General features: G+C 51.2%; 53 protein-coding genes (2 of these 53 cut by a window edge). 43 read left to right on the top strand and 10 right to left on the bottom strand.

Annotation, left to right across the window (positions count from 1 at the left end; genetic code table 11):
- Positions 1 to 23 carry the end of a cation diffusion facilitator family transporter gene (locus PAECUDRAFT_RS07770; protein WP_006037567.1) on the top strand. It extends 886 nt beyond the left edge of the window, so the window shows 23 of its 909 coding nt (coding positions 887–909); its start codon lies beyond the left edge, outside the window; the stop codon is at positions 21 to 23.
- Positions 24 to 411: 388 nt separating this feature from the next.
- Positions 412 to 1458 (top strand): C40 family peptidase, encoded by a 1047-nt coding sequence (locus tag PAECUDRAFT_RS07765; protein ID WP_006037566.1) that lies wholly within the window; start codon positions 412 to 414, stop codon positions 1456 to 1458.
- A 20-nt stretch (positions 1459 to 1478) separates the two neighbouring features.
- Here PAECUDRAFT_RS07765 and PAECUDRAFT_RS07760 read toward each other — a convergent pair whose 3' ends face one another.
- Complete coding sequence (locus PAECUDRAFT_RS07760; protein WP_006037565.1) at positions 1479 to 2396, bottom strand: AraC family transcriptional regulator; 918 nt, start codon at positions 2394 to 2396, stop codon at positions 1479 to 1481.
- A 145-nt stretch (positions 2397 to 2541) separates the two neighbouring features.
- On the opposite strand from PAECUDRAFT_RS07760, the gene yicI reads away from it, so the two are divergent.
- Positions 2542 to 4866 (top strand): alpha-xylosidase, encoded by a 2325-nt coding sequence (gene yicI, locus PAECUDRAFT_RS07755; protein WP_006037564.1) that lies wholly within the window; start codon positions 2542 to 2544, stop codon positions 4864 to 4866.
- Positions 4867 to 5138: 272 nt separating this feature from the next.
- Here the strand turns inward: yicI and PAECUDRAFT_RS07750 are convergent, their stop codons facing one another.
- The gene (locus PAECUDRAFT_RS07750) at positions 5139 to 6554 is read right to left on the bottom strand and encodes an NAD-dependent malic enzyme (protein ID WP_006037563.1); all 1416 of its coding nucleotides are present in this window, start codon (positions 6552 to 6554) and stop codon (positions 5139 to 5141) included.
- 78 nt (positions 6555 to 6632) lie between these two features.
- Positions 6633 to 7754, bottom strand: a complete 1122-nt coding sequence (locus PAECUDRAFT_RS07745) for a UDP-N-acetylglucosamine--LPS N-acetylglucosamine transferase (RefSeq protein ID WP_006037562.1) — start codon at positions 7752 to 7754, stop codon at positions 6633 to 6635.
- Between the two features lie 208 nt (positions 7755 to 7962).
- Between PAECUDRAFT_RS07745 and kapB the strand changes: the two genes are divergently transcribed.
- From kapB to PAECUDRAFT_RS07720, 5 genes are all read left to right on the top strand, one after another.
- Complete coding sequence (gene kapB, locus PAECUDRAFT_RS07740) at positions 7963 to 8355, top strand: sporulation phosphorelay system protein KapB (RefSeq protein ID WP_006037561.1); 393 nt, start codon at positions 7963 to 7965, stop codon at positions 8353 to 8355.
- 133 nt (positions 8356 to 8488) lie between these two features.
- Positions 8489 to 9097 (top strand): TetR/AcrR family transcriptional regulator, encoded by a 609-nt coding sequence (locus tag PAECUDRAFT_RS07735; RefSeq protein ID WP_006037560.1) that lies wholly within the window; start codon positions 8489 to 8491, stop codon positions 9095 to 9097.
- An 89-nt stretch (positions 9098 to 9186) separates the two neighbouring features.
- Positions 9187 to 11220 carry a YhgE/Pip domain-containing protein gene (locus PAECUDRAFT_RS07730; protein ID WP_006037559.1) on the top strand — a complete coding sequence of 678 codons (2034 nt, stop codon included), beginning with the start codon at positions 9187 to 9189 and terminating at the stop codon, positions 11218 to 11220.
- A gap of 104 nt (positions 11221 to 11324) precedes the next feature.
- Entirely contained in the window at positions 11325 to 13220 is a 1896-nt protein-coding gene (locus tag PAECUDRAFT_RS07725; RefSeq protein ID WP_006037558.1) for a NosD domain-containing protein, read from the top strand.
- 66 nt (positions 13221 to 13286) lie between these two features.
- Complete coding sequence (locus PAECUDRAFT_RS07720; protein WP_006037557.1) at positions 13287 to 14321, top strand: acyltransferase family protein; 1035 nt, start codon at positions 13287 to 13289, stop codon at positions 14319 to 14321.
- Positions 14322 to 14385: 64 nt separating this feature from the next.
- Here the strand turns inward: PAECUDRAFT_RS07720 and PAECUDRAFT_RS07715 are convergent, their stop codons facing one another.
- A complete protein-coding gene (locus PAECUDRAFT_RS07715) occupies positions 14386 to 15696 on the bottom strand; it encodes a stalk domain-containing protein (protein WP_158306238.1) in 1311 nt (436 codons plus the stop codon).
- 345 nt (positions 15697 to 16041) lie between these two features.
- Between PAECUDRAFT_RS07715 and gltB the strand changes: the two genes are divergently transcribed.
- Complete coding sequence (gene gltB, locus PAECUDRAFT_RS07710; protein ID WP_006037555.1) at positions 16042 to 20637, top strand: glutamate synthase large subunit; 4596 nt, start codon at positions 16042 to 16044, stop codon at positions 20635 to 20637.
- Between the two features lie 147 nt (positions 20638 to 20784).
- Here gltB and PAECUDRAFT_RS07705 read toward each other — a convergent pair whose 3' ends face one another.
- Together PAECUDRAFT_RS07705 and PAECUDRAFT_RS07700 are read right to left on the bottom strand one after the other, a co-directional pair.
- The gene (locus PAECUDRAFT_RS07705) at positions 20785 to 20985 is read right to left on the bottom strand and encodes a hypothetical protein (protein ID WP_006037554.1); all 201 of its coding nucleotides are present in this window, start codon (positions 20983 to 20985) and stop codon (positions 20785 to 20787) included.
- A 213-nt stretch (positions 20986 to 21198) separates the two neighbouring features.
- Positions 21199 to 21582 carry a helix-turn-helix domain-containing protein gene (locus PAECUDRAFT_RS07700; protein ID WP_006037553.1) on the bottom strand — a complete coding sequence of 128 codons (384 nt, stop codon included), beginning with the start codon at positions 21580 to 21582 and terminating at the stop codon, positions 21199 to 21201.
- 242 nt (positions 21583 to 21824) lie between these two features.
- On the opposite strand from PAECUDRAFT_RS07700, the gene PAECUDRAFT_RS07695 reads away from it, so the two are divergent.
- From PAECUDRAFT_RS07695 to PAECUDRAFT_RS07550, 30 genes are all read left to right on the top strand, one after another.
- Positions 21825 to 22283 (top strand): hypothetical protein, encoded by a 459-nt coding sequence (locus PAECUDRAFT_RS07695; protein WP_199558735.1) that lies wholly within the window; start codon positions 21825 to 21827, stop codon positions 22281 to 22283.
- A 15-nt stretch (positions 22284 to 22298) separates the two neighbouring features.
- Positions 22299 to 23060 (top strand): YveK family protein, encoded by a 762-nt coding sequence (locus tag PAECUDRAFT_RS07690; protein WP_006037551.1) that lies wholly within the window; start codon positions 22299 to 22301, stop codon positions 23058 to 23060.
- Positions 23044 to 23733: a CpsD/CapB family tyrosine-protein kinase gene (locus tag PAECUDRAFT_RS07685; RefSeq protein ID WP_006037550.1), complete on the top strand. Its 690-nt coding sequence runs from the start codon at positions 23044 to 23046 to the stop codon at positions 23731 to 23733. Before PAECUDRAFT_RS07690 ends, PAECUDRAFT_RS07685 begins: the two co-directional genes overlap by 17 nt.
- A gap of 233 nt (positions 23734 to 23966) precedes the next feature.
- On the top strand, positions 23967 to 24869 hold the full coding sequence (galU, locus tag PAECUDRAFT_RS07680; RefSeq protein ID WP_006037549.1) for a UTP--glucose-1-phosphate uridylyltransferase GalU: 903 nt from the start codon (positions 23967 to 23969) through the stop codon (positions 24867 to 24869).
- A 17-nt stretch (positions 24870 to 24886) separates the two neighbouring features.
- Positions 24887 to 25579, top strand: coding sequence for a sugar transferase (locus PAECUDRAFT_RS07675; RefSeq protein ID WP_006037548.1), 693 nt, complete (start codon positions 24887 to 24889; stop codon positions 25577 to 25579).
- Positions 25580 to 25595: 16 nt separating this feature from the next.
- A complete protein-coding gene (locus tag PAECUDRAFT_RS07670; RefSeq protein ID WP_006037547.1) occupies positions 25596 to 26798 on the top strand; it encodes a glycosyltransferase family 4 protein in 1203 nt (400 codons plus the stop codon).
- A gap of 11 nt (positions 26799 to 26809) precedes the next feature.
- The gene (locus tag PAECUDRAFT_RS07665; RefSeq protein WP_006037546.1) at positions 26810 to 27916 is read left to right on the top strand and encodes a glycosyltransferase family 4 protein; all 1107 of its coding nucleotides are present in this window, start codon (positions 26810 to 26812) and stop codon (positions 27914 to 27916) included.
- 20 nt (positions 27917 to 27936) lie between these two features.
- Positions 27937 to 29103 (top strand): glycosyltransferase family 4 protein, encoded by a 1167-nt coding sequence (locus tag PAECUDRAFT_RS07660; RefSeq protein ID WP_006037545.1) that lies wholly within the window; start codon positions 27937 to 27939, stop codon positions 29101 to 29103.
- Positions 29104 to 29120: 17 nt separating this feature from the next.
- The gene (locus tag PAECUDRAFT_RS07655) at positions 29121 to 30482 is read left to right on the top strand and encodes an O-antigen polysaccharide polymerase Wzy (protein ID WP_144266472.1); all 1362 of its coding nucleotides are present in this window, start codon (positions 29121 to 29123) and stop codon (positions 30480 to 30482) included.
- On the top strand, positions 30479 to 31555 hold the full coding sequence (locus tag PAECUDRAFT_RS24490; RefSeq protein ID WP_006037543.1) for a glycosyltransferase: 1077 nt from the start codon (positions 30479 to 30481) through the stop codon (positions 31553 to 31555). Before PAECUDRAFT_RS07655 ends, PAECUDRAFT_RS24490 begins: the two co-directional genes overlap by 4 nt.
- A gap of 18 nt (positions 31556 to 31573) precedes the next feature.
- Positions 31574 to 33109, top strand: coding sequence for a lipopolysaccharide biosynthesis protein (locus PAECUDRAFT_RS07645; RefSeq protein ID WP_006037542.1), 1536 nt, complete (start codon positions 31574 to 31576; stop codon positions 33107 to 33109).
- Positions 33106 to 33858, top strand: coding sequence for a sugar phosphate nucleotidyltransferase (locus tag PAECUDRAFT_RS07640; RefSeq protein ID WP_006037541.1), 753 nt, complete (start codon positions 33106 to 33108; stop codon positions 33856 to 33858). The genes PAECUDRAFT_RS07645 and PAECUDRAFT_RS07640 overlap by 4 nt, the downstream gene beginning before the upstream one ends.
- A gap of 18 nt (positions 33859 to 33876) precedes the next feature.
- Positions 33877 to 34422 (top strand): dTDP-4-dehydrorhamnose 3,5-epimerase, encoded by a 546-nt coding sequence (gene rfbC, locus PAECUDRAFT_RS07635; RefSeq protein WP_006037540.1) that lies wholly within the window; start codon positions 33877 to 33879, stop codon positions 34420 to 34422.
- 22 nt (positions 34423 to 34444) lie between these two features.
- Positions 34445 to 35464 carry a dTDP-glucose 4,6-dehydratase gene (rfbB, locus tag PAECUDRAFT_RS07630; RefSeq protein WP_006037539.1) on the top strand — a complete coding sequence of 340 codons (1020 nt, stop codon included), beginning with the start codon at positions 34445 to 34447 and terminating at the stop codon, positions 35462 to 35464.
- Positions 35457 to 36356 (top strand): dTDP-4-dehydrorhamnose reductase, encoded by a 900-nt coding sequence (rfbD, locus tag PAECUDRAFT_RS07625; RefSeq protein ID WP_006037538.1) that lies wholly within the window; start codon positions 35457 to 35459, stop codon positions 36354 to 36356. The genes rfbB and rfbD overlap by 8 nt, the downstream gene beginning before the upstream one ends.
- A complete protein-coding gene (locus PAECUDRAFT_RS07620; RefSeq protein ID WP_006037537.1) occupies positions 36322 to 37689 on the top strand; it encodes a sugar phosphate nucleotidyltransferase in 1368 nt (455 codons plus the stop codon). Before rfbD ends, PAECUDRAFT_RS07620 begins: the two co-directional genes overlap by 35 nt.
- A gap of 208 nt (positions 37690 to 37897) precedes the next feature.
- Positions 37898 to 39235 (top strand): UDP-glucose dehydrogenase family protein, encoded by a 1338-nt coding sequence (locus PAECUDRAFT_RS07615; protein WP_006037536.1) that lies wholly within the window; start codon positions 37898 to 37900, stop codon positions 39233 to 39235.
- Positions 39236 to 39260: 25 nt separating this feature from the next.
- Positions 39261 to 40253 carry a nucleotidyltransferase domain-containing protein gene (locus PAECUDRAFT_RS07610; protein ID WP_006037535.1) on the top strand — a complete coding sequence of 331 codons (993 nt, stop codon included), beginning with the start codon at positions 39261 to 39263 and terminating at the stop codon, positions 40251 to 40253.
- A 155-nt stretch (positions 40254 to 40408) separates the two neighbouring features.
- Positions 40409 to 41386, top strand: coding sequence for an LCP family glycopolymer transferase (locus PAECUDRAFT_RS07605; protein WP_006037534.1), 978 nt, complete (start codon positions 40409 to 40411; stop codon positions 41384 to 41386).
- Between the two features lie 119 nt (positions 41387 to 41505).
- Positions 41506 to 41745 (top strand): hypothetical protein, encoded by a 240-nt coding sequence (locus PAECUDRAFT_RS26100; RefSeq protein ID WP_006037533.1) that lies wholly within the window; start codon positions 41506 to 41508, stop codon positions 41743 to 41745.
- 123 nt (positions 41746 to 41868) lie between these two features.
- On the top strand, positions 41869 to 42657 hold the full coding sequence (locus PAECUDRAFT_RS07595; RefSeq protein ID WP_006037532.1) for a hypothetical protein: 789 nt from the start codon (positions 41869 to 41871) through the stop codon (positions 42655 to 42657).
- Complete coding sequence (locus tag PAECUDRAFT_RS07590) at positions 42654 to 42932, top strand: PqqD family protein (RefSeq protein WP_006037531.1); 279 nt, start codon at positions 42654 to 42656, stop codon at positions 42930 to 42932. Before PAECUDRAFT_RS07595 ends, PAECUDRAFT_RS07590 begins: the two co-directional genes overlap by 4 nt.
- The gene (locus tag PAECUDRAFT_RS07585) at positions 42925 to 43368 is read left to right on the top strand and encodes a signal peptidase I (protein WP_006037530.1); all 444 of its coding nucleotides are present in this window, start codon (positions 42925 to 42927) and stop codon (positions 43366 to 43368) included. The genes PAECUDRAFT_RS07590 and PAECUDRAFT_RS07585 overlap by 8 nt, the downstream gene beginning before the upstream one ends.
- On the top strand, positions 43361 to 45640 hold the full coding sequence (locus tag PAECUDRAFT_RS07580; RefSeq protein ID WP_006037529.1) for an ABC transporter ATP-binding protein: 2280 nt from the start codon (positions 43361 to 43363) through the stop codon (positions 45638 to 45640). The genes PAECUDRAFT_RS07585 and PAECUDRAFT_RS07580 overlap by 8 nt, the downstream gene beginning before the upstream one ends.
- A gap of 1 nt (position 45641) precedes the next feature.
- A complete protein-coding gene (locus tag PAECUDRAFT_RS07575) occupies positions 45642 to 46142 on the top strand; it encodes a DUF1854 domain-containing protein (protein ID WP_006037528.1) in 501 nt (166 codons plus the stop codon).
- Between the two features lie 72 nt (positions 46143 to 46214).
- Positions 46215 to 46628, top strand: a complete 414-nt coding sequence (locus PAECUDRAFT_RS07570; protein WP_006037527.1) for a hypothetical protein — start codon at positions 46215 to 46217, stop codon at positions 46626 to 46628.
- A 90-nt stretch (positions 46629 to 46718) separates the two neighbouring features.
- The gene (locus tag PAECUDRAFT_RS07565) at positions 46719 to 47204 is read left to right on the top strand and encodes a hypothetical protein (RefSeq protein WP_040711812.1); all 486 of its coding nucleotides are present in this window, start codon (positions 46719 to 46721) and stop codon (positions 47202 to 47204) included.
- A gap of 160 nt (positions 47205 to 47364) precedes the next feature.
- On the top strand, positions 47365 to 47703 hold the full coding sequence (locus PAECUDRAFT_RS07560) for a hypothetical protein (RefSeq protein WP_006037525.1): 339 nt from the start codon (positions 47365 to 47367) through the stop codon (positions 47701 to 47703).
- Positions 47704 to 47827: 124 nt separating this feature from the next.
- Positions 47828 to 48742 carry an ABC transporter ATP-binding protein gene (locus tag PAECUDRAFT_RS07555; protein WP_006037524.1) on the top strand — a complete coding sequence of 305 codons (915 nt, stop codon included), beginning with the start codon at positions 47828 to 47830 and terminating at the stop codon, positions 48740 to 48742.
- The gene (locus PAECUDRAFT_RS07550; RefSeq protein WP_006037523.1) at positions 48735 to 49520 is read left to right on the top strand and encodes an ABC transporter permease; all 786 of its coding nucleotides are present in this window, start codon (positions 48735 to 48737) and stop codon (positions 49518 to 49520) included. The genes PAECUDRAFT_RS07555 and PAECUDRAFT_RS07550 overlap by 8 nt, the downstream gene beginning before the upstream one ends.
- Positions 49521 to 49820: 300 nt before the next feature.
- On the opposite strand, the gene PAECUDRAFT_RS07545 is transcribed toward PAECUDRAFT_RS07550, so the two are convergent.
- Positions 49821 to 51026 carry an IS256 family transposase gene (locus tag PAECUDRAFT_RS07545; protein WP_006037522.1) on the bottom strand — a complete coding sequence of 402 codons (1206 nt, stop codon included), beginning with the start codon at positions 51024 to 51026 and terminating at the stop codon, positions 49821 to 49823.
- Between the two features lie 546 nt (positions 51027 to 51572).
- Between PAECUDRAFT_RS07545 and PAECUDRAFT_RS07535 the strand changes: the two genes are divergently transcribed.
- A complete protein-coding gene (locus PAECUDRAFT_RS07535) occupies positions 51573 to 52274 on the top strand; it encodes a helix-turn-helix domain-containing protein (protein WP_006037521.1) in 702 nt (233 codons plus the stop codon).
- A 379-nt stretch (positions 52275 to 52653) separates the two neighbouring features.
- On the opposite strand, the gene PAECUDRAFT_RS07525 is transcribed toward PAECUDRAFT_RS07535, so the two are convergent.
- The 3 genes from PAECUDRAFT_RS07525 to ligD form a co-directional block, all read right to left on the bottom strand.
- Positions 52654 to 53088, bottom strand: a complete 435-nt coding sequence (locus PAECUDRAFT_RS07525) for a bactofilin family protein (RefSeq protein ID WP_006037519.1) — start codon at positions 53086 to 53088, stop codon at positions 52654 to 52656.
- Positions 53089 to 53186: 98 nt separating this feature from the next.
- Positions 53187 to 54131, bottom strand: a complete 945-nt coding sequence (locus PAECUDRAFT_RS07520; protein ID WP_006037518.1) for a M23 family metallopeptidase — start codon at positions 54129 to 54131, stop codon at positions 53187 to 53189.
- A 134-nt stretch (positions 54132 to 54265) separates the two neighbouring features.
- On the bottom strand, positions 54266 to 55171 hold the full coding sequence (ligD, locus tag PAECUDRAFT_RS07515) for a non-homologous end-joining DNA ligase (protein ID WP_006037517.1): 906 nt from the start codon (positions 55169 to 55171) through the stop codon (positions 54266 to 54268).
- 176 nt (positions 55172 to 55347) lie between these two features.
- On the opposite strand from ligD, the gene PAECUDRAFT_RS07510 reads away from it, so the two are divergent.
- The 3 genes from PAECUDRAFT_RS07510 to PAECUDRAFT_RS07500 form a co-directional block, all read left to right on the top strand.
- Positions 55348 to 56331 carry an ATP-dependent DNA ligase gene (locus tag PAECUDRAFT_RS07510; RefSeq protein ID WP_006037516.1) on the top strand — a complete coding sequence of 328 codons (984 nt, stop codon included), beginning with the start codon at positions 55348 to 55350 and terminating at the stop codon, positions 56329 to 56331.
- A 111-nt stretch (positions 56332 to 56442) separates the two neighbouring features.
- On the top strand, positions 56443 to 57129 hold the full coding sequence (locus PAECUDRAFT_RS07505) for a response regulator transcription factor (protein WP_006037515.1): 687 nt from the start codon (positions 56443 to 56445) through the stop codon (positions 57127 to 57129).
- Positions 57126 to 57671 carry the start of a sensor histidine kinase gene (locus tag PAECUDRAFT_RS07500; RefSeq protein WP_006037514.1) on the top strand. The gene runs 858 nt beyond the window's last position, so the window shows 546 of its 1404 coding nt (coding positions 1–546); its start codon is at positions 57126 to 57128; the stop codon falls past the right edge of the window. Before PAECUDRAFT_RS07505 ends, PAECUDRAFT_RS07500 begins: the two co-directional genes overlap by 4 nt.

The raw sequence follows: 57671 nt of genomic DNA, 5'->3' as shown, positions 1-57671 counted from the left end.
CAACAGCCGCAGTGGACAATTAGCCTAGCTGCGGCGTTCAGAACAGTTAGTAAATGTTGGTTACGCTAGTTAAGTAGGTATATAGTGGTTCCAGCGACCTATCTTTCCCTGCAAGTCCAAAGTTATGGGACCGTGAGAATGTTTTAACAAAGGAAGATAGCAATCTCGCTGTGTTGCCAAGCATAATGAGAAACATGAGAGAGCGCCCATTGGGCGCTTTTTGTTTGTTTGCGTTTGCATTACCAATTGGCAAGGTTCGTTATGCCTACGGATGGCGCGAGACAAGTTAGGAGGTTCGGCGGATGCTCCATTGTTCAACAAAATCTACAATGAGGTCATATTCCGTGAGACAGAGGGATTACCGAAGGAGAAGCAGCGGTAGACATCACGAACAACGGAGGGTATGACAACATGGGAACATTTTCGTCGAAAATGAAAAAACCGCTCATTACAGCTTCAGTAACAGCTATGCTCGCGCTAGGCGCAGTAGCGGCGCCGGCTGCGGATGTATGGGCAGCGCAAGTCGGAACGGCAACGGTGCAGGCAGGCGTTAATATGCGTACGCAGCCGTCGACTGCGGGCAGCGTCATTCGTTTATTAAAGCAAGGCGAATCGATCGTTGTATTAGAGCAGACGAATGCTTATTGGTATAAAGTGCAGGATTCGCGCGGAGCGATCGGATACGTCTCGACTTCCAGCCAATATTTATCGGTTACCTCTTCAGGCGCGCCATCCCAAGGCAATACGAATGGCACGATCGTTGCGACAGTAACATTACGGACAAGCCCTTCCACAAGCGGATCGGCGATTGGCTATTTGCATAAAAACGATCAAGTTCAGGTGCTCAGCGCGCCGAATGCTTACTGGTATGAGGTTGCCGACCAGCAAGGGCGCAGAGGCTACATCAGCTCCCAATCGAAGTATGTTACCGTTAACGGCACGGTGCCAGGCGGCAGCGCAGGCAATGGCGGAGGCAACCCTAGCACGCCTGACAACGGAGCAGGCACAGGCGACAACGCAGCAAAAATTGAGCAGGTTATCGCAACAGGCATGAAATACTTAGGCACGCCGTACGAATTCGGATCTGATCGCAACACGACTACGACCTTCGATTGCTCGGATCTCGTGCGTACGATGTTCCTTGAAGGGATCGGGCTCAAGCTGCCGGCGGATTCTCGTCAGCAGGGAGAATATGTGCAAAACAAGGGCAATGCCGTAACCGACTGGCATCAGCTCAAGCGCGGCGATCTCATTTTCTTCATGTCCTATAAAGGCTCCAGCGCTTCCGCGTATGCTGGCATAGACAAGTCGAAGCAAAAGATTACGCATGACGGCATTTACTTGGGCAACGGGCAAGTGCTGCATACGTATTCCAAAGAATCAGGCGGCGTCAAAATCAGCAGCATCGCAGGCACGCACTGGGAATACCGCTTCGTATATGGCGGCAGCGCGCTGTAGGCATAAATATATATTCTACGTTACTCCAGCTCGCTTGGGGCAGCGAAATCGCGAGACGACTCTTTCCGGTATTCGGAAGGGGTCGTTTTTTGCTGTTTGCGAAACACTTTAATGAAATAGCTCATATGATCGAAGCCGACCTCTAGCGCAATATCCGATATTTTGCGGTCGGTATTCCGCAGCAGCTCTGCCGCTCTGCGAATGCGATACGTATTTACATATTCGATCGGCGTTTTGCGGGTCATCGATTTGAAAAATCGGATAAACTGCCCCTCGCTCATCGGCACGAGATCGGCCAGTTCCTGAATGCGCAGCGGGCGATCGAAGTTTCGCTGAATATGGACGATGATCGCTTTGAGCCGTTCGATTTTCGCTGATTCGGCTGCGCTCGTGACGGCTCGGCTGCGCCATTGTCCAGCAGCTGCGATAGCGTGAAAAATAAGCAGCATGCGGCCTTTCATCGCTGCTTCGTAGCCGGGGGATCGCCCTTCGTAATCAGCTCGGATTGCCGCCAAGTGGCCCAGCACGCTCCGGCCCCAGTCGGTATCGGAGCGAATATGGCGGGGAAACGTGCGGCGACGCTCCTGCAGCGGCGTGATGAAGCTCGCTTGAATGGCGTCATAGCTGGCGCTGGACAGCCAGCCGACATCAAAGACGATCGCGCAGAATCGGCAGATCGCGCCTTCCTGTGCATGCCCCGCATGGATATCTCCTCCATTAATGAAGACGGCTTCCCCTGCCCGAACGATCAGATATTCAGTGTCGACCTGGAACTGTACTTCTCCTTCCAGCACGCAGAAGAACTCAGCCTCCTGATGCCAGTGGGTATCCAGCACGGGTTCTCCCAAATCTCTGTCTATCCAATAGGCTGCCAACGGCAGCATGGCATCTCCATGGAGGCGATCCTCGCGGAGGGAGTGTTTAGCATAAATATCCATTGTCGTCTAGCCTCCATTATCGTCAGAATCGTGCTATGAATGAGCATTATTATGATAGTTCGAGACTATATCAATCAGTATAATACAACTAAGAACACTTTCAAATCGGAAGCTAAGTCGATAAGACGAGAGGATGGACTCGACAATGAAATTCCATGACGGAAACTGGCTTATTCGCGAAGGCTACACGGTCAAATCGGCGGTTCAAGCCCATGAAGTAGAGCAACGGGGAGAAGAGCTCACAGCATACGTATCACCGATTCCGATTATGAGCCGGGGAAATATGCTGGATACGCTTCAATTAACCGTGAAATTCCACTCCCCTGCGCCGGGCGTCATTGGCATTAAGCTGATCCACTACGCGGGCGTGCAGGAGCGGGGACCGCAATTCGAGCTGACGCCGCAATCGAGCGGACATGTTACGATTACCGAAACCGAGACGGAGACGATTATGACAAGCGGCACGTTAAGCGCGCATATTCGCAAAGGCGAGGAGTGGAGCGTTGCTTTCTATCGCGACGGCGAGCGACTGACGGGCAGCGGCCCTCGTTCGATGGCTTATATTACAGAAGGCAAACAGCGCGCTTGGCTTCGCGATGAACTGGATCTGGGCGTAGGCGAGTTCATCTATGGACTCGGCGAACGGTTTACCGCTTTCGTGAAAAACGGCCAAACGGTCGATATTTGGAACCAGGACGGCGGCACGAGCTCCGAGCAGACGTATAAGAATATCCCATTCTATGTGTCCAACAAAGGCTACGGCGTATTCGTCAATCAGCCGGAGCTCGTTTCCTTCGAGGTAGGCTCGGAGAAAGTGAAAAAAGTGCAGTTCAGCGTAGAAGGCGAATCGCTCGAGTACTTCGTCATCGACGGCCCTTCCATCAAAGACGTATTGGGCAAATATACGGATCTGACCGGCAAGCCGGCGCTGCCGCCGGCTTGGTCGTTCGGCCTCTGGCTGACGACGTCGTTCACGACAAATTATGATGAAACGACTGTAAATTCATTCGTAGACGGCATGGCCGAGCGCGATTTGCCGCTGCATGTGTTCCACTTTGACTGCTTCTGGATGAAGGAATACCATTGGACGGATTTCAAATGGGACGAGCGCACCTTCCCGGATCCAGTTGGCATGCTGAAGCGGCTGAAGGAGAAAGGGCTCAAAATCTGCGTTTGGATTAATCCGTATATCGCGCAGCGTTCGCGCCTCTTCGAAGAAGGCAAGCGGAACGGCTATCTGGTGAAAAAAGCGAACGGCGACGTTTGGCAATGGGATCTATGGCAGCCGGGCATGGCGCTCGTCGACTTTACGAATCCAGCCGCTTGCGAGTGGTTCGCAAGTTACCTGCGCGATCTCGTCGACATGGGCGTTGACAGCTTCAAAACCGACTTCGGCGAGCGAATTCCGACCGATGTCGTCTACCATGACGGCTCCGATCCGTTCAAAATGCACAACTTCTATACGCAGCTCTACAACGAGGTTGTGTTCAACGTGCTGGAGGAAAAGCTGGGCAAAGGCGAAGCCGCGCTGTTCGCGCGCTCGGCGACGGTCGGCGGACAGAAGTTCCCTGTCCACTGGGGCGGAGACTGCTACGCAGACTACGAGTCGATGGCCGAAAGCCTTCGCGGCGGCCTGTCGCTCGGCTTGTCCGGCTTCGGCTTCTGGAGTCACGATATCGGCGGCTTCGAGAACACGGCGCCGACGCATGTATTCAAGCGCTGGCTTGCCTTCGGCTTGCTCTCCAGCCATAGCCGCCTGCATGGCAGCAAATCGTACCGGGTGCCATGGGCGTACGATCAAGAGGCTGTCGATGTTACGCGTTACTTCACGAAGCTGAAGTCACGCCTTATGCCGTACCTGTTCGATACCGCAGCTCAGGCGCCTGAACGCGGCTTGCCATCGATGCGCGCGATGATTTTGGAATTCCAGGACGATCCGACATCCGAATTTCTCGATCGCCAATATATGCTCGGCGAGAACCTGCTCGTCGCGCCAGTCTTCACGGAGAACGGCGACGTCCAGTATTATTTGCCGCAAGGCGGAACGTGGACGCATGTCCTGACAGGCGAGACCAAGCAACCGGGTTGGCATAAAGAGAACTACAGCTTCGACAGCTTGCCGCTGTTCGCTCGCCCGAACGCCATCGTGGCGTTTGGCGCCAACGATCTGCGTCCCGACTATGACTATTCCAACGGCGTTGATTTCCACGTATACGCATTGGAAGATGGTCGCACTGCGTATTCAACCGTTCGCGATGTGAAAGGTGCCGTCGAAACGACGGTTGCGATTGCGCGGGAAGGCAAGTCCGTCGTCGTTTCCTTGCAGGGAAGCGGCAAAGCGTTCAGCGTGACGCTGAACAGCATTGGCGAGATTGCATCGGTAAGCGGCGCTTCGGCATCGTTTGAAGGCAGCACCGTTATTGTGCCGGCAGGAGAAAATAATGTGACCGTTACGATTACATTGAAATAACGCCAAAATAACCATTTCCATGCGGACCGCCTCGCGGCTCAACATTCATCTGAATGATTGACCGTCGAGGCGGATTTTTATTATGGCATAAACACAAATATGGGCATTTAACTCAGGGAAGAGGTGTGCGAGATATAGGTGTGCAAATGTGCAAAAATGCTAACATGCAAACTGCCCAACTCACAGTGCCAATAGGCAGTGAGTTGGGCAGTGTTTGTGCGCAGCTAATTGCTAATTATACAACACGCACTCTAGCGGTGCTGCACTAGCATTTACTCGCGCGGCTGGCGGCGTGCCACGCCGGAGCTCTGGGCGGCTTCAATGACGCGACGGCGCACTTCCTCTACGATGCGGCTGTTGAAGACGCTCGGAATGATGTACATGCGGCTCAGCTCGTCTTCGCCGATGACGGAGGCGATGGCTTCGGCCGCTGCCAGCTTCATCTGCTCATTAATGACCGTAGCGCGACAATCGAGCGCGCCGCGGAAAATGCCAGGGAAGCAAAGCACGTTGTTGATCTGATTCGGATAGTCTGAGCGGCCGGTAGCGAATACGCCGACGATATCCTCAATCAGCTCGGGACGGATCTCGGGCTCAGGGTTCGCCATAGCGAATACAATCGGGTCATTCGCCATTGAGGTGACATGGGCGCGCGTCAGGATGCCGCCGGCCGATACGCCGATAAAGACGTCGGCGCCCGCGATCGCCTCCGTCAGGCCGCCTGAAAGCCGCTGCGGGTTGGTATGTTCCGCATACCATTGCCACATCGGGTTAGCGTAGGATTTGTCCACGGTCAGAATGCCGACACGGTCAATGCCGACGATGTTGCGGGCGCCGCCCGCTAGCAGCATTTTGGTGCATGCGGTGCCTGCTGCGCCAATGCCGCATACGACGATTTTGGCAGTCGCAAGGGTACGCCCAGTCAGCTTGAGCGCATTGAGCAGTCCGGCATATAAGACGACCGCCGTGCCGTGCTGATCATCGTGGAAGACGGGGATATCCAGCTCATCCCGCAGCCGCTGTTCGATTTCGAAGCAGCGCGGGGCCGATATATCCTCTAGATTGATGCCGCCAAAGCCTGGGGCAATCCCTTTGACCGCGGCAATAATCGCCTCGGTGTCCTGCGTATCCAAGCATATCGGAAAGGCATCGACATCGGCGAATTGCTTGAACAGCATCGCCTTGCCTTCCATGACGGGCATTGCGGCGTAAGGGCCAATGTTGCCAAGCCCGAGCACAGCGCTGCCGTCTGATACAACCGCGACCGTATTGCGCTTGATCGTCAGCGTAAACGCTTTGGACGGATCCTCGTGAATCGCCGTGCATACGCGCGCCACTTCTGGCGTGTATACGCGCGACAGGTCGTCGCGGTTTTGAATCGGCGTCTTCGGCTGAATCGTAATTTTGCCGCCCAGATGCAGCAGGAATGTCCGGTCGGATACGTTGACCAGCTTCACGCCCGGTACGGCGGATAGCGATTGGGAAATGCGCTCTGTGCTCGCCGAATCGCCGATTTTGACCGTCAGATCTCGAACCGTACGGTCCCGCCCCGTCTGGATAACGTCGATAGCGATCATATCTCCGCCAGCCGCTTCGATTGCAGCTGCCGCAGCGCCAAAGCCGACGCTCCGAGCGTCCAGCTCAACACGCAGAATAATTGTTTTGCCGTCTAAACCTTTCCCTTGCATACACCGATCCCTCCTGCTCTATGGGCTAACTATACCCGGGTTGCCAACGGAATATTCATGGTGAGAAATGAAACGCCGTCACTGCATATAGCGCAGGACGGCGTCTGTACATTCTTTGGGGTCGTATTGTTCATTGCGCTTCTTCAAAAGCGCTTGTCGATATTCTAGGAAGGAAGGCTTATCCAGCAGCCGCTTGAACCATTTGGTGATGGTATCCTGCGTATGCAGCTTCTCGCCGAAGCCATTTTGGACAAAATATTCGCAGTTTTCTTCTTCTTGGCCGGGAATCGGCTTGTAGAACAGCATAGGCAAGCCTTTGCTAAGCCCTTCTGTACAGGTCATGCCTCCGGGCTTCGTAACGAGCAAATCGGAGATGTCCATCAGCTTGTTGACTTCGCGGGTAAAGCCAAGAATATGAATATTCGGATGGTTAAATTGCGGGTGCTGCATCATTTTCTCGCGCATCTTCTCATTGCTTCCTACACAAATAATGAGCTGAACCTTCTCGCGCCACTCGGTCATATACTCGAGGAGATCGTCATCGTCGTCCATCAGGCCCCAGCCGCCGCCCATGACGAGCACAGTAGGCATATCGCGTAGCCCAAAATGCTTAAGCACCTCGGCGCGCTCGCTCGTCTGCCAGAAGCTTGGGTGTACGGGAATGCCAGTAACCTCAATGCGGCTTTCTTCAACGCCTCGTTCCATCAGCTTGCGCTTAACGATAGGGGTGGATACCAGATAATGATTCACTTCCTGACTAATCCAAGTGCCGTGCGCGTCATAATCCGTAATAACCGTACATAATTGCACATCTTCTTGCCCAAGCCGCTTCAGTCTCGAAACGACTGCATTCGGAACGGGATGGGTGCATACGATCAAATCGGGCTTCAACTGATCAATCACTTGCGAGGTATGGGTATAAAACACGCGATGCAGCGCAAGCTGGGTGAAGCGGTTGAGCGATTTATTGTAATTGCTTCTATACATCAAGCCGACAAGCTTCGGTTGTTTGCTAACGGTCTTCCGGTAAGCGGACACGATTAAGGGACCTACGACAGGGTTAAGAAACTTCCCTAGCTCGATGACGCGGGTCTGAATGCCGGGTGACGAGAGCCGTAAGCCAACCGCGAGTGCGTAGGCGGCTTGTGTATGTCCGGAGCCGAATCCTTCGGAGAGCAGCAGTACTCTTTTCTTACGCATGGACTCACCTACTTTTCTAACCGCATCATTAATAAAACCGCATATTATGCGGCAATTATCTTATTACCATATTACGATGGTTCTACCTGTAAACACAAGAACACAATTGGCAGTTGCCAACGTATAGGAGAATAATTTAAGCTAAATTTTAGGTTATTCGCGGTGATTCTTCATAATCGCTATATAGACGAAGAGGAGTTGTAAAAAGATGCGGTATTCCATTGAGCAGCAGCCTGCGGTCGATAGCATCGTTCAAATGACGTATAAAACGGGCGTTTACGCCGGTAAAGTAGTAGAGAGCGGCGGACCAAGAGCTGTCGTGCAGGTACTGGCTGTGCTGAAGCATCCGCAGCAAGGCAATCTGCATTACCCGTACGATCCGGATGTTCCGATGTTCCACGAGCGGCGAGCGCTCAGCCATAACGAGAAAGCGTTGACGGCTTATCAAGACCTTGAATCCTATAGCGGCGAAATTCCTCCTTATAAGGAATCGCTTATCCGTACGCTGGAAGCGGAGGCGGCTGAGCTGGATCGCTTGAAGCGCTGGGCGGAGCGGGGATTGGAAACGCTGGAAATCGTGAAGAAGGACTATCGACTGTAAATGCAAAATTGCGAATCGCCACTTGAGGGAAGCGGCGATTCGTGGTATGCTACTTTTTGACTGAATGACCGATTGACCGGAATTGAATTATGGTCAGTTTCTCGATAAACGGATCAGAAGGAGTGATGCACGCATGCTGGAACGAAAAACGCTGGATCGGAAGCGTCTCATCGTAGAGGCAGCGGAAAAGTCGTTTACGATGTTCGGGTATAAAGCGACGACGATGGATCTCGTATCGAAGCTGGCCGGCGTAGGCAAAGGAACCATCTATACGTTTTTTGCCACGAAAGAGGAATTGTTCGGCGAGATCATTCGGCAGCTAACCGCGGAGATGAAGGCGGCTGTTGTGACCCGCATCGACAGCTCGCGATCCTTTTTCGAAAATCTGACGGACGCTTTGCATGGGGTGCTTCAATTCCGTGAAACGCATGAGCTGTTCATTAAGCTGGCTCAGGAGTTCCGGGAGCTCGGCACGCCAACCGTGCAGGAAGGGCTGTCGATGATGGAAGAGGCCGTTATTTTATTTATTGAACGGGAGATCGAGCAGGCGCAGCAGAAAGGCGAGCTGCGCGAGATGAACCCTTCGTTGACGGCTTTCTTAATGATTCGGATGTATCTGGCGTTGGCTGCGGAATGGAGCAAACGGCATGAACCGCTGACGAAGGAAGAAGTGGCGGAGCAATTCACCTCTTTGTTTCGGTACGGCATCTGTGCAAAGCAAGGAGAAGAGCGTGACGTGTAGAGCAGAGCGCTCTCTTTTTTTAAGAGAAATTGACCAATTGAACAATTTAGTCAGTCGTTGAACGTGAATGGTATGAGGAGGAGATTAGGATGCAGGGCGTTCGGTTGTTCGGGCAGGAGCTGCTCGATATTGTAAGAAACAAGAAGGTGCTCATTTCGGTCATCGGCATTTTGTTTATTCCCATCATGTATAGCGGCATGCTCGTAGGGGCGTTTTGGGACCCGTATGGCAAAACGAGCAGCCTGCCGATTGCAGTGGTCAATGAGGATCAGGGGGCAGTGCTGGACGGCAAGCAGCTGGCAATTGGCAATGATCTCGTAAAGAAGCTGAAGGAAAATGATAAGTTCAAGTGGGCTTATGTCAATAAGGAGCAGGCGGAGCAGGGGCTAGAGGATGGCGACTATTACATGGCGCTTGAGATTCCGTCGGATTTCTCGAAGCAAGCGACAACGCTGCTGGACGCGAATCCGAAGCCGTCTCAGCTCGTGTACGTCACGAATGAAAGCTTGAGCTTCGCAGCGGCGAAGATCGGCGTAACGGCCGTGCAGGAGCTGAAATCGACCGTATCCAAAGAAGTGACCAAATCGTATGCGGAAACGGTGTTCGAGCAGTTTGGCAAAGCGGCGGATGGCTTCGCCGATGCAAGCGAAGGCGCATCGAAGCTGCATGATGGCGCATCGAAAGCGAAGGATGGCGCGGCGACGCTGCAGCAAAATCTCGCGAAATTAGCTGACGGTACGCTCGGGCTGGAGAGCGGGGTCAGCAAGCTGAGCGAAGGCACGGCGAAGGTATCCGCCGGGGCGTCGACGTTATCGACGAGCGCGTCCGCGTTATCGGACGGCTTGTCGAAGCTGGAGGCGGCGTCCGGCCAATTGAAGGACGGCGCTACGAAGGTGAAGGAAGCCGGCGCTCAGCTGGCTGCCGGAACCGCATCGGCGAAGGCGGCGGAGGCGAAGCTCGCCGCCGGCGCCGCACAGCTTGCGGCGGGCCTCGACGGCTATGCCGCCGCCGCAAGCCCTGATGCAGCGCAGGACGAGGCGCTGCAGAAGCTGATCGCCGCGGCCAAGGCGCTTGCCGCGGGCGCGGATCAGCTCGCGACCGGCGGCGAGAAGCTGGCCGCGGGCGCGAGTGCCTTGCAGCAGGGGCAATCCGCCCTGCTGCAGGGGTTGACCGCCTTCGATGCGAAGCTCGAAGGCGCGGCGACCGGCGGCGCGAAGCTGGCCGCCGGAGCGAAGACGCTGGCGGCCGGCGCGCAGCAGGCCGCCCAGGGCGCGGCCGCGGCGAATGCCGGCGCCGCGAAGCTGGCGAGCGGCTCGGGCAAGCTCGCCGACGGCTCGGCGGCGCTCGCAAGCGGCGTCGGCCAGCTGGCCGACGGCTCCGCGGAGCTGGCCGGCAAGCTTGGCGAGGCCTCGCAGGACGTCAGCGTTGCCAAGGGCAACGAGCAGCAGGCGGATATGTTCGCCGGCCCGGTCGAGGTCAGCGAGAAGAAGCTGACCGAGGTTCCGAACTACGGCACAGGCTTTGCGCCGTACAGCTTGTCGCTTGGCCTGTTCGTCGGCGCGCTCTTGTCGACGATCGTCCTGCCGATGCGCGGCAGCGCAGGCAGACCGCGCTCCGGCGCAAGCTGGTTCGCGAGCAAGTCGCTGCTGTTCGTCTTCGTCGGCATCATTCAAGCTTTCATTGCTGACGCTATTTTGCTCTATGGCGTGGGGCTTGAGGTGCAGAGCATTGGCTGGTTCGTCGGGCTCTCCGTCGTTACGAGCTTAACGTTTATGATGATCGTACAGTTCATCGTCACGCTGCTGGATCAGCCAGGCCGATTCATTGCCGTCATTATTATGATTCTGCAGCTAACGAGCAGCTCCGGCACTTATCCGAAGGAGCTGGTACCGGTATGGCTGCAAAAGGTTGGCGAATTCATGCCGATGACCTACTCGGTATCGGGCTTTAAAGCAGCCGTGTCCAGCGGCGACTACGCGGTTGTCCGCCATGACATGGGCATTCTGGCGATCTATGCTGCTGCGTTTGCTGTGCTTTCGCTCGTGTACTTTACGCTGGCGCATAAGAAGGCTGGCAAAGGAGACAACGATACAGGCAGCGCTACGCAGATCGTGCATGCATAATTTCACCGCACATTTATAAATTTTACAGATATATCGTTCACTTATTAGGCATATAATGCGGCATCCGCGGTTTACCAATTAAAAATAAGGTGGTGGATGCTGCTATGTCTAGTAAGAAAACAGTCAATATGAATCTGCATGATTGGAATCCCAATGAAGCCTTTACGGTGGAGGAGCTTGCTTACAACTTTGAAGCTATAGATTCAGAATTCAGAGTGCGAGGAATCAATGCGAACTGGAAGGGGGCTAAAGGGGATGGAATCACAGACGATACGGTAGCCCTAACCAATGCTTTTAATACGCTTAAGTCTGGCGATTGCTTGGTTTTTCCGCCAGGGGCTTATTACAAAACAACGCGTGCGGGATTTCTGTATACGTTCAGCGGCAAAAAGGATTTACGAATTGAAGGAAACGGGGCGACTATTGAAGTTATTGAGCAGGGGCTAAGCTTTACTTATTGCGATGGCCTGACGGTGAGCGGCCTGAAAGTAGTCAGGTCTAGCCAAGCATTATGGGGCGCTGCCAAGACAGGGCTGTATTTCGGGTACTGCAGCAATACGGATGTGAGTCGGAACGAGGTTTCCAAGTTTACCGATGGCATCGGCATGAATGATTGCAGGATATTTAGAATTTACAAAAATACGCTTCATCATCTCGGCGAGGAACCCGTCGTTACGCGAACAAGCAAGCAAGTTGAGATCGAAGATAATGAGGTTTTTGCTTACTTGGGCGATGGCATACTGAATAAAGGGACTACAGATCTCATTATCGCTAGAAATTTTCTTCATGATCCCATTAACAAGGATTTGGATGCTGTGATGTGGGAGACGATGTCCGGAGGCAACGCTGCAGCACCGGCTCATGGCGGGGGCATAACGTGCAATGCGGAATCAGGAGCGCATTCTAACGATAATATGACGATTGAAGATAATCGGATTTTTGACACGGCATTCGGCATTATTCTTTCCGGTTTGACCGTTGCCAAAGTGATGAAAAACCGCTTGGTGAATGTAGTGACAACTGCGATTACCGTATCTGATAATCCGAATTTTAATCCGTACTTGGTTCCGGGCTGGGATATTGATATTTCTTACAATACGGTTCAAGGCCTTGCAAAGAAAAATCCGAGAGCCGTCATTCAGGTGAGAACAGGAGCCGTGACAGTCAATTACGCAACAATTGCCTTTAATCGCATTTATCCGGATGGTCCGCATAAAGCGATTTTTGTGAGTGGGGATGTATTAGTAACGGGCAATACAATAAAGGGTGCGGAAGTAGGAATCGAGCTGTTGAATGGCGCAAAAGCATCGAATAATTTTATATTGGATGCCTATCAGCCGGAAGTGGGACGATCACTCTCCCTGTATGATCATTCCTCTGCAGTTCAAAATACGATTAAAAGCAGTGTGCCCGTGATTGTATCGGGTAAGAATATCATTATGGCGCTCAATACGATATCGAATTCCTCCTTAACGCTGTACGCGGTATTTCTTCAAGCCGATGCTGAAGGCAACCAGATTATCAACAACTCAATTACCTCATCCGGGCTTAAAGAAATTAAAGGCGCGAGCTCAGATTGGCGGGATAAGAACACGTACTACGGTTGTATAAGCAGGGCAGGCGTCCAATATTGTTTTCCTCCAGCAGCTCCTCGTATTTCAGTCCGTCCTACAACGATTGATACAGGTTTGATTCCTGGCATTACCTATTTGGATAACGTGATTGGCAAGCCGATTGTTTGGTCAGGCTCAAAATGGATAGAGAGCAATTCCGGCAAGGCGCTCTTTAATGGAGATGGCCAAACCGTAACCGTAGTTATCCCGCATGGTTTATCCGTTCGTCCAACGTCTTACTTCGTGAATGCGGCATCGCAGGATTCAGGGATCGCAAGGGTTCGAGATATCGATGCCAATGCCCAATACATTGTTGTCCGATTCGAGACGGCTCCAATCGCTGGCGTAAACAATGTAGCCTTAACATGGTTTGCTGAATCCAAATAGAGACTAGATGACTTTCTTCAGCTCAAATGATACAATATGTATCAAAATGGGTTTGGAGGATTAGCTATGAACAAAAATCATTCCATTCACGGACTGCGAGGCATGTGCGCATTGATGGTTTTCGTCGGCCACGTCATCTCGATGTCTATAACGGGTGGATACCTTACGATTAACGAGTACCCTACACGGACGCTTGCTGAGATTGGCGTCGATATTTTTTTCATCATTAGCGGATACTTAATTGTGCAGAGCCTTGTGAAGCACGGGAATGTGAAGAAATTTGTGATTAACCGGTTTATACGCATCTATCCGGTTTTTATCCCTTTGCTGATGGTCATGTTTATCGCAGGTCCTCTAATCGGGTTTGAATGGCTAGGCGAATTAAATCCGACGCAGTATGTGTTTGCGTTTTTGGCGAGTCTGTTTATGCTGCCAGGTGTGTTCCCGTTGGAAGAAGTGGTCCGAAACTCCAGAACGTTGAGCTTCGAATTTGCTTTTTATCTCGTGAGTGCCATCTTCTTTGTTTCAAGAAAAAATGCGGGCAGGAAAGCAATGCACTATTTCTTATTGCTTCTGGGGCTCGCAATTTGCATCGCTGTGTGCTACAGATATCCGAGAGCGTTGTTTTTCTTAAGCGGAACGATCGTGTACTTTATTTCGGATAAATTAAAGAGCATGAATTTGGACATCAAGATAGCGAAATATTATTCGATCATTGCGCTTGTTGGCATTTACTTTTGCGCTTATTACCATCAGGTTTATCTAGGTGTCGTTCTGGGCGTTTGTTTCTTTGCAATGATGGCTAGAGAGTATGGCTTGTTAACGGATTTTTTGAATACGAGGGTCATGCAGTTTTATGGCACAATAAGCTATAGCTTTTATTTGCTCCATCCGTTCGGACTGTTTCCATTTCAAAAAGTAATGGGCAAGCTGCCGTTGCCTGACTATGCGAGTGTAGCTGTGACTTATGTTGGCGGGTTGTTATTAGCCACCATTCTAGGCTATTTCTCTTACACCATCATTGAAGTCAAGCTGACCAATCGATTATTTAAGAAAAAAAGGAAAGCGCCAGTGTTGGATCAAGCTTCGGCAGCCGTATAGAAAAGGCCGCCTGGCCGATAGGACGGTTTCAACCGTCATAATCGGGCCAGGTGGCCTTGTTTCGTTATTTATTAATAAATGCCGTCTTAATCGTGCCTCGATATACAACCTGGAAGCCAAGGCCGTCTGACAATGCGGCCAACGGCAAATACGTCTTGCTTTCCTTGCCTACCGTTTGGAGATAAGCCGGCGTCTCGATCGGGACGGGCTTGCCATCGACGACCATCGTTTTGGCGCCGATTGTGAACGCAACTTCCTTGCCGTCCAGCGTGACCGTTGCCGTGCGGGTTTTGTTGTTCCACAGCAGCTTGGCGCCCATCGCATCGGTAATGTCCCGCATCGGGACGTAGGTTTTGCTGTTCTTCAGCACCGGCTTGTTCGCGGTCTGGAGCTCCTTGCCGGCAACGACTACAGAAATCGGTACGCTGTCGTCGCGCTTGGCAGGCACGCGATAAGCACCCCAGATAGCTTCAGTAAACGCTTTTCCCATGACTTCATAACCGCGGTTATTCGGGTGGAAATCGCCTGTAAGCACGGTCGTATAGCTGACTTCCTTGCCTACAAAATCATCGGCCACGTACGCAACGCGCGTATTGTAGCCATCATCCTTCAAGCGTTTGACGACAGCCTCGATCCGAGTGCGGATATCAGCGCTTGCCTGTGCCAGCAGCTTGTAGTCGCTCTCGCTGACGAAACGCTTATCGTTCGGCGCAGGATTGTACAAATCGGAGACGACAATCTCAGCATGCGGATTGATGCCGATTACAGCGCGGACGGCAGCTTCGAGCTGCTGCTCGTATACGGGAAGCATTGCCTGAATAAGCTCCTCGGCGTGTCCGTCTTTAAACTGCTGGAACACGGTTAGAAAATCATTCGATCCGATCGCCATAACGACGAGATCTGCTTTCTCAACATCCGCGAACAGCTGCGGCGTAGCTGCTGCAAGCTGGGCGATGCGAGGGTCATGGCCGTTTCCGCCAGGCAAGTCTGACGGCTTGATCGTTTCGCCTTTAAGCGCTGCTTCCACGTAACGGTCCAGCTCCTCTGTCGTCAGGCCAAGAATGCCATAGTTGCTGACCGAGGCGCGAAGCCCTTGGAATAGCGCTTGCTCATAAACGCGCTCTACATAGCCGTAAGGCGCAGGGTTTGCTTCATTTTCCATGCCGTGCGTGTAACCGACCGTAAGGGAGTCTCCTAGCGCGACGATGCGATACTCGTCAGCAGCAGCCGCAGCGGCATACGCGCTAGTTGCTGCGAAGTGGCTTCCGCCCAACGCAGCAGGGAAGCTTGGAAGCGCTGTTCCTCCTGCAATAATAGCCGCTAAAGACAAGGCAGCAGCCTGTCTCGCGAAAGGCTTCCTTAACTTGCTATACAATTCGCCCACATCCTTTTGATATGATAAAAGCATAAATCTTCGAAAAGCCGGACAAGAAGATGTGTCATCTCGTGTAATGTTCGGATTCTGCATAAACCTCTCTTTATCGGCGCCATAAAAATATTAAATTGATTCGTAATTACCGTAATGTTAAAATAATTAAATAATCGTCGGAAAACGGCTGCGTAATCGGGGATCACGCACTCATTTTAGAGAGATAGTCCCGCATGTAATTTCCATTCTAAGATATAACAAGCCGGAAATGAAGTGTTAATTGGCTCGGGCCCGTACCGACTTACCGAAAGGTAAACCAAAAATCTTCTATTATAGAAAGGTTGCGTTGCAATGAAAGAGAAAATTTTTGGCTTGCCACCCAAGCAGGGCCTCTATAACCCGCAGTATGAGAAAGACGCTTGCGGCATGGGCTTCGTGGCTAACATTAAGGGGTTGAAATCGCACAAAATCATTCGCCAAGCGCTTACGCTTCTTGAGAACATGGAGCATCGCGGCGGACAAGGCAGCGAACCGAACACAGGCGATGGCGCAGGCATCATGCTTCAGGTTCCGCATGCATTCTTCAAGCAAGAGTTGAAGAGCGAGGGCATCGAGCTGCCAGCGGAAGGCGAGTATGCAGTGGGCATGCTGTTCCTGCCGCTCGAGGATGAAATCCGCGCTGAGCAAGAGCGCAAGCTTGAAGCGATCATCCGCGAGGAAGGCCAAACGCTGATTGGCTGGCGTACGGTCCCGACGAATGATAGCAAGCTGGGCGAATCCGCGCTTAAAGTGAAGCCTTACGTACGACAAGTCTTTATCGGCAAAAATGCTGCATTGAACGGCGAGCTCGCATTCGAGCGCAAGCTGTATGTGATCCGCAAGCGTGCGGAGCTGGCTATTCGCTTCGGCGGCGCAGAGGGCGCGGACAAGTTCTACTTCTCCAGCCTGTCGACGAAGAAGATCGTATACAAAGGCATGCTTACGACGGAGCAGGTTCGTTCCTTCTATGTCGAGCTCAATAATGAAGATGTCGTAACGGCAATGGCGCTCGTTCACTCCCGTTTCAGTACGAACACGTTCCCAAGCTGGGAGCGCGCGCATCCGTTCCATTACATGATTCATAACGGCGAGATCAATACGCTTCGCGGTAACGTGAACTGGATGCATGCCCGCCAATCGTTGTTCGAGACGGAATTATTCGGCGATGATTTGGAGAAAATTAAGCCTGTCATTAACCCGGACGGTTCGGATACGGCTATGTTTGATAACGTTCTGGAGTTTATGTATCTATCCGGCCGTTCGCTGCCGCATGCGATGATGATGATGGTGCCAGAGCCATGGTCTGCGCATGAGACGATGAGCGACGAGAAGAAAGCATTCTACGAATACCATGCTTGCCTGATGGAGCCATGGGACGGACCAGCTGCAATGGCATTCACGGACGGCACGATGATCGGCGCAACGCTTGACCGTAACGGATTGCGTCCAGCGCGTTACTACGTAACGAAGGACGATCATATCATTCTCGGCTCCGAGGCGGGAACGGTTGAGATCGCGCCGGAAGAGATTTTGTACAAAGATCGTCTGCGTCCAGGACGCATGCTGATTGTCGATACGAAGGAAGGCCGCATCATTTCGGACGAAGAAGTAAAGAAATCGATCGCAGAGCAAAATCCGTACCGTCAATGGCTCGACGAGCATTTGATCGGCCTCGATGGCTTGCCAGATGCGCCAGAGCTGCCTGAGCCTAACCATGAGACGGTGCAGCAGCGCCAGCAGGCATTCGGCTACACGTTCGAGGACGTGCGCAAAGTGCTTGAGCCGATGGCTGGCACAGGCATGGAGCCTATCTCTTCGATGGGCTACGATGCGCCGCTCGCCATTTTGTCGGAGCGTCCGCAGCGCCTGTACAACTACTTCAAGCAGCTGTTCGCGCAAGTAACGAACCCGCCAATTGACGCTATCCGCGAAGAGCTTGTCACTTCGACGGTGACGACGATCGGTTCGGAACGCAACCTGCTGAAGCCAGAGCCGGAGAGCGCTCGCCACATTACGCTGGAGACGCCGATTCTGAGCAACGAAGAGTTTGCGAAGCTGCGCCATGTGCGCCGCGAAGGCTTTAAGTCGATCACGCTTCCGATCTTCTTCGACGCAGAGAAAGGCGCAGAGGGTCTTCGCGAAGCGCTGAACGTGCTGAACGAATCCGCTGACCGCGTCATCGCGAGAGGCCATAACGTTCTCATTCTGTCTGACCGTGGCGTCGACAAAGAGAATGCGGCGATTCCATCGCTGCTTGCGGTTTCCGCATTGCATCACCATTTGATTCGCCAAGGCACGCGTACGCGCGTCAGCATCTTGCTCGAATCGGGCGAGCCGCGTGAGGTTCACCACTACGCATTGCTGCTTGGCTATGGCGTAAGTGCAGTCAATCCTTACCTCGTATTCGAGTCGCTGGATGACATGATCCGCCAAGGCATGCTGCGTAACGTGAAGCATGAGAAGGCCGTTAAAAACTACATCAAAGCAGCGACGAAGGGCGTCGTCAAAGTATTGTCCAAAATGGGCATTTCGACGATCCAATCGTATCGCGGCGCTCAAATATTCGAAGCAGTGGGCTTGAACGAAGAGTTCATCGACCAATACTTCACTTGGACGCCTTCGCGCATCGGCGGCATCGGCCTTGAGGTTATTGCTGAAGAGACGTTGAAGCACCACAACCGCGCGTTTGCCGAGCAAGAGGGCAGCGAGAAGGAACTCGATTCCGGCGGTGAATACCAATGGCGTAAAGACGGCGAGGACCATTTGTTCAGCCCGCAGACGATCCACACGCTGCAGATGGCATCCCGTTCGAACGACTACAAGCTGTACAAGAAATTCTCCTCGCTCATTCAAGGCGAGAACAAGAAGCATCTGACGCTTCGTTCGCTGCTGTCGTTCAAGAAAGGACTTACGCCAGTATCGATCGACGAAGTCGAATCGGTAGAATCGATTGTAAAACGGTTCAAAACAGGCGCAATGTCGTTCGGCTCGATCAGTAAAGAAGCGCATGAAAGCCTCGCGATTGCGATGAACCGCCTTGGCGGCAAATCCAATACGGGCGAAGGCGGCGAAGATCCGGCTCGTTTCACGCCGGACGCGAACGGCGATTCCCGTCGCAGCGCAATCAAGCAGGTAGCATCGGGACGTTTCGGCGTAACGAGCGAATACTTGGTAAACGCGGACGAGATTCAGATCAAAATGGCGCAAGGCGCAAAACCGGGCGAAGGCGGCCAGCTGCCGGGCCTGAAAGTATATCCTTGGGTAGCGGAAGTTCGCGGCTCGACGCCAGGCGTTGGCTTGATCTCGCCTCCGCCGCATCATGATATCTACTCGATCGAGGACTTGGCCGAGCTGATTCATGACCTGAAGAACGCGAACCCGCGCGCTCGCATTAACGTGAAGCTCGTTTCCGAGGTAGGCGTAGGCACGATTGCTGCCGGCGTTGCCAAAGGACGCGCGGATGTCATCATGGTATCCGGTTATGACGGCGGTACGGGCGCATCCCCGATGAACTCGATTCGCCATGCAGGTTTGCCATGGGAGCTTGGTCTTGCAGAGACGCATCAAACGCTGATGCTGAACAACCTGCGTGACCGCATTGTCATCGAGACGGACGGCAAAATGATGAACGGGCGCGACGTTGCAATCGCTGCGCTGCTTGGCGCTGAAGAGTATGGCTTCTCGACAGCTCCGCTTATCGTACTGGGCTGCGTTATGATGCGTGTTTGCCAATTGGATACTTGTCCGGTCGGCGTTGCTACGCAAAATCCAGAGCTTCGCGCGAAGTTCATGGGCGATCCAAGCCACGTTGTAAACTACCTGCGTTTCATCGCAGAAGAGCTTCGTGAAGTGATGGCAGAGCTTGGCTTCCGTACGATCAACGAGATGGTAGGTCGCGTTGACGTTCTGGAAACGAAAGAGCTGATCGGTCACTACAAAGCGAAAGGCGTAGATCTGGCGCCGCTGCTGTACCAGCCGGAAGTGCCGCAAGGCGCATTCCGCCACAATGTACAAGAGCAGAACCACGGTCTGGAGCTGTCGCTTGATATGCAGCAGCTCGTACCGAACGCGAAGCCGGCGCTTGAGAATGGCGCGAAGGTTGAAGGCACGTTCCCGATTCTGAATACGAACCGCGTTGTCGGTACGATTCTGGGCAGCGAAGTCACTTCGCGTTATGGCTCGAAAGGGTTGCCGGAAGATACAATTCGTTACCACTTTGTTGGTACCGCTGGTCAAAGCTTCGGCGCATTCGTACCGAAGGGCATTACGCTCTCGATCGAAGGCGATTCCAATGACTATGTGGGCAAAGGATTGTCCGGCGGTAAAATCATCGTAGCTCCGTCGCCGAAAGCAACATTCGTCGCCGAAGAGAACGTTATTATCGGCAATACGGCATTCTATGGCGCGACTAGCGGCGAAGCTTACATTCGCGGCAGCGCAGGCGAGCGCTTTGCTGTACGTAACTCTGGCGTTAACGTTGTCGTTGAAGGCGTAGGCGACCACGGATGCGAATATATGACAGGCGGACGCGTTGTTGTTCTCGGCGAAACCGGCCGTAACTTCGCAGCCGGTATGTCCGGCGGTATTGCATACGTGTGGGATGAGCACAACGCATTCTACTCGAACTGCAACCTTGAGATGGTTCTGTTGGAGCGTGTTGAGGAAGAAGCCGATGCAGCTGAGCTTCGCAGCATGATTGAGCGCCATGTTCAGCATACAGGCAGCGCGCCAGGACAACAGATCTTGAACAACTGGAATGAATCCATTACGAAATTCGTGAAGGTTATCCCGAAAGATTACAAGAAGATGCTGGAGCAAATCAGCAAAGCCAAGGACAAAGGGTTCGAAGGCGATGCAGCGCTCCTGGAAGCATTCGAAGCGAACAAGCGCGAGCTTGCACGCGTATAGGATTCTAGCTTTTCGTTAAGCTTCGGCAGCGCGTACCTCTTCACAGGTACGCGCTGCTTTTTTAGTTCCAAAGCGAAACCCCCGAGCAGCTAAGCCGCTCGGGGGTTTCAATATGTATGCGTTTTATTTTTATTGTAAAAAAAAGTGCTATGTTTGATCCGTTGCGGAATTGCTTGAAGGTGGTTGGTTCTTAAAAGCTTGCCAGGCTGCTTCATCGATTCCTAGTTGCGTTAAGATATGCCTGATATCAATCGTCGTGACCTCGTCACGCACAGCTGGCGTTGGGGGCGCATGAGTCTTATCCATTATTTTCTCCTCTTTCTTCATCCCATCAATCTTCCAGTCCATAGTTTCTTCTCCATCTCTCTCTATCTGTATAATTACTCCAATTATAGTCTATAAGAAGCAAGCAGTATGTCACACCCTGTTACTGGCACAACATTATTTTTGGGAGATTATGTCGAATGTCGAAAGAAAAGCGAGCAATAAATATGCTGGCTTTACAAATTAATCCTATTTCGTTTCAGGTCTCTAGGACACTAGGCGTGCATTGCATTTTTCTCAACGCATAGAACGTTCATAACGAATAAAAGCGATAAATCGCTTGGCTTCATCCGGAGTCAATTCCATTCCGTCAATCGTAAGTGCGAACTTCTTCAACAAGTCTTCATCCGATAGCTCGAGTGGATCTTGTTCCGTTTGTTCGACGAACTCGCGAACTTGAGGGTCTAGTACCTGTTCAGATTTATTCGTGCGCCCGACTAGGAAGTCGATCGTCACATTGAACAAGTCGGCAAACTTAGTAAGTGTCTCTGTATCCGGTTCACGCCGGTTCTTCTCGTAATGGGACAGGGCAGCTCGCGATATGCCTAGCGAATGAGAGGTCTGCTCCTGTGTCCACCCACGCTGCTCCCGCAGGTGTGCGATGCGCGTTCCGATGTTCATCCTTTCCCTCCTAACACTCGATATACCCATATTAATACGGAATTTAAAGAAATGCATGCGATGCAACAAAACGTCGCAATTTTTGAAAACAACGATGAAAAGCCCTTGATATGTTACGTATTGTATCGTAAAGCTAGAAATGAAAAAGGGATACGAAATGTATCAAGATGTCGCCTAAATTGCAGTATTTCCCGAATGTTCGGATTTTATGCGCAAGGCCGGAAATATAGACTCGGGGGTGAATGATGGAAACTACAGCTTATCAATCCTTCAAACAAAATGCGAACGTTCGACTAAAACTGACGAATGTCAAACTCGCCACCATTACGATAAGTGAAGTGGCGGGCCAGCAAGTACAGGCGAAAACAACGAAGGTGCTCATTCGTTCGATTCAGCCGGATGAGTTGGCGTTTGATTCTATTCTTCGTTTTCCGATAGCGGACGGCTATCGTATAGCAGTGAGCTTCAAGCTTCAAGATCGCCAGGTATGCGTTGTCGGTATTATTTGTGGACGTGAACAAAGACACAATATGTATCGCTACAAGCTAGAGTTTACACACACAAGCATTCCGAAGAATGAAGTTATTAAACGGCTGAACGAGAGATTGCTCGCTGAGCCGATAGAGACCAGTCGAATTCATACCTATTATAGGCGGGTTATGCGAACCGGAATCGGGTCTATCAACTCTATCTACACATAATGGAGGCGCTAAGACGTGGAACTCAAAGAATATATCCAAACGGTCATGAAACGCAAGTGGTTGATCATATCAATTGTGTTGGTCGCTTGTATCTTATCCGGCATTAAAGGCTTCTTCTACACAACCCCTGTCTACTCCGCATCGGCAAAACTCGTGGTGAATCAATCCTACGAGTATAACGGGATCTCGATGCTCGATTATAACCTCATTCAAACAAACCTGATGGTCATCAACTCCTACAAGGAGATTATTAAGTCGAAGGCGATCATGGATAAGGTAGCGGCAGCTTATCCGGATCTGGGACTGAGCTCTGATCAGCTCATATCCGGCGTATCGGTTAGCTCAAGCAATGAGTCGCAGATAATGGACATCACCTTCGCAAGCACTTCGTACCCACAGGCTGCCAAAGCCGTGAACGCTATCGCAAAGATTTTCAAAGGGCAAAATCCAAGCATCATGAAAGTCGATAACGTGACGGTGTTAAACGAAGCAAATGTGAGTGCAACGAATCCACATCCGATAAACATGGATCCGTTCTCCAGCTTGATGATCAGCTTCATCGTCTCGGCGATGCTTGCGGTTGGATTAGCATTCTTACTGGACTATATGGATGACACGATCAAAACAGAGCGTGACATCGAGAAGGCGCTGGAGCTGCCGATGCTGACGCTCATTACGAAGATGGATCGCAGCGAACTGAAGCGCAAGCGCCCGAGCAAGCCGCAGTCTCACACTTCCACACAAGTAGGTGAATCGACTTATGTCCCGGCAAAATAGCCAAGCGAACCTGATCACAATTTCGAATCCGAAGTCGCCGATTTCTGAAGCCTATCGAACGCTGCGCACGAACATCCAATTCTCTTCCGTGGATGAGCCGATCAAGGTCATCATGATCGCTTCCGCTCAAGCAGGGGAAGGGAAGACGACGACCGTCACAAATCTGGCCATTACCTACGCAATGGAAGGAAAACGAGTGCTGCTGATCGATGCCGATCTGCGCAAGCCTTCCTTGCATCGCATGTTTGATCTGAGCAATCGGATCGGTCTGACGAATTTATTGGCTGGCCAGTTTCATTTGTCAGAGGTGGAGCAGGCGACGCTGGTTGATAATTTGACGGTTATTCCATCGGGGCCAGTTCCGCCGAACCCGTCGGAGCTTCTCGGTTCTCAGAAGATGAAGCAGCTTCTGGCGGAGCTGAAAAACCAATATGACATGATTCTGATTGATACGCCTCCGAACCTGGCGGTGCCAGATGGCATGATCATATCTGCGAATTGCGATGGTGTTGTGCTAGTCGTGCAAGCCGGCAAGGTGAAGCGCGATATGGTACGCAAGGCGAAAACTAACCTCGATCATGTCAATGCCCGAATTCTCGGCGTTGTGCTGAATAACGTGGAGCGCAAACAGACGGAGGGCTACTACTACTATTATTACGGATCGAAAGAATAACGAAGTGTCACATAAAGGTAATGTCTACTGCACCTTTATCACTGTAGGCACTCGATCACGCTGTGGGTCTTCGGACCTTAGACGTTCATCGTCGAGGGTGTGATGTGAGGAAGGGTTGAATGCCCTAACGAATGAAAGAAAAGCATAGAAACGCGAGTTATACCGCTTTCATGAAAGTGGTATAACTCGTGTTTTTATTCATGATAAATAGAGAAAAGGACAGGGTGAGGACGATGAAAAAAGTTAGAAAAGCAATCATTCCTGCAGCAGGATTAGGCACGAGATTTTTGCCAGCAACCAAAGCGATGCCGAAGGAAATGCTCCCTATTGTCGATAAGCCGACGATCCAGTACATCGTGGAGGAGGCAATCGCGTCGGGCATTGAAGACATTATCATCGTGACGGGCAAAGGCAAGCGGTCGATTGAGGATCACTTCGATACCGCGTTTGAGCTGGAGCACAATTTGCTGGAGAAGGGCAAGCTTGGCCTGCTAGAGGAGGTTCGGAAGTCATCCAACGTGGAGATTCATTACATAAGACAGAAGGAAGCCAAAGGGCTCGGGCATGCGGTATGGTGTGCGCGCAACTTCATTGGCGACGAGCCGTTCGCGGTGCTGCTGGGTGACGATATCGTTGTTGCCGAGACCCCTTGCACGAAGCAGTTGATTGAGCAGTATGAACGAACGGAGCGGTCGGTTATTGGGGTTCAAGTCGTGTCGATCGAGCAGACAGACCGTTACGGCATTGTTGATCCGTCGGAAAGCGAGAGTGAAGGCAAGTTGGTGCAGGTGAAGCGTTTCGTGGAAAAGCCGCCGCTCGGCACAGCGCCATCGAACCTTGCCATTATGGGACGTTATGTGCTGACACCGGAAATTTTCGAGTTTCTTGAAGCGCATGAGACAGGTGCAGGCGGCGAAATTCAGCTGACGGATGCGATTCAAAAGCTGAATGAGCAAGAAGGCGTATTTGCTTATGATTTTGACGGCATTCGTTATGATGTGGGAGAAAAGCTCGGGTTCATTACGACGACGCTTGATTTCGCACTTCAAAATAAAGAGCTGCGTTTACCATTATTGACGGCGTTGGAGGAAATCTTGCAACGGGAACAAGCGAACAAATTAATTCTTGATCGGTAAGAAGGGAGCACGAGTACATGACTCCGCAACGAAATGATGCTGATGTCGCGATAGAGGCTAATTCTTATTATCCGTCGTATGCGTTAGAGAGAAAGAAGAATATCCGATCCTATCTCGTATTGAAGAGGGCCATAGATATTATTGCCGCTTCAATCGGATTGATTCTATTATCTCCAGTCTTTATTGCACTTGCGGCAGCCATCAAAATCGAAGATCCGCGTGGACCGGTATTCTTTTCGCAGAAGCGAGTGGGCAAGGGTGAGCGGACATTCAAAATGTTCAAATTCCGTTCCATGGTATCCAATGCAGAGGAGCTATTAGCTGAGCTATTGGAGAAAAATGAGGTTCAAGGCGCAATGTTCAAAATGAAGGACGATCCTCGCATCACAAGAATCGGTAAATTTATCAGGAGTACGAGCATTGATGAGCTGCCCCAATTATGGAATGTCGTCCGCGGCGACATGTCGTTGGTCGGTCCTAGGCCGCCGCTTCCTCGCGAGGTGGAGGAGTACACAACCTATGACAAGCAGCGATTGCGCGTAACGCCTGGATGCACAGGACTTTGGCAGGTAAGCGGAAGAAGCAATCTAAGTTTCAGCGAAATGGTAGAGCTGGACCTCCAGTATATTCAGAATCGAAGTATTTTGTATGACGTCGGCATTATGCTTAAAACGTGCAAGCTGCTGATCGGTTCCAAAAACGCATACTGAAACGGGATGATGTAGAGTGGGGAAGTTAGCAATAGCTGTGGCGCACAGCTTGTACCCTCCAACAATAATTGGTGGAGCCGAAATATCCACGCAGATACTGGCTGAAACATTAAATAGGGCCTATACCGTAAAAGTGCTTACCGTAGGCAATCACAATGATAAACGCATCCAGCATGATGTTCTCAATGGCGTAGACGTACTGAAATTGCCATATTCGAATTTGTATTGGTATGGGGATACGCAGCTGAAAAAGAACGCCATTAACAAAATTCGATGGAGATTGAATGATATTTACAACTCCAATCAATATCGCTATGCAAAACAATTGTTAGAGGAAAATAAGGTGCAGCTGCTTCACACACAAAATCTTCCGGGCTTAAGTCTTTCTTTATGGAAAGCAGCCCGGGACCTGCATATTCCGATTGTTCATACATTAAGAGATTTTTCGCTCATAGATCCGATCAACATGAAGCTTTATTCGTTGTTTTATCAGAACGTCGCCAAAAGATTTAGCCATTATGTCGATGCCATAATCGGAATTTCAAATGATGTATTAGATACGCATTTGAAACAAGGCTATTTTAAAAACGCCAAAAGCTATGTTGTGAACAATGTGGTGGAGTCGGATGAATTGACTTGCCGTCTGTTTGAGAATAAGGCGACCAATGAAAATAGCAAGGCTAGCCTGGTGCTCGGGTATTTTGGACAAATCAGCGCGATAAAAGGAATCGACTATTTGATACAAGCAGTCAAAGAGTTGGACAACTCCATTGTTTCCGAATTAAGAATTTTTGGAGAGGGCCCTGAGCTGCAGCCACTAAAAGAGCTAGCGAAAACCGATCAGCGTATCGTTTTTTACGGGAAAGTAGATCGCAGCCGGATATTAACCGAAATGTCCAAAGTGGATGCTTCATTTGTTCCATCTGTATGGAAGGAGCCATTCGGAAGGGTCATTATTGAATCCTATTTGGTCGGTACACCGGTGTTCGGATCTAGAATCGGAGGCATTCCTGAGGTTATTTTTGAACCGGACTTCTTTTGCTTCGAGCCTGGAGACGTGAATGGCATCAAAAGCTCTATTCAGGCCTACTACCAGAAAAATGAGAAAGAAAGACAAGAGCTGACGAAAGCAGTGAATGCGTATAGCAAGAATTTTAATACGGACATGCTGTTAGAGAGACATAATGAAATCTACAATCAGCTGCTGCATGTCAATTAGGAGCCTTTGTTATGTCCAAAGAAACCATCATTATTAATGGCAGATTTCTAGAGCAGCGAATCACAGGCGTTCAGCGGGTTGCTTATGAATTTGTTAAATCGCTCGACGAATTGATCAAGGAAGATTTGTCCTTTACGAAATACAACTTTATTTTGTATTGTCCCAAAGGGAGTTCAGACAAGATCCAATTGAACAACATACCGGTAATGGAAACGGGGCTGTTCAACGGACACTTATGGGAACAGATTAGTCTTCCGCTAATAAGTTTCGGAAAGACCATTATTAACCTCTGTGGACCAGCTCCCATTTTGAAGAAGAAACAAATGGTCACAATTCATGATGCGGCTATTTACGCCAATTCGGACAATTTTTCCGCATCTTTCAAGCTTTGGTATAAAACCATGTTTTTCTTCTTCAAAATTCGATCTTTAAAAATCATTACGGTTTCCAACTTTTCAAAATCGGAGCTTGTGAAGTATTGCAGCTTTGATAAGGAGAAAGTGAAAGCTGTTCATTTGGGCGTTGACCATTTTTCCGTTCCGACCAATGAAGTTAGCGAAGATACGATTCTATCGAAATTCCAGATCGAAAAAGGACAATTTGTTCTTGCGGTCAGCAGCATGGCTCCTAACAAAAATTTTAAATCCGTCGTCCAAGCGATGGAGAAGCTGAAGATGACGGATTATAAATGCGTGATCGTCGGCGGCAATTTCTCGAAAGTGTTCACTAGCAGCTCAGAAGATAATTATCAGAAAAATCAGGAAATTAACTATCTAGGTTATGTAACAGATGAAGAGCTAGGTGTGTTATACAAAAATGCAGCATGCTTCATTTACCCTTCGTTCTACGAAGGATTCGGGCTTCCGCCAATCGAGGCCATGTCTTGCGGATGTCCCGTCATCGTGTCGAACGCGGCGTCTTTGCCAGAGGTTTGCGGCGCAGGGGTCGTTTATTGCAACCCGCATGACTATATGGATATTGCCCAGAAAATCGAAGAGCTGCTGAAGGATCGTGAGCTGCGTACATCGCTCTCCGCAAGTGGTGTTCGACATGCTAACACGTACCGATGGAAATCATTTGCCAGTGGCGTATGCTCGGAGTTGTCTGAGATCAAATAGACGTGAAGCGTGGTGAGTAAATGAGAAGAAAAATACTGTATGTGTGTGAATCGATTGGCGGAGGCGTGCGGAAGCACTTGCTGGATGTTCTCAGCCATATTAATCACGCCAAATACGAAATCGTCGTTGCGCATAGCGTAGACCGTACGGACCCTATCTTTCTGGAAGCGATGGATAGCTTGAAGGAAAAAGGGGTGAAGTTCCATGCGTTATCCGACTTTGTGCGGGAGATATCGCCTTGGAAGGATACCAAAGCGTTATTCAAGCTAATCCGGCTAATTAGAGACTTCAGGCCGGATATCGTGCATTGCCACAGCTCTAAAGCTGGAGGTATCGGGCGCATTGCCTCTTACTTATGCCGGACCAACAAAATCATCTATACGCCGCATGCTTATATGTTTCAAAATTCCGAGCTAAACCAACTTAAAAAGTTGGTTTTTTTGTTTTTCGAAAGAGTGTTGGATAAGTTTTGCAACTATACGATCAATGTTTCGGAAGGGGAGCGGGATACAGCATTGCAGCACAAAGTAACCGCGCCTCGGAAGTCCATATTGATTTATAACGGGATTACGAAGACCAATAGGGAGTTCGCGCCGGATCAAAGCTCCTTTGTCATCGGAACAACAGCGAGGCTTGAGCCGCAGAAAGATCCTTGGACCTTCTTCCATATTGCCAAAGAGATCGTTACGACCTGTGACAATGTGAAATTCGTCTATGTCGGCGATGGCAGCATGAGGAATGAAATAACACAAGCGATCAAGGAGCATCAGCTTGAAGACAAGATTATTTTGACGGGATTTCAAAGAAACCCAATGGAGATCGTTCAAACCTTTGATCTCTATTTGATTACTTCTTTATATGAGGGGATGCCTTATTCGGTTTTGGAAGCTTTAAATTATGGCCTTCCATTAGTCGCAACCGATGTCATTGGCAATAACGAGGTCGTAAAAGATGGCTATAATGGCTATTTGTTTGGAGCGAGAGAGGTCAATGAAGGCGTGCAGAAGATTATCTCGATTATGAACGATCCGCTATTGGCAGCGAAGTTCGCCAGCAATAGCCGGCAGCTATTTGAACAGAAGTTCCAAATTGAGCATATGCTGAGTTCGCTTGAAGTGGTCTACGATGTCGCGAGACCGGAGCAAGTTTTGCTTGAAAGTAACCATACAATATCAAGCTATTCATAGAGGTGCGTATGAGAAACGTGAATAAGACTTATTCACTCTATGCAGGAATGCTTATATCGATAGCATGCTTGTTTGCTTTTCTATCGGGGGAGGCTATGGCCTGGTTTCTTATAGCGATCGGCTTGCTGTCTCCCCTTTCAATTGTGCTGCCAGCACTCAAAAGAAAAGATTCTTTTTTGAGCGTAGACTTTTGGTTTTTCGGATGTTTGTTTTTGTGGTCCGCTATGTATCCAATGGATTATTTGTTGGGCTTAGAGCTGCATAGTCCAGCTCTGTTGCAGACAACTACGATGTATGCTTTGGCAAACTTTACTTGTACGTTTTTTTATTCATTTATGAAAAAAGTCGTTCTCGGATACAAAAAAGAGTCCAATATTCCAATTACGGGCTTAGGCTATACCTTCCGGTTTGAAACGGGGATGCTTCTGGTCGTATTAGGCCTGGTGTTTTTGATTTATCACGTACAGTCTCTTGGCGGACTTGGAGCGATCGGGATTGAGAATCGGATTAACAACTTTCAGAAAGAAAACTCAGGCTCGATCAGTGTTCCATGGCAAATTATTTTAAGCGTAGGCCTGCTGATTACGGCAAGCACCGTAAAGAGGCTGAACTATTATCTCGGCTTTGTCATGATTCTGGCACTGTTCCTCATTTTTGGATTCGGAGCAAGAGGCGACGTGCTATTTGTTTGTTTGCCGGCCTTGCTGCTTGTTATGTCTAAAAAAGGTGTGATTACAACTTCCTTCAAGAAAATAATGATTCTTTTCTTCATTCTGTTATTCATGTCTCCATTGTTCACTAACCTTAGAGGCAGCGTGCTGTATAATCAGCCGCTTAGTGCGTATGAGAAGTATGAGTGGGCGTACAATCGCGGAGAAACAGGAGGGGCTTTCCGGGTTACGATGGATGTTGTAGGCAAAGCGGCAGAAGCGGACTGGCCTAAAAATACATACCTCTTAGAGAGCTTCAGCTTCCTGCCATCCTCGGTGTATGAGTACTTTTTCGGTCAAGCGAAGTTTTCCTCCGATAAATTTTTTGTGGAACACTACTATCCTTGGCAAGCTCAGCATGGCATGAGCTTTGGCTTCTCGCCAGTAGCCGAAGCATGGCAGCTCGGCGGGTATCCTTTGATTGTTCTGGTGTTTGCCATAATTGGCGTTATCATTGCAAAATTGAATCAGTTTAAGCAAGTCATCATTCTACTGCCTTCCCTAATGTGGTTCCAAAGGGTATCGTTCGATGCGTTCGCCAACTCTACCTTCTTTATCGTGTTCTTCTATGTATCCGCATGGCTGTTAAATGAATTGCTCAATAAAAATAGCGCTAGAGCCTATCGATTGAGCGCTAGCACAGTAACAAGATGGGATGGAGGCAAATGAGAGAGAAAATCGACTTTGCAATGATTGGATGGCAGTTGAACTATTCGAGAAACCGCGTGTTGTTAAATCATACGCAATTGAAATTTCGCGCGTTTGAAATCCCGGATATCGGCGTCCTCAAGAGAAATTTGCAAGTCATTCGTCTAATATTCAACGTTCTATTTACGGTCAATACGAACATGATTTTTATACCGGCGTTCAATCAGGTCAATTCGCCGTTCATATTAATTCTGTTCAGGCTTTTCGGCAAAAAAATAGTAACGGATATGCTGATTTCCGATTATGACACGTTAGTTAACGACCGGAAATTGGCTAAAAAAGGGTCTTTACGCGCTATCCGTTTTTATTTGAACGATTGGTTATGCTTGAAGCTGTCCCATGTCGTGATCTGCGATACGGAGCATCATAAAATCTTTTTTAAACAGTTTTTTAGAGTAGCGCCCAAGAAGCTTGTTGTCATTCCTGTTGGAGCGGAAGATATTTTCAAACCACTGTCCAGTACCGTCCAAGGGGATACGTTTAACATTTTGTTTTATGGCGGATTCAGTCCCTTGCACGGCATTGAACATATTATCGAAGCGGCCAATCTGCTTAAGCAGCATCGAGACATCCGGTTTACTTTGATCGGCTCCGGGCAAACGCGCGACGATATGATCAAGCTGGCATTCGCGTACAATCTGGACAATATTGCGTTTGTTTCACACAAAGCCTACGAGACGTTGCCTGATGAAATTGCGGCGGCTGATGTCGGGCTTGGCATTTTCGGCGCTAGTGAGAAGGTTAAGCGAGTGATTCCGAATAAGGTTTATCAGTTAGCTGCTTGCGGGAAGCCGATTATTACCCTCCGAACACCAGCGATCGAATCCATGTTTGAGAATGGGAAGAACATAATGCTGGTTGATGAAGAAGAGAACCTGAGCCAGAAGATAGCGGACCATATCCTTCGTTTGAAGGAAAATCAGCATCTGAGGGAAAGCATGGCCAGAGCCGTCGTCGAGTTAATTGAAAATGGTCATAATCATTATGACATTTCGACCTGCTTTGAAAAGATTTTGGTCGACATCTCGGCCTAATGAATGAAGGTGCGTTACTTGCAAAATAACACGAACTCCGCTTCAGCGATGGCCCAATCACCGTCCGTCGTCCAAAAAGTGGTAGCGAAATTAAAAAAAGACGTGTTTGTATATGGCCCTGCCATTATTATTCCGGCCCTATTAGGGATGGTCAATATTATTGTATTCACAAGAGTATTCGATCCTTCCGACTATGGGCAGTATGCGATCGTATTAAGCACCATCCTGTTTGTTTCTACCCTTATTACGCAGTGGATACAGCAATCCATTCAGAGATACCGCCCCGTATATAAGGAAAGCAATGGGCTGATCGAATTTGATCGCAACCTGCAGTCTTTGCTGGCAATGATGACGTATGGCGCGTTGTTATTTTTATTGCTCGCTCCAATTTCCAAACTGTTGTTTGGATTGAACCTGATCTTATACCTAACCGTCATTTTAATTGTGATTACCCAGATGCTCTTCGTCCTGATGTCGACCATTCTGCAATCCGATTACAGGGCAGGGGAATATCGACGGTTTAATTTGATCAATGCCATTTTGAAATCTGCGCTCTCCTTACTGATTGTATTCTTTGTCCAAAAAAGCACAGACAGCATCTTTCTTGGCATTCTGCTCGCTCAGTTGATTGTGCTCGTGCCGATGATGAGAACGACAGGCTATAAAGCGATTTTCAGCCTCCGATTAACGTTGCAAAGCAAACAATTTATCAAAATGTTTGTTCAGTACGGCTTTCCTATGATCGGCTGGTTTATTGGCAACTCTCTGCTGAATCTTGTGGACCGTTATATGCTTGGTTATTATCATAGCGCTCAAGAGGTAGGCATTTATACGGCGACGTATTCGGTCGTATCCGCTTCTATCGGCCTCTTTTGCACACCGTTATTAATGGCGGCTCATCCCATTATTATGAACACGGCGACGACGTCAGACGATAAGGAAATTCAACGCATCATCTCTGTTTTTTCCAAGGTCTATTTGTTAATTATTTTCCCAATCTTCATTTATCTTACCGTGGTTAGATCCGACGTAACCTCCTTCTTGCTGGGCGATGAGTATCAGGTGGGGTCTTCCATTTTGCCTTATATGATGTTCGGTCTGATTATGTGGAACTTCGGCATGTATGGCCACAAAGGATTTGAAATCAAAAATAAAACGAGAACGATGCTGATGTTCGTTATCTGCTGTGTTGTTGTTAATGTCGGATTGAATGTCCTGCTCATCCCGAAATACGCTTACCATGGGGCCGCCATTGCAAGCACGATTAGCTTGACCGTGTATCCCGTCTGCGTTTACTTGTTTTCTTCGAAAACCATACAGTGGAAAATGAATGTGAGATCGCTGCTCAGCATCTTTTCCTCTAGTATGGTTGCGGCTATAGGTACATACTTTATTCGCTTCTATTTAGGCGCTGTTGATATTGTCAATCTTGTCGTTTGCGGTTTTGCATTTTTAATCATGTATCTTGTTGGGCTGAGCCTATTGAAAGAAATCAACCTGAATAAGCTTGTAAGAGTGAATATGAAAAATAGACTAAGGAGTGTTGAGAAATGAAAGGAATTATACTTGCAGGCGGAACAGGATCGCGTCTTTACCCATTGACGAAGGTGACGAACAAGCACTTGCTTCCGGTTGGGCCGTACCCGATGATTTATCATTCGATCCACAAATTAAAGCAGGCTGGAATTGACGACATCCTCATTGTCACGGGACGTGACCATATGGGCGATGTCGTTAATCTTTTGGGCAGCGGTTATGAGTTCGGCGTGAGCTTCTCCTACAAGGTGCAAGACCAAGCAGGCGGCATCGCGCAAGCGCTTGGCTTGGCACGCAGCTTCGTACACGACGAGCCGATCGCTGTTATTCTCGGAGACAACATTTTCTCCGATGATATTTCCCAATACGTTGAGAATTTCAAGCGTCAAGGCGCTGGCGCTAAAATATTGCTCAAGGAAGTGCATGATCCCGAGCGTTATGGCGTTGCGGAGCTGGATGGCAATCAAATTCGTTCCATCGAAGAGAAGCCGAAGCAGCCGAAGAGCAATTACGCGGTTACCGGTATCTACATGTACGATGCGCAAGTGTTCGATATCGTGAAGACGCTGAAGCCGTCGGGGCGCGGCGAGCTGGAGATTACGGACGTAAACAATGCCTATATCGAGCAAGGCTTGCTCACCTATGACGTGCTCAGCGGCTGGTGGACGGATGCGGGGACGCATGAATCCTGGAATAAAGCGAATGAGCTGCTTCGCAATGAGCAATTCGATTTGAACTTCGGACGCCAGCCTGTGGCTGCGCAATAGAGGAGAAGATAATCGACGATGAAAATCATCCATACGAAATTAGACGGAGTCCTGGTGATCGAGACGAATGTATTCGGCGATCATCGGGGCTTTTTTACAGAGAGCTATAACGAGGAGAAATTCCTCGCCGCGGGCATTGATTACAAGTTCGTGCAGGATAATCACTCCTTGTCCTCGGAAGCCGGTACGGTACGAGGGCTGCACTTCCAGCTCGCGCCGAAGGCGCAAACGAAGCTGGTGCGCGTCGTCGCTGGCGCAATTTATGACGTAGCCGTTGATCTTCGCAAAGATTCGTCGACCTATGGCCAATGGGTCGGCGTCATACTGAGCGAGTCGAATAAACGACAGCTTCTCGTTCCGCAGGGCTTCGCGCATGGCTTTTGCACGCTGACGCCTAACACGCAAGTGCTTTACAAGGTCGATGCTTATTATTCGCAGGAGCATGATCGCGGGCTGCTCTGGAACGATCCAGATATCGGAATCGAGTGGCCGACGGATCGCGTCATATTATCGGACAAAGACAAGGTGCATCCTGGCATTCGCGAGGCAGGCATTTACTTCTAAACCCAAAGGAGCGGGCTTACATATGAATCTACTCGTAACAGGCGGAGCGGGCTTCATCGGAAGCAATTTCGTTCGATACATGCTCGAAGCGCATTCGGATTATAACGTGGTCAATCTGGATAGCTTGACCTATGCAGGAAACTTGGAAAACTTGAAGGATGTTGAGCATAACGAGCGATATCATTTCGTCAAAGGCGATATTGCCGATGCGGCGCTTGTGACACGGCTGCTTGATGAGCATGAGATCGACGTGCTAGTTAACTTCGCGGCTGAATCTCATGTGGACCGGAGCATTACGGACCCGGGCGTTTTCGTGCGCACGAATGTCATCGGAACGCAAGTGCTGCTGGATGCGGCTCGAACCAAGGGCATTAGCAAATATGTGCAAATTTCGACGGATGAGGTGTACGGCTCGCTTGGCGAGACGGGCTACTTCACAGAAGAAACGCCGTTGGCGCCGAACAGCCCTTACTCCGCAAGCAAAGCAGGGGCTGATCTGCTGGTGAAGGCATACCACGAGACGTATGGCATGAACGTGAATATTACGCGCTGCTCCAACAACTATGGGCCGTATCATTTCCCAGAGAAATTGATTCCGCTGATGATTACGAATGCACTGGATGGTTTGCCGCTTCCGGTATACGGCGATGGCCTGAATGTGCGCGATTGGCTGCACGTACAGGATCATGCGAGAGCAATCGATCTGGTTATCCATAAAGGCAAGGCAGGCGAAGTGTACAACATTGGCGGCCATAACGAGCGGACGAATATCGAGATCGTGAAGCTGATTCTAGCGAAATTGGGCAAATCGGAGGATCAGATCAAATATGTAACGGATCGCCTCGGCCATGACCGGCGTTATGCGATTGATCCGACGAAGCTCACGGAGCAGCTGGGCTGGAAGCCGGATTATACGTTTGCTACGGGCATCGCAGAAACGATCGAATGGTATCTGGCGAATGAAAGCTGGTGGCGCAGCATGAAGTCGGGCGATTACATGAACTATTACAGCAAGCAGTATGGGGAGCCGCTGTATGGCTAAGCAACGAATTGTCGTTACAGGCGCCAACGGCCAGTTGGGCGTCGATCTGGTCAAGCATTTAGAGGAGCTGGGGCATGAGGTGCATGGGCTTGGCCGGGCGGAGCTGGATGTGACGTCAGAACGTCAGGTGCAGCACACGCTTCGCGAGCTGAAGCCCGATGTCGTTATTCATTCGGGTGCGTATACGAAGGTTGATCAAGCGGAGGCAGAGCCGGATCAGGCCTATATGGTGAATGGGTATGGCACGGCGAACATCGCATCGGCCGCTCATTCGATTGGCGCCAAGCTGGTTTACGTGAGCACGGATTACGTATTCAACGGCCAAGGCTTTCGCCCGTATGATGAATTCTCGCCGATTGATCCCGTCAATGTATATGGCAAGTCCAAATGGATGGGCGAACGGTTTATTGAAACGCTGCACGCTCGTCATTACATCGTGCGTACATCGTGGGTCTATGGCGCGCATGGCGCGAATTTCGTAAAGACGATGCTGAAGCTCGGCGCGGAGCGAGGGAGCGTGTCGGTCGTGAACGATCAAGTTGGCTGCCCGACGTTTACGAAGGATTTGGCAGCTTGCATCGGCCAATTAATCGAGACAGAGCGTTACGGGACATACCATGTGTCCAATAGCGGCAGCTGCTCGTGGCATGAGTTCGCGGAGGCGATCTTCCGCCATGCAGGGCTTCAAGTCGAGCTGACAGCCGTAACATCCGATCAATTCGTACGACCAGCTAAACGGCCATCTTATTCTGTATTTGATCATATGTCGCTAAGGCTTGGCGGCTTCCCTGCGATGCGGCATTGGGAAGAGGCGCTGAAGCAATTTCTAACAGAGCTGAACGATGGGAGTGAAACGAATGAAGATCGTCCTGCTATCGGGCGGATCGGGTAAACGGCTGTGGCCGCTTTCGAACGATATGCGTTCCAAACAGTTTCTGCCGCTGCTGCAGCATCCGGATGGCGGAACGGAATCGATGGTGCAGCGGGTATGGCGCCAGCTTGGCGCAGCGGGCCTATCCAGCAGCAGCTATGTCGCGACGGGCAGAGCGCAGGTCGAGCTGCTTGAGAGCCAATTGAACAATGAAACATCGATTATTGTGGAGCCGGAGCGGAGAGATACGTTTCCGGCTATTGCGCTGGCGGCCACTTATTTGTACAGCATAGAAGGCGTATCGCTCGATGAGGTTGTCGCGATTATGCCTGTCGATCCCTACGTAAGCGAAGATTTCTTCGAGCATGTGAAGGGGCTGGAGCTCGCGATCAGGGAGACGGGCGCGCAGTTGGCGCTCATGGGCGTCGTTCCCGATTCTCCTTCGGAAAGCTTCGGTTACATCGTTCCTTCAGGAGCGGATCATGCCGCAGTCCAGCGTGTAGAGTGCTTTAAAGAGAAGCCGAGCACCGAAGTCGCGGAAGCGTTGATTACGCAAGGCGCCTTGTGGAACTGCGGCGTATTTGCGTTCCGATTGGATACGATTATCAACCTGCTGATCGAGAAAAATTTGCCTATTCAATACGACGAGATGAGCCGGCAATATCGGAGCCTGCCGAAGAACAGCTTCGATTACGAGGTTGTGGAGAAGCTGGCGCATATCGTCGTGACCCGCTATTCCGGACAATGGCGTGATCTTGGGACATGGAACACGCTGACGGATGAGATGACTAGCGCGGTATATGGCAAAGGCTCCGTTACGGAGGATTGCCATAACACCCATTTGGTCAATGAACTGGAAATTCCGATTACCGTCATCGGTTTATCCAATGTGGTCGTCGCTGCAAGTCCGGACGGCATTCTTGTGTCAGATAAATCGCATAGTCCCCGCATTAAAGAGCTTTCGGGCGATTGGAATCAGCGTCCCATGTTCGAGGAACGGCGCTGGGGACAGTACAAGGTCATCGACTTCATGCAGGTGGATGACGGGCGCAATGTGTTGACGAAGCGTATTGCGATAACGGCAGGGCGGAATTTGAGCTATCAATATCATCTTAAGCGCAGCGAGGTATGGACGATCATCGCGGGCGAAGGCGAGATTATATTGGATGGCAGCTATCGGCGGATTGCAGCTGGCGATGTGGTGCTCGTGCCGGAAGGAATGAAGCACAGCATTCGCGCCATTACCGATTTGGAGCTGATTGAGGTCCAGAGCGGAAGCGACCTGATCGAGGAGGACATCGTCCGGCTCAGCTTGGAATGGTCCGAGATTTTGAGCTTTATCCATTCATCATAAATATGAAATGAAAGTTTAAAAATCGACTCTTCAGCACCGAGAAGGTCACATCAGACCGAAGAACGAGTAGCGGAGTTTAGGCAGACCTAAATGAGCAACGGAGTTCGAGGGCTGGTGTGAGATTCGACGTCGATGTTCTCCTTTGAGTTTACATCGTGATCAAGAGGCGGGTTTTAAACTACCTTTAGAAAATAGGAGTGGTAGAGAGATGAAACTGGCGGTTATCGGCACGGGTTATGTCGGTCTTGTATCTGGCGTTTGCTTTGCGCATCAAGGCAATGAGGTCGTCTGTGTAGATAAAGCGAGCGAGAAGATCGAGATGCTTCGGAGCGGAGGCGTCCCGATCTACGAGCCTGGCTTGAAGGAGCTCATCCAGACGAATACAGCAGCTGGCAGGCTGAGGTTCACGACTGATCTTGCCGATGCCGTCCGCCTGGCAGACATCGTCATTCTTGCAGTCGGAACGCCGTCCCTTCCCAATGGCGAAGCAGATCTCAGTTTTATTAAGCAGGCTGCGCGTGAAATTGGCGAGGCGATTAACGGCTATACCATCATCGTCACGAAAAGCACCGTTCCCGTCGGCACGAATGAGAAGATTGCGGCAATCCTTGCAGAATGCACGGACCAGCCGTTCGACATCGCTTCTGTTCCCGAGTTTTTGCGGGAGGGCTCTGCCATTCATGACACGCTTAACCCGGATCGCATTGTCATCGGAACAGCCAGCGAGCTGGCGCGGGAACAGCTTACTGCCCTGCATGCGCCGCTTACGAGCAACATTCTCGTCACGGACATTCGCAGTGCAGAGATGATTAAGTATGCTTCGAATGCTTTCTTGGCGACGAAGATCTCGTTCATTAACGAGATCGCAAACATTTGCGAGAAGGTGGGCGCAGATGTGACGAAGGTTGCCGAGGGCATGGGATACGATAACCGCATCGGGCGTTCCTTCTTGAAGGCGGGCATTGGATACGGAGGCTCCTGCTTCCCTAAGGATACGCAAGCGCTGATTCAGATTGCAGGCCATGTCGACTATGAATTTAAGCTGCTTAAGTCGGTCGTAGAAGTGAATCAGGATCAGCGTTACAACGTCATTCGCAAGCTGGAAGCGATTTTGGATAATTTGCAGGATATGACGGTTGCCATTTGGGGCCTTGCTTTTAAGCCGGAAACCGATGATGTGCGCGACGCGCCTGCGCTGGAAATTATCCAGACGCTGCTGGAGCGGGGGGCTTCGGTGAAAGCTTATGATCCGATCGCCGCAGCTAACTTCAGCAAATTGCTGACGCATCCGCATCTGGAGTATTGCGAGAGCAAGGAAGAAGCCGCACGCGGCGCCGATGCGCTCTGCCTGTTGACCGAATGGAAGGAGTTCGCGGACATTCCGCTGCCTGAGCTGGAGCGGCTGCTGCGCAAGCCGATTTTGATCGATGGCCGAAACGTGTTCCGCGAGGAGGAGCTTTCCCAAACGTCCTTTATCTATTATTCCGTTGGCAGACCTAGCTTGAGCCAAGGCGTTCGCGAGCAAAATCCCGTTCTATTGTTCTAACAAATGAGTTGCTGTGGAGGAGAAAATGGATACGAGCCCGATTATTGGATTGTTAAACCGTATATATGAAGGTCAGCTTCCGCTGTTCGACGACGCGTCAGAATTAGAAGAAGCGTGGCTGGACGTTGAGCGGTTCCAGTTCTTCTCCCAGTTGTATCATTTGATACGCTCGAAGGAGCTGCAGCAGGAGCTGCCAGAGCCATTCATGAAGGAGCTCAAGCTGCGAGCCGATGCCATATTGTTTCAGAACATGCTCATTCGCGGCGAAATGAACAAGCTGCTTCGCGTGTTCGACAATGCGGGCATCGACGTGATCGTCTTGAAGGGAACGCGTTTGGCGGAGCAGTATTTTGGCCATTTTGCCGCAAGGCCAACGACGGATATTGATCTGCTTGTACGGCCGGATCGGATAGCGGAGGCGCATGCGCTTCTGGAGCGGGAAGGCTTCTGCAAGCAGGATGAGGATGATGACGCGCATTTTCATTTTTTATATAACAAAATGTTCGATAATGTGATGTTTCCCTTCCTGGGGGTCGAGCTGCATTGGAATATTTTGCGCTCCCACATCTCAGATACAGCCGTCGATGACAGCTGGGATCGCGCTTTGCCGCTTAAGGGCTACCAGCATGTGAAGGAAATGGCGCCGCAGGATGTGTTCTATCATTTATGCTTGCATGGCTACAATCACGATATGCTCTCCCTGAAGCAAATCCATGATGTCGTTCATCTCGTGTACAGCTTAGGGGATGAGATTGTATACAGCGAGTTATTTCAACGCGCAAAGCAGCACGGTAATTATGCGAAGGTGCTGATCGTGCTCTCGCTCGTTTATCGTTTGTTTCCTGCGCTGCAAGCCCGAAAACCGCTTGCAAAGATGCGCCATTGGCCGTTTTGGAGCATGCAGCTGTTGCGGGATATGACGCATGGGCAAAAGAAATGGCGTTATTACATGTTCCGAATGATGTCGGTGATGGTCAGCTATGACTCCAATAAGCATCGTTTGGCTTATTTGCGCTAAATGCTGCTGCCGCCTAGAGATTATGCAATGAATCAGCTTAAAGATGGCAAGAGCCCTTCGTTGGCTGTTGTATACTTACGCATTTATCGCAACCGAATGCGGCTATTAATGAAGCCAAGTCCTTCCAAAGAGAAGTCGAGGAGCCGAACTTTATTATGAAAACCTCACGAAAGAAACGGATACTAACGATAATTTCAATCAGCTTAGGCGTGTTGATTATTCTCGCGGCAGGGATAGCTTGGTACGCCTACCACTCCGTGAAAAGCACGGCAGACGATATGTACGAGCCAGTCGTCAAGCCGACGTATGTCAGTACCGATAAAGATGTGCCGAAGAAGCCAGCGGATACGAGCAATAAAGATCCGTTCACCGTCCTCGTGCTCGGCGTGGATGAGCGGAAGAACGATGCGGGACGTTCGGATACGATGATTGTCCTGTCCGTCAATCCGCAGAAGCATGACTTGCTTATGTTCAATATTCCGCGGGACACGCGAACGCAGATCGTAGGGCATGGCACCGTGGACAAAATCAATCATGCCTACGCCTTCGGCGGAGTCAGCATGTCGCTTCAGACGGTAGAGCAGTTTCTTGATTATCCGATCGATTATTACGTGAAGGTGAATATGGAGGGCTTCGCGCGCATCGTCGATGTGCTTGGCGGCGTAGAGGTCAATAATCCATTCAGCTTCGATTATATAGGACATCACTTTGAGCAGGGACCGCTTTCGCTCAATGGGGAGGAAGCGTTAGCCTTTTCCCGCATGCGATATGATGATCCAAGGGGCGATCTCGGTCGCAATGCGCGGCAGCGCAGCATTGTACAGAGCATCATGAAGGATGCACTGAAGTTTACGAACCTGACGAAGGCGAATGATTTGCTGTCCGAGCTTGGCCAGCAAGTGAAAACCAATGTTACGTTCAGTGATATGAAGCGATTCGTCACTGACTATCAGTCCCATATCGAGAAGATCGAGACGATCGAAATAGCCGGAAGCGGCCAACGGATCAATGGCATCTGGTATTTGCTTGTAGCCGATGCGGAGAAGGCGCGCGTTCATCAACTGCTGAAGGATCATCAATTGCAAGTACCCAAGGCATCGGCTGGAGCCGTTGCTGCAAACGATGGCTTCTAGAAGAGGGCCATGGTGCTTAGCAAGCTACCTGCGGGTCATATCAAGCTTAGAGGCTAAGGCAATCTATGCTTGACATGATACATTTTGTATCGTAAATTAAAAGAAAGCGAGGTGGTTCTATGAAGAGCTATGTAGCTCCGAGAATGCTGATGCACCAGTCGGTCGAATTCGGCACGACGAACATCAGCAACAGCTGGTTCTACAAATGGTGCGAATGCTGGGATTTCAAGCCGTTGATTTGCTGGGTGTTCCATAAGCCCGGACATGGCGGCGGTCCTCACGGTCCTTCTGGTCCTTCATTCCCAGGCCCTGGGGGCGGCGGTCCAGGCGGTGGCGGAGGCAACGGTCACGGTCACTAAGCAGCATCAGGCAATGCATCGGCAAAGCGGACTGCATAAGTCCGCTTTTGCTATTTAACAATAAAAGACGAAATATTCACGCAAATAAAACGGTAGGAATCGACAAATAAGCGAGGTTACGAAATGTATCGTTTAACAGTGAAAGTAGCGGATCACACGATAGGCTTTAACCTGCAGACTTCGCATTTGCATGAATGGGTGGAGAAGCGGTTCCGCAGGGTCGAATTAGCGCCAGAGACGAAATGCGATTTGGAAATTACGGTCCACGATTTCTACGGTGCGATGTATGACGATGGCCCGACGGTAATCGAAGAGACCGAGGAAGCGATTATTTACACGAGGAACGATTATAAGCTGTGCGCGAAGCATGATTATAGCGTAGCGGTTTTGCATGTTTTTGATCAGTTGGCATTCAAGCATGGCATTATCAATTGGTACAGCGCATGGCTCGTACATCGCCGCAAGGGGCTGCTCATCCATTCCTCCTGCATCGTAGAGCATGGCAAAGCATGGTTGTTCGCCGGGCATTCCGGAGCCGGGAAGTCGACGGTAGCTGAATTGTCTATCCCAAGACCCGTACTGTCGGATGAAGCGACGCTGCTGCTTTTCGAGGAGGATGGTTCGGTCACCGTGCATGACTCGCCGCTGCGAAGCGATCTGGAGGAGCCCTGCGAGGTGCTTGCGAGTCCGCTCGGCGGCATTCATTTTCTGAATCAGTCGGAGCAGGTGTTTCGTGTGGGCATCAGCAAGGTTGATACGCTCGTGCTGCTGATGGATAAAGTGTTTTATTGGAAGCATAGCCGACTGGAGACGGCGAAGCTGATTGCGTTGTGCAAGCAAGTGGCTGAACGCGTGCCGGCATTTCAATTGCATTTTCAAAAAAATGATACCTTCTGGGGGCAAATCTCATGACGAAGCTTCAGCACCAAACCTTAAAGCGCCAAGAAAACATCGAGACAGCGGAGCTCGACGGAGAATGGGTTCTGCTTAATATCGAGACGCATTCCATTACGAAGCTGAACGAGCTCGGCGGCAGCATCTGGACGTTGCTGGAGAAATATCCGACCATTCCAGAGCTGACCGATCAAATCGTAGCGGAATACGGGGTTGACCGAACGATGGTCGAGCAGGACATCCATTTGTTCGTAACGGAGCTCATTGGGGTAGGACTGTTGCAATATGCATGATATCGCTCCGCTCGTGGCGGGCTGGATCGATCAACGCGGTCGAATTGAGCTTCCGTCCTTCGGAATAAGCATGTATCCCTTAATCCAGCAAGGGAATGTAAGTACGTTCGTGAAAGTCTCTTCAGAAGAGCTTCGTATTGGGGATGTATGCTTGTTCATTACCCAGCAGGAATTGATGGTTGCGCATCGCTTGCGGGCGATTGTGACGAAGGATGGCGAGACGCAGTATATTTTCAAAGGCGATACAAGCTATGCTAACGACGACCCCGTGCCTTACAAACGCATTATCGGCCGTTTCGTCCGGGTGAATCGCAATGGCGTGTGGCTGACTCCGGATCATTGGAAGTTTCGGATTTTCAGCTGGCTTGCCATGCATATGCCCAAGTGGCCCGGCTTGATGAATCGGTATATACGAAGCAGGTGGGGGCATGCGTAGCACAAGAAACGCGCGCATTGGGAAGCGGTCGGAGCAGCAAGCGGGCGACCAGTATTTGGCACAGGTGCTGAAGAGCAGCTGGCTGCGCTTGAAGGCTGATTTGAATGAACGGATGCGGTTTGAAAGCTGCGAGGTTGTGTTCACGCAGGATGGCTTATTCGTGATCGGCCAGCAGCGGGCATTGTATCAAATGATTGCGAAGCCGACGATACGCGGCGTGGCGATTAGGGAAGCGGTCGGAGGCGCCGCGCTGGTGTTTCAGACGCAGGAAGGGGAGCGAGAGGTTGCTCGGTTTACGCTCCCCTATATCGAAGCGTTCCGCCAGGCGCTGCCGGCGATACAGGCATGGATCGAAGCCGAGGCGGAGGGCGAAGGCGAGACGGAGACGCGCCATGGCGCGTCCTCAGCTGGGCACGCTCACGGCCAAGCTCAAGACCATGAGGGCAAGTCCGTTTGCGCTAGCTGCGGCAAACGGGCGCTACCCGGCAGGCGAAAGTGCATGCGCTGCAGCAGCAAGTTCGCGATGATGCGGCGCATTATCGCATACTGCCGGCCCTATCGGAAGCCGATGATGTACAGCGGCGCGCTCGTTTTGATCGCGATCACAATCGAGCTCATTCCGGCGTATCTCATCAAACTCATAATTGATGCAGTGACGTCTCCTGATGAAGGGAGCCGCTCTGCAATCATTTGGTTGACGGTAGGTTTGGCGGTCGCGCATGTGCTCAGCACGGGCATTCAAGTGATCAACAACTACTTGGGCGTTCGCATCGGCGGCAAGCTAATGGGCGATATACGAAGGGATATGTTCGATTCGCTGATGAAGCTGTCGATGCGTTTTTTTGATCGGCGGCAAGTGTCGCAGTTCATTGGACGGATTCAAGGGGATACCGAGGAACTGAAAAACTTCCTGACATCCGGCATGATCCAAATCGCGATGCAACTGGTGCTGGCGACGGGCATCCTCGGGCTGCTGTTCGCGTTGAATTGGCAAATCACGCTGATGATTCTGATCCCGCTTCCTGTCGCAGCCGGCATGTTCTTCTGGCTGTGGCCAAAGCTGAATTCCCTCTGGTACTCGCAATGGCAGGCGGTAACCGCCGTTCAAAACGTGATTGGCGAAGCGCTGCAGGGCATTCGAGTGATCAAGGCTTTCGCGCAGGAGCATGCGGAACGCGATCGCTTCGATCGGGCGAATGAGAACCTCGTGGCGCGGATGGTGTCCATGAACAATCTATGGATGAGCGTTTCGCCCGTATTCTCGCTGGTTATCGCCTTGTTCGGCATCATCGTCTGGTATGCGGGCGGCCGAGCTGTGCTGGATGGGCATATGACGGTCGGAACGCTTACCGCTTATACGACTTATATCATTATGTTTCTCGGGCCTGTGCAGGGCTTCGGTTCTTCGCTCGGCACGATAAACCGCGTGCTCGGATCAGGCGAGCGCGTGTTTGAAATTATGGATGCGCCCATCGACGTGCCGGATCGTCCGGATGCTATAGCGATGGAGGAGGTACAGGGCGAAATTCGGCTGGAAAATGTGCAGTTCGGCTATGAGCAGGATCGCCGAGTGCTGCGCGGCATCGATCTGACCATTCGCGCTGGCGAGATGATCGGCCTCGTCGGACCATCCGGCGCAGGCAAGTCGACGCTGATTAACCTCATCTGCCGGTTTTATGATCCGGAGCAAGGACGCATCATGCTGGATGGCTGCGATTTGCGGAATGTGAGGCAGGACAGCTTGCGCAGCCACATTGGCGTCGTGCTGCAGGAGACGTTCCTCTTCGACGGCTCGATTGCCCAAAATATCGCTTACGGAGCAGCCGACGCCACGCCGGAGCAAATTATGGAGGCTGCCCGCGTCGCCAACGCGCATGCGTTCATTACCCGCCTTCCGGAGGGTTATGATACGCAGGTAGGCGAGCGAGGGCATCGCCTGTCCGGCGGCGAGAAGCAGCGGATTGCGATCGCCCGTGCGGTGCTGCGCAATCCGAGGCTGCTCATCCTCGACGAGGCGACTGCCTCCGTCGACACGGAGACGGAGCGCGAGATTCAAGAAGCGCTGGCACGGCTCGTGCAAGGACGGACAACGATCGCGATTGCGCATCGCTTGTCTACGCTTAGAGGGGCCGATCGACTGGTCGTACTCGAGCAGGGCCATATTGCCGAGGTTGGTCCGCATGATGAGCTGTATGCTCGTCGCGGCACCTATTACCGGTTGGTCGAAGCACAGAAGCAATTAACGCATACGGCGCCATCGGAGGTAGGTTAGAATGAGCAAGCTCGTCTATTTGAATCGTTCGAAGCCAGTTGTTCGCATTTTTCGCTCCCAGGCAGGAAGCATATCCATGGAGATCGATCACGAAGTCTATAGTAAAATCTCGATCGTACGTTGTTTTCCTTATACGATTCCAGACAAGCACATTAGCGTCAAATCGGAAAGCGGGGCCGAGTTGTACACGATAGACTGCTTATCGCAGCTATCGGAAGAGAGCCGCCTCGTCGTTGAGGAAGCGCTGCGAGAACGCTATATGATTCCTCGCATAACGCGGATTGCATCGATCAAGAAACGCGGCGCTTACTGGTCGTGGTCAGTGGACACGGATTATGGAGCGACAAGGCTTATGATGATGAACCTGCATGAGACGATTCGCCAGATAACGCCAGCGCGCTGGATCGTGACAGATCAAGATGGCAGGCGCTTCGAGTTTAGCAAGAATGAGTCGTTGGACGCGCATAGCTTGAAGCAGTGGGGCTCTATTAAATTTCAATGAGCGGAAGAAGAGGGTAGCCATCGGCTGCCCTCTTCTTCCGCTTATTCGCCATGCGGCAGAAGGAGAGAGAAGATGGAATTTAACGAATTGCCGGGCAGCGGTCAGGTGTGGCTGCATATGAGACAGCCTTCTTCAACATTCTTATCGATCGTTACGGGAAGATCAGGTGCGGCTGTTAGCCGACGGACGCCGGTATTGCTGACCCAGCTTTCCGTGACAGGCGTTCGATTTATGACCTATTTGCGCTTTCCGGTGGATAGCAGCTATAAAGTGAATCTTCACATTGCTTTTCGAGAGTGGGAGTTTGGGCTGCTTGGCCGAATTACGATGCGGCAGCGAGAGGATAATATGTTTATGTATGCTTGCGCTATCGACCCCGATCCGGCTATTCAACAGGCGCTCGCAGGCGCCATGCTGGACCTTGTTCGATCGGCTGATCCGGATGATCGGGAGCTGCAATCGATATTTTGGCGAATAAGCGGATAAATCACTCATAGGATAGACTATGAGGGCATGTCTAGTGGCTGGCTGCAGCCATGTTTAGGAAAGCTGGCCCTTTGGAACGGGGGAGAGCGGATGTGGCGAAGACGGAGAAGGCAGCCTTGGCTTCGTTTGATCGGGTCGGTGGCTGTCGTTGTATTCGTCGGCTGGCTGACGGTTGGGGGGCTGCGGCTCGTTGCGCCGTCAGGCGGAGGGAAGGAAGCGACGGAGGTCGTGGAGCAGTTTTATGAACGGGAGCAGAGCGGCGATTTCGGCAGCTCATGGGAGCTGTTTCATCCGGTGATGCAGGAGCATTTTACGAAGGACAAATATATCCAGCAGCGCGCCCACATTCTCATGCAGGATTTTCAGGCCAAAACCTTCGAATTTTCCGTAGGAAGCCCGAAGCTGGTTGATGGCTTCCGCCCTACACAAGCTTCAGATCCGCTGCATGACGTTTATAAAGTAACGGTAACGCAAACGTTTCATAGTTTATATGGCCCATTCCAGCTTGTACAGGATTGTTATGCGGCAGAAGTCGACGGCAAGTGGACGCTGCTATGGCAGTGGGAAGCTAAGTAATCGAAGCAAAGGTGATAGAACGACAATAGTCGGGTAAATCTCTTGACAGAAATCGATATTTGTCATAAATTTAACATAAAGGATAGGTAATGTAGCATTTATGCGATTTATGATACATATAGTATATAACAGTTTATCTTAAAAGGAGAGATGCACGGCTATGTTATCAAATGATGATCGTTTCTATTGTGTCTGCTGCGGGCAGCTTTTGGAGAAAAAAGAAGCAGACGTACTGTTCCGTACAGGGTATTTTCGAGTCGTGCATCAATTAGGCTGCTGCTTAGCCTGCGAGCTCAAGCAGAGCCACGCCGCCGACCTTCCCGATCATCAGCCGCTGCGGTCGAGAAGGCTTGAGCAAGGCAGCCTGCCATTCTCTTCAACCGCTTCGCTTGCTGATCGGAGCCACCCGGCTGCATCGGTAATTGAGCCGCTTGGAACTACGCGGTGGGATCATCTCACGAGAGCAGATTCGGCAGCTTCAGTGCCCGTCTTTCATTAAAGGTTCGTCGGCCGCTTGCAGGAAGCGCGCCGGCGGACCTTAAGTTTTATTAAACGGATTTCTTACCCGGTGCATGTTCGTGTATAATATAAAAATTGGAAGACAAAGTGAGGGAGGCAGCCCAATGAGTGCACCGGTTGTCCAATTGTCGAACGTTACGAAACGAATCGGCAATCGGACTATTATTGATCAATTATCGCTTGACCTGCAGCCTGGCGAAGTTTATGGCTTTCTAGGCCCGAACGGTTCCGGCAAGACGACGACCATTCGCATGATGGTAGGCTTGATGAAGCTGTCAGGCGGGGAAGTTTTGATTAAAGGCCATAGTATACAAAGCGACTACGAGAAGGCAATTCGGCAGGTTGGGGCAATCGTCGAAAACCCTGAAATGTATAAGTTTTTGTCCGGCTACAAAAATTTGCTTCACTTCGCACGCATGGTGCCAGGCATTACGCGCCAGCGCATCGACGAGGTTGTAAAGCTGGTCGGGCTCCAAGCGCGGATTCATGACAAGGTGAAAACCTACTCGCTCGGGATGCGCCAGCGCCTTGGCGTTGCGCAGGCTATTATGCACAAGCCGTCGCTGCTCATTCTCGATGAACCGACGAACGGCTTGGACCCTGTCGGCATTCGCGAGCTGCGCGATTATTTGCGCAAGCTTGCCAAGGAAGAGGGCATTACCGTGTTTGTCTCCAGCCACTTGTTGAGCGAGATGGAGCTGATGTGCGATCGCGTTGCAATTATCCAGAACGGCAAGCTGATCGATCAGCGAGTGATTTCGCAGGACGGTCCGGCAGCTGACGCACTATTGACGTATCGCTTCGAGGTCGATCGCCCGGAGGATGCGGCTACGCTGCTGTCCAACCACAGGACGAAGGTGGAGAACGGGAGTGTTGAGCTGGAAGTAGATCGGGAATCGGCAGCGTCTATTAATTCGCAGCTTGTTGCCTCCGGCATTAAGGTATACGGCTTCCGCGTATTGAGCAAATCGCTGGAAGAACAGTTCCTTGAGATCACGGGAGGTGAGACGGTTGGGTAATTTTATGGATTTGGTCCGCAACGAGAACATGAAGATCTATTCGCGTATGCGTACGTGGATCATGCTTGCGATTCTTCTTGTGCTTATGCTGTTGTTCTCGATTATCCTCTCTAACGTAGATCAAGAGATGCTATCGATGTGGGATGCATTGTTCAGCGCATCCGTGCTTGGTTTTATGATCGTGACTATTTTCACCGTCGTCGTGTCTGCTGACAGCGTGGCTGGAGAATTTTCCACGGGTACGATCAAGCTGCTCATGATTCGACCATGGTCGCGTTCGAAAATTTTGTTGTCCAAGTACGTATCGCTCGTTCAATTCGCTTTGTTCTTCATGATTGTACTGTTCGTCTGGCTGTACATATTGGACGGGATCTTCTTCGGCTTCAGCGCGGGCTCTACGAGTGAGGCGCTCACTGGAGCAGTCTCGGGGTCTGTCTGGGGCTATGCATTCAAGTTCTACGGGCTGGAATTTCTCGGACTGCTCTTCACGGTCACCATCTCATTCCTGCTATCGACGGTATTCCGCAGCGGCGGGCTTGCGATTGGTTTGTCCATCTTCATGATGTTTGCCAGCGGCGTCATGTCTGGCATCCTGTCGATCGTTGACCAAGGCTGGGTCGATTATTTATGGTTCATGCAGACGGACCTGCTCCAATACCTGAATACCAATGAGCATGAGCATACGTTAGGCTTCTCGCTCGGCGTATTGGGTATCTACTACATCGTGTTTATTGTCATTACATGGGTTCTGTTCAACAAGCGCGATATCGCGACTTAGAGATTTGAGTTTTGAGGATGACGCAGGGCGGCCCCGAGCATGCAGATTTGCATGCTCGGGGCCGTTTTGTGCGTGAGGGTGGGCGCGAGAGCGAATAGGGCATGAGAATGTGCCCTATCGGGCGCTGCCGCGCCTGCAAGAGCGAATAGGGCATAAGAATGTGCCCTATCGAGCGCTGCCGCGCCTGCGAGAGCGAATAGGGCATGAGAATGTGCCCTATTGAGCGCTGCCGCGCCTGCAAGAGCGAATAGGGCATGAGAATGTGCCCTATTGAGCGCTGCCGCGCCTGCAAGGGTAGCGTCAAGAAGTTTGTGTAAGCTCTAGGTTGGGGTGATTCGCGGCGTATCGTTCCAGATACATTTGTTCAAGCTTCGCCTTCGTATCAACGTCGACAAATCCCCGTATCGCTCTACCGCACCATTTTTCGTTGTAGTCGAGTGCTTGCAAATAAATAATCTTTTCAGCAGCTTCAATATTGGTCAAGCTATTCATTGGCTTAAGCCGTTTTCGAAGCTCTTTGTTCATCCGTTCGATCGGGTTAGAGGTGTAGATGGCCGGCCACGTGAGTACAGGAAACTTGTAAAAAGCTAGTAAGGTGGGGAGCTGTGCTTCCCACGACTTTACTTCTTTCGGGTATTGTTTGCTCCACTTGGCCTTGAAACCATCAAATACAGCTAAAGCGACATCCCCATCCACCGCAGTATAAACGAGCTTTAGATCGTCGAGAAACGCGGTCTTGTCGGATACGCGGATTTTAGAAAACGTGCTACGGACTTTGTGGACGATGCAGTGTTGCACATCGGCCTTTGGATAGATTTCTCTAAAGGCTTCTTCTAGTCCTGGAAGGCCATCGAAGACGCCAAGCAACACGTCTGTTGCTCCGCGATTTTTCAGGTCTTTGAGGACCTCTCTCCAGCCATTTGCGCTCTCATGCCCGCCTACGTAGAAGCCAAGGATTTGGCGGATGCCTTTTTCGTCAATCCCCATAGCCAAATAAACAGCCTCACTGCTAACGGTGTTACGCTTTAGCTTCACATACAAACCATCTAGGTAGATCACCGAGTAACGCTTCTCGAGCGGACGTTGTTGCCACTGTTCAATGTCTTCCATAACGGTTTGCGTAATGTTGCTGATCGTCGTTGGCGAGTACTGGGAACCAAACATACTCTCGATGAATTTTGCGACTTCTCGCGTGCTCATGCCGCCTTTGTACATGTGGATGATGGCCTCTTCTAACCATCCCTCGCGGCGCTGATACGGCTGGAACAGACGGGTTTTGAAGTAACCTTTCCGATCTCTGGGCACTTGCAAGTCATTAATGGTCCCGTAGCGTGTTTGGTAAGTGCGCGTGTAGTTCCCGTTAAGGCTGGTACGAGGGCCTTGATGCTCCGTGCTAATGTAATGTTTAATTTCTTCACGAAGCAGCAGCTCGAGCTTCTCCTGCACCAGTTTAGTTACAGCATTTTCAAGTAGATTGTTGAAAGAATTTTCGGGTATATTAGTCATCGAGTAGGGCTCCTTCTTGGTGCGTGTGGTAACCCCGAGAATACCCTACTTTTTTGCTGCCTGTTAAGGCTCCAAATGTTGGTACACAAACAACTTTACATCATCCCTGCAAGAGCGAATAGGGCATGAGAATGTGCTCTATCGAGGGCTGCCGCGCCAGCGAGAGCGAATAGGGCATAAGAATGTGCCCTATTGAGCGCTGCCGCGCCTGCAAGAGCGAATAGGGCATGAGAGTGTGCCCTATTGAGCGCTGCAGCGCCTGCGAGAGCGAATAGGGCATAAGAATGTGCCCTATTGAGCGCTACCGCGCCTGCGAGAGCGAACAGGGAACATAAATCTTCCCTATGGGGAGCTGCCGCGCCTGCACTTTTTTTGTTATTTACAAATTCCAGCCAATCCATTACCATATATTAGTGACGACTTCTTTGTGATGCTAGATTTCAAATGTGATATATTGACAACGCGCGTAAAGCATACGCCGTCTTCTCCAGCAATTTTGGAGGAGGCGGCTTTTTTATTTTTTAAAAATAGAAATGGGGGAAGAGGATGCAAATACAGCAGGTTGCTGAGAGTTTACCATCCGCGTATTTGGACTGGATTAATGAACATCTGAAAAGCAGAAAAGGGGAGGATTATCGGCGATTGGCTGAAGGGCATGATTATGGTGAGAGACTGTTCGCTACCAAAGTCTGGCTGCCGATTGTGGGGCATTTTGAGCATTTGCACCCTGAATATGCGGTAACTGACTTTCGCGACCAACAGCGGTATGTTGACTTTGCTTATATTAGAGAGCCGTATCGTATTTGCATCGAGATAGATGGCTTTGGACCTCATGCGAAGCGGGCAAGCAGGCGGTCGTTTGCAGATGGTTTGATGCGTCAGAATCAGCTGCTTTTAGACAATTGGTTGGTTTTTAGATTTTCAGTTGATGATTTGGAGGAGCAGCAACGAAGATGTCAGCAAATGCTTATGCACATTTTGGGCAAATGGTACGGTAGTGCAGGAAATGCTACTCTGTTAGAGCAGTTGACGCCGCGGGAGAATCAACTTCTAAACATCATCGTAGAAAAAGGCACAGTAATGACGCCGAAGCAAGTCGCAAATGAAACAGGAATGCATCAAGCATATGTGAGAAGGCTATTGAAGTCGATGGTTGAAAAAGGATATTTACAGCCGGTAGGAGGAGCGCTGGCTACAAGAATTCGATCGTACAAACCTACTTTTGTTTACGAACGAAACAAGGGGTAGTTCATGTTGCATGGGAGCTGCCGCGCCTGCGAGAGCGAATAGGGAACATAAATGTTCCCTATGGGGAGCTGCCGCGCCTGCGAGAGCGAAAAGGGAACAAAAATGTTCCCTATGGGGAGCTGCCGCGCCTGCGAGAGCGAAAAGGGAACATAAATGTTCCCTATGGGGAGCTGCCGCGCCTGCCAGAGCCAAAAGGGAACATAAATCTTCCCTATGGGGAGCTGCCGCGCCCGCGAGAGCGAATAGGGAACAAAAGTGTTCCCTATTCGGCGCAACCGCGCCCGCAAAAAGAGGTCGCCCCCTAGCAAGGGGCGACCTCTTTTACTTCGAGCGCCCGTTCACGGGCATGCTATGTTGACGCTCACGCTATAGCCCTGGGTCAGCCCGCCTGCGCTTGGCGCTTTTCTTTGGCGGATTGCTGGGGCTGATGCGGCTCCGCATCGAGAAGCGAGCGGGAGTGAGGCTGCTCTTGGGAGCGGTCCATCTTGCATGCGCCGGTGAAAATGCCGCCGTCCTGCATGACGAACGACTGCGCATATATGTTGCCGTGAAGCTGGCCGGTCGCTGTGATCGTCAGGCGTCCTTTGGTCGAAACGTCTCCGAATACTTTGCCGGCAATGGTAACGTCACGCGCAATAATGTTCGAACGCGCAATGCCGCACTCTCCGATAATGACATCCCCGCTGCATTCGATGTCCCCGCGGTACTCTCCTTCAATGCGAAGGCCCGCCTCGCATATCATTTTCCCTTCAACATGCGTTCCTTGGCCGATTAACGTATCGGTCAAGTTCAGACGCTTCGTCTCTTTGAACATGGATACCTCCTGCAAAATGGCGTAGCTCGGCGATAGCATTCGGGCAACCGCATTGCTGGCATTCCGTAACGCTGTCGGCCATCGCCCGAGTAACTTCGTTAATCCAAATACCGCATAGGGTTGACGGGTTCGTCATGCTGCATCACTTGAAAATGGAGATGGGCGCCTGTGCTGCGTCCCGTGCTGCGTCCCGTGCTGCCCATCAAGCCGATTTTTTCCCCGCGTACCACCTCATCGCCGGGGGATGCCTCTATTCGCGATAAATGCATATATACCGTTTTTAAGCCGTTGTGATGGTTAATGACGACGAATCGTCCGCGGCTTCCGTCTTGTCCGGTGTCCTCGACCGTTCCATCAGCCGCGCTGAAGACAGGGTCGCCGACGCTGCCGCCAATATCGACCCCTGCATGAAAGGTGGATTTGCCCGTGAACGGGTCAACCCTATAGCCGAAGCCGGAGGTGAAGGTAGCGGATGCTTTGGTCGGCCAGCCCGTAGGTAGGGCATCCAGCTCCGCTTGCCTTGCTTGCGCTTGCTTGACCGATTGCTCCATGGTCGACTCCATGGCATCCACAAGGGAGCTGATCTGGCGAAAATCAAGCCCGGACTGCTCCGCCTTGGCAATCAAATTTCGTGCTTCCTGTGTATCGGGCGTGGCGGAAGAGGACGTCTCCGTAAGCCGCCCGTACTGCTCGATGAAGGTTTTCAGCTTATTCTCCAGCTCTCGCAGATCATTAATCTTGCCCTTCAGCTCCTCGGTTTGGCGATTCAGCCTGCCGATTTCCTCTTGGAGCGTGCCAATGGAATCGTCTTTGCCGTGTACCGTTTGCGAGAATGAAGTTGATTGCTGCGACATCTCGTCGTGAAGCGAATCAATCTTGAAGGCGGATCGAATCTGGATCGCCGCAATACATCCGGATAAGGCAAGGACGGCGGCAGCTGGAGCGGCGACGACAGACCGTTTGGATACCTTGAACTGTTTAACCGATTGTTCGGCGCCGCGCATCAGTACGAAGGACCATTTCGGCTTTGGCGACCGTTTCACTAAGCTGTGCTCCTTTCTGCCGGCAAATGCGTATTCGAACGTTCTAAATCTATTTATTCGGGCTGTCTACAATTCATGTCTCCAAAATACAACCCACCTGCTCGCGAAAATATGACATCGCCTTCCTTTTCCTGCTACTGCACAGTCTTAGAACGGCTTACAAAATCATAAATCGGGCGCAGCGGCTGCGCTTTCGCCGCTTGCAGCAGGTCGCCGCGGCTAGATAGCCGCTCCTCGATCGTCAACAGATTAAAATCCGCAATCCGGGCGCCGCCCTTTATCTCCTCCCACGTCAACGGCGTCGATACCGTTGCGCCCATTCGCGCTCGTGGGGTGTAAGGCGCAGCGATCGTTTTACCTGCATAATGCTGCAAGTAATCGATATAAATGCGGTCTCCGCGGTTGGCCTTCAGCCGCTCAATTGTGAACAGCTCCGGATGCACCTGCGTCAAGTATGTCCCTACAAAAAGGCCGATGGCCCGCAGCTCATCAAACGATACATCGCCAGCAGATGGCACGATCAGCTGCACGCCTGTTGCGCCGGACGTTTTGGGAACCGATTGGACGCCGATGCTCTGCAGCAAGTCGCCGACAAGGACGGCTGCCTCCATAATGCGCGGCTCTTCCTCCAATGAAGGATCGAGATCAATTACCCATTCGCTTGGATAATCCGGCTGGCCAATGCGGTCGAACGAAGCGTGGAACTCCAGGCAAGCGAGGTTCCCGAGCCACAGCAGCGTAGGGAGCGAATCCAGCCTCACATACCGAATATCGCCTTGCTCCGCAGTGCGGACATAAGCGGGCGTAGGCTCAGGACAGTTTTTCTGATAAAAGGACTGCCCATGCACGCCATCCGGCCAACGGATCGTCGTCAAATAGCGCTCGCGGCAATGGGGAAGCAAATAAGGGGAGAGCGCGATGAGCTTCTCCAGATACATCAGCTTCGTAATGCCAAGCTCCGGCCACAATAGCTTGGTCGGGTTGCTTATGACGACTTGCTCGCCGTCTACTGTAAGGGTTCCTTTGCGACTCGCGCACATGGTCGTTTCAGCTCCTTATATACGATTGCAATTCAATATGCTCAGTATCGGCTAGCGTTCGAACGGGCAAACCTAGCGATGTGCGAGCGAACCCGGCAGGTATAGATCGATCCCGGGCGGCAAAGCTGAGTGCTAGTAGATACTAGAGCTCGGAACATAGGGAAGGGAGGGCGCTTATGGCCCACAAGCAAAAGCACAGCTGGTCGATCGACCATCCGATAGAACCGTTCGAGCCAATAGCCGCGGAACAATTGCCCAGTGGAGACGACTGGCTATATCAAATCAAGTGGGACGGCGTCCGGATGCTCGTCTACGCGGATCAGGACGGTTGCGAGCTGTTTAACCGCCGAGGCAACAAGCGGACGCCATTATACCCGGAGTTGACGGCTTGGAGCAGCTACTGTACCGCCCAATCGGTGCTGCTCGACGGAGAAGTCATTGCGCTCGGTCCAGACGGTAAGCCTTCGTTCCACGAGGTCATGCGGCGCGACGGCATTCGCCGATCCGATCGATTGACGGCCGCCATACAAGAGGTGCCGATTACTTATATGGTGTTCGATTTGCTTTATTGCGATGGCGAATGGTGGACGGACAAGCCGTTTATCGATCGACAAGCGAAACTTCAGTCAATCATTAAACCTAACCGAGCAGTCCAGTTGGTGCCGACCGCTGCCGAAGGAAGCCTGCTGCTGCAGGTTACCGGGAGCCAAGGCTTGGAGGGCATCGTTGCCAAGAGGGGAAGCAGCACCTATGCTATTGGCGGCAAAGACAATCGCTGGCTCAAAATCAAGCATTGGGGCGACGTCGTCGCCGTCATCGGCGGGTATACGACGAATGAGGACGGGATCGTGAATGCGCTGCTTGCCGGACTTTATGATGCGAGCGGACGGCTGCATTTTATCGGCAAAGTCGGCTCAGGCCGCTTGAAGCGGACGGAGTGGGCGGCGCTTTCGGAAGTTTTTGCGCCTGCGCGCCGAGACAGCAGCCCTTTCGCCCAGCGTCACCGCGACATGGCAGGCGCGACATGGGTGGAGCCTTTGCTCACCATGCGTCTCCAATTTGCAGAGTGGCGATGGCAGGAAGGACGTCAGCTAAGGCAGCCGACGCTGCAAGCGTTCGTGGATGTGCCGCCGGGCAGTTGCCTGCTGCCGCAGCCTTAGCGGCTTTCGCCTGACTTCTTTCTTTCATCTCAAGCGCCGATATGGTAGTATTGCCCGCAAGAGGCAAGAGAAGCGTAAGGATGCTTAAGATAAAGGGGTTAGGTAGCGGCGATGAGAACGACGATATTGATCGCGGACGACGACTCGAACATTCGGGAGCTTCTGCGATTTATTTTGCAGCGGGAAGGGTTTCGGGCGCTGGAAGCAGCCGATGGAGAAGAAGCTTCGCGCGTGATGCGGCAAGAGGATGTAGCGCTGGCCATTGTCGACGTGATGATGCCGGAGAAGGATGGGTTGATGCTCTGCGAGGAAATTCGGCGCGATTATGATATTCCGGTTATGCTGCTGACGGCGCGGGGAGAGCTGGATGATAAAGCGCGCGGGTTCCGCTCCGGCACTGACGATTATATGGTGAAGCCGTTCGAGCCGGACGAGCTGCTGTATAGAGTGCGCGCGCTTCTGCGGCGATATCGGATCGTCTCCTCCGAGAAGCTTCAGCTCGGCGGCACGACGGTCGACCGACATAGCTACGAGGTTAATGTGCATGGCGAGAACGTCCCGCTTCCGCTGAAGGAATTCGAGCTGCTGGCGCAGCTGGCGAGCCAGCCTGGGCGCATTTTTACGAGGGAGCAGCTGCTGCGGCCGATTTGGGGAGCGGATTACGAGGGGGACGACCGGACGATTGATGTGCATATTAAAAGGCTCCGCGAACGCTTCGCCCCCTTCGGCTTATCGGCTGGCTTCGCGATTACAACCGTTCGGGGACTAGGCTACAAGCTGGAGGCGACCGCAGAATGAGGACGCTTTATGTTCGAATTGTCATTATTTTCATAGCAATAACGCTAGTTAGCGGGCTCTTGTCCATCCTTGGCCTGAATGTGCTTTATTGGGTCAAGCTGAGGGCGAGCAGCGAGGCGAGCATGATGAAAAGCGCGCTCGAAATTCGGCAGCTCTACGAGGAAACAGAAGATTTATCGCAGGCGGAATATTTGGAACGCATGGCCCGGACGGGCTTCCAAATCTATGCCGTGAACGAAGAGATGGAGCGCGTCTCGTATGGCTCGCCTTTTCGGCATATACGGCTGGAAGAGGACATGATGCGGGCGGTTCTAAACGGAGCTACCTATGACAGCCATGAGGCTGGAGGCCGCTTGCAGCCCGTAACCCGTTTGTTCGAAAATAGCGTTCGGAATACCGTAGGCCTTCACGTCGAGAAGGACGGGCATGACTACGCCTGGTTCATTCGTCCGGATTTGGAACGCCAAATCGGCGACATTCGCATATTGGTTGCATGGCTGCTGGGCGGCATGTTCGTGCTCAGTCTGCTGTTGATCCCGCTT

This window comes from Paenibacillus curdlanolyticus YK9, from assembly GCF_000179615.1.
GTDB lineage: Bacteria > Bacillota > Bacilli > Paenibacillales > Paenibacillaceae > Paenibacillus_T > Paenibacillus_T curdlanolyticus.
Note: the sequence above shows the minus strand (reverse complement) of the source record. Positions and strands in the feature narration are given on the sequence as shown.

What these genes read in the sequence shown, in the direction of transcription:
- PAECUDRAFT_RS07765 (WP_006037566.1), top strand. Translation starts at nt 412, where the DNA reads ATGGGAACATTTTCGTCGAAAATGAAAAAACCGCTCATTACAGCTTCA.
- PAECUDRAFT_RS07760 (WP_006037565.1), bottom strand. Translation starts at nt 2,396, where the DNA reads ATGGATATTTATGCTAAACACTCCCTCCGCGAGGATCGCCTCCATGGA.
- yicI (WP_006037564.1), top strand. Translation starts at nt 2,542, where the DNA reads ATGAAATTCCATGACGGAAACTGGCTTATTCGCGAAGGCTACACGGTC.
- PAECUDRAFT_RS07750 (WP_006037563.1), bottom strand. Translation starts at nt 6,554, where the DNA reads ATGCAAGGGAAAGGTTTAGACGGCAAAACAATTATTCTGCGTGTTGAG.
- PAECUDRAFT_RS07745 (WP_006037562.1), bottom strand. Translation starts at nt 7,754, where the DNA reads ATGCGTAAGAAAAGAGTACTGCTGCTCTCCGAAGGATTCGGCTCCGGA.
- kapB (WP_006037561.1), top strand. Translation starts at nt 7,963, where the DNA reads ATGCGGTATTCCATTGAGCAGCAGCCTGCGGTCGATAGCATCGTTCAA.
- PAECUDRAFT_RS07735 (WP_006037560.1), top strand. Translation starts at nt 8,489, where the DNA reads ATGCTGGAACGAAAAACGCTGGATCGGAAGCGTCTCATCGTAGAGGCA.
- PAECUDRAFT_RS07730 (WP_006037559.1), top strand. Translation starts at nt 9,187, where the DNA reads ATGCAGGGCGTTCGGTTGTTCGGGCAGGAGCTGCTCGATATTGTAAGA.
- PAECUDRAFT_RS07725 (WP_006037558.1), top strand. Translation starts at nt 11,325, where the DNA reads ATGTCTAGTAAGAAAACAGTCAATATGAATCTGCATGATTGGAATCCC.
- PAECUDRAFT_RS07720 (WP_006037557.1), top strand. Translation starts at nt 13,287, where the DNA reads ATGAACAAAAATCATTCCATTCACGGACTGCGAGGCATGTGCGCATTG.
- gltB (WP_006037555.1), top strand. Translation starts at nt 16,042, where the DNA reads ATGAAAGAGAAAATTTTTGGCTTGCCACCCAAGCAGGGCCTCTATAAC.
- PAECUDRAFT_RS07705 (WP_006037554.1), bottom strand. Translation starts at nt 20,985, where the DNA reads ATGGACTGGAAGATTGATGGGATGAAGAAAGAGGAGAAAATAATGGAT.
- PAECUDRAFT_RS07700 (WP_006037553.1), bottom strand. Translation starts at nt 21,582, where the DNA reads ATGAACATCGGAACGCGCATCGCACACCTGCGGGAGCAGCGTGGGTGG.
- PAECUDRAFT_RS07695 (WP_199558735.1), top strand. Translation starts at nt 21,825, where the DNA reads ATGATGGAAACTACAGCTTATCAATCCTTCAAACAAAATGCGAACGTT.
- PAECUDRAFT_RS07685 (WP_006037550.1), top strand. Translation starts at nt 23,044, where the DNA reads ATGTCCCGGCAAAATAGCCAAGCGAACCTGATCACAATTTCGAATCCG.
- galU (WP_006037549.1), top strand. Translation starts at nt 23,967, where the DNA reads ATGAAAAAAGTTAGAAAAGCAATCATTCCTGCAGCAGGATTAGGCACG.
- PAECUDRAFT_RS07675 (WP_006037548.1), top strand. Translation starts at nt 24,887, where the DNA reads ATGACTCCGCAACGAAATGATGCTGATGTCGCGATAGAGGCTAATTCT.
- PAECUDRAFT_RS07665 (WP_006037546.1), top strand. Translation starts at nt 26,810, where the DNA reads ATGTCCAAAGAAACCATCATTATTAATGGCAGATTTCTAGAGCAGCGA.
- PAECUDRAFT_RS07660 (WP_006037545.1), top strand. Translation starts at nt 27,937, where the DNA reads ATGAGAAGAAAAATACTGTATGTGTGTGAATCGATTGGCGGAGGCGTG.
- PAECUDRAFT_RS24490 (WP_006037543.1), top strand. Translation starts at nt 30,479, where the DNA reads ATGAGAGAGAAAATCGACTTTGCAATGATTGGATGGCAGTTGAACTAT.
- PAECUDRAFT_RS07640 (WP_006037541.1), top strand. Translation starts at nt 33,106, where the DNA reads ATGAAAGGAATTATACTTGCAGGCGGAACAGGATCGCGTCTTTACCCA.
- rfbC (WP_006037540.1), top strand. Translation starts at nt 33,877, where the DNA reads ATGAAAATCATCCATACGAAATTAGACGGAGTCCTGGTGATCGAGACG.
- rfbB (WP_006037539.1), top strand. Translation starts at nt 34,445, where the DNA reads ATGAATCTACTCGTAACAGGCGGAGCGGGCTTCATCGGAAGCAATTTC.
- rfbD (WP_006037538.1), top strand. Translation starts at nt 35,457, where the DNA reads ATGGCTAAGCAACGAATTGTCGTTACAGGCGCCAACGGCCAGTTGGGC.
- PAECUDRAFT_RS07620 (WP_006037537.1), top strand. Translation starts at nt 36,322, where the DNA reads ATGAAGATCGTCCTGCTATCGGGCGGATCGGGTAAACGGCTGTGGCCG.
- PAECUDRAFT_RS07615 (WP_006037536.1), top strand. Translation starts at nt 37,898, where the DNA reads ATGAAACTGGCGGTTATCGGCACGGGTTATGTCGGTCTTGTATCTGGC.
- PAECUDRAFT_RS07610 (WP_006037535.1), top strand. Translation starts at nt 39,261, where the DNA reads ATGGATACGAGCCCGATTATTGGATTGTTAAACCGTATATATGAAGGT.
- PAECUDRAFT_RS07605 (WP_006037534.1), top strand. Translation starts at nt 40,409, where the DNA reads ATGAAAACCTCACGAAAGAAACGGATACTAACGATAATTTCAATCAGC.
- PAECUDRAFT_RS26100 (WP_006037533.1), top strand. Translation starts at nt 41,506, where the DNA reads ATGAAGAGCTATGTAGCTCCGAGAATGCTGATGCACCAGTCGGTCGAA.
- PAECUDRAFT_RS07595 (WP_006037532.1), top strand. Translation starts at nt 41,869, where the DNA reads ATGTATCGTTTAACAGTGAAAGTAGCGGATCACACGATAGGCTTTAAC.
- PAECUDRAFT_RS07590 (WP_006037531.1), top strand. Translation starts at nt 42,654, where the DNA reads ATGACGAAGCTTCAGCACCAAACCTTAAAGCGCCAAGAAAACATCGAG.
- PAECUDRAFT_RS07585 (WP_006037530.1), top strand. Translation starts at nt 42,925, where the DNA reads ATGCATGATATCGCTCCGCTCGTGGCGGGCTGGATCGATCAACGCGGT.
- PAECUDRAFT_RS07580 (WP_006037529.1), top strand. Translation starts at nt 43,361, where the DNA reads ATGCGTAGCACAAGAAACGCGCGCATTGGGAAGCGGTCGGAGCAGCAA.
- PAECUDRAFT_RS07575 (WP_006037528.1), top strand. Translation starts at nt 45,642, where the DNA reads ATGAGCAAGCTCGTCTATTTGAATCGTTCGAAGCCAGTTGTTCGCATT.
- PAECUDRAFT_RS07570 (WP_006037527.1), top strand. Translation starts at nt 46,215, where the DNA reads ATGGAATTTAACGAATTGCCGGGCAGCGGTCAGGTGTGGCTGCATATG.
- PAECUDRAFT_RS07565 (WP_040711812.1), top strand. Translation starts at nt 46,719, where the DNA reads ATGTGGCGAAGACGGAGAAGGCAGCCTTGGCTTCGTTTGATCGGGTCG.
- PAECUDRAFT_RS07560 (WP_006037525.1), top strand. Translation starts at nt 47,365, where the DNA reads ATGTTATCAAATGATGATCGTTTCTATTGTGTCTGCTGCGGGCAGCTT.
- PAECUDRAFT_RS07555 (WP_006037524.1), top strand. Translation starts at nt 47,828, where the DNA reads ATGAGTGCACCGGTTGTCCAATTGTCGAACGTTACGAAACGAATCGGC.
- PAECUDRAFT_RS07545 (WP_006037522.1), bottom strand. Translation starts at nt 51,026, where the DNA reads ATGACTAATATACCCGAAAATTCTTTCAACAATCTACTTGAAAATGCT.
- PAECUDRAFT_RS07535 (WP_006037521.1), top strand. Translation starts at nt 51,573, where the DNA reads ATGCAAATACAGCAGGTTGCTGAGAGTTTACCATCCGCGTATTTGGAC.
- PAECUDRAFT_RS07525 (WP_006037519.1), bottom strand. Translation starts at nt 53,088, where the DNA reads ATGTTCAAAGAGACGAAGCGTCTGAACTTGACCGATACGTTAATCGGC.
- ligD (WP_006037517.1), bottom strand. Translation starts at nt 55,171, where the DNA reads ATGTGCGCGAGTCGCAAAGGAACCCTTACAGTAGACGGCGAGCAAGTC.
- PAECUDRAFT_RS07510 (WP_006037516.1), top strand. Translation starts at nt 55,348, where the DNA reads ATGGCCCACAAGCAAAAGCACAGCTGGTCGATCGACCATCCGATAGAA.
- PAECUDRAFT_RS07505 (WP_006037515.1), top strand. Translation starts at nt 56,443, where the DNA reads ATGAGAACGACGATATTGATCGCGGACGACGACTCGAACATTCGGGAG.